Source organism: Gammaproteobacteria bacterium (assembly GCA_013151035.1).
GTDB lineage: Bacteria > Pseudomonadota > Gammaproteobacteria > JAADJB01 > JAADJB01 > JAADJB01.
The window spans coordinates 1-57,671 of record JAADJB010000008.1; the positions used below are offsets into that span (position 1 = coordinate 1).

Below are 57,671 nucleotides of genomic sequence, written 5' to 3' on the forward strand. Positions count from 1 at the left end.
TGTGGTTCCAGCCGGCGCGGTTGTCGTTGTTGTGGCAGTTGTGGTTCCAGCAGACGCGGTTGTGGTGGTTCCGGCAGACGTGCCCCTGTTTGAGGTGTTACCTGTTGTCTGGTTTCTACCCCCCCAGTTTTTCAGGGTTTGCAATAGACGCACTAGATTAGCCCGGGTATCTGTAATAATGGCATCCTGCTGTCTTCCCTGTATCGTTGGACGATCAAGTTGGGCTAATTTTGCCTCAAGAAAATTGCCGCTATCCAGTAAGGCCTTGCGCAAGCCATTGGCGGTTGATGCTTGTGTTGTTGCGGGCAGCATGGCGATTAATTGCTGTATTGCTGTGCGTACATTACTTGGAATGTTGTTGGGCTTTTTATTAAGAATCTGTGCCAGATTAGCTAGCAGAGGTGCTATGCTATCCTGACGGGGCAGTGCCATACGGAAGGCATCCTGTACGGGATTACTAACGATGGTGTTGATGATTTTGAGTAACGGTGAATTACCCGCTTCCGCAACCAGTAGTTTAAGGGCCTGCCCACTTTTGATGGCCTGAGTACCAAGGGCCTCGACCTGTTGGTTGCCGATTTGTAACAGGGTTTTGCCATTGATGGTGTTGCTAATGCTAGTTGCTTGCAGGATTTGCCCAACCCGCCAGTTGTTAATGCTTGTTTCGGCATTGCCTCGTATCTGGGGTGGTAATCCGGGTTGAGTGGGGCCTGTGGGTTGCATGAAAGGGGATCCAGTAGCAGAATGAACATCAGTTTATTAATGAATGGTTTTAATATACCCTAAATCAGGGTTGGTGGTAATTATTGATTATGAATAAGAGTTCCTGGTATGTGCAGAGTAATGGTAAGTTGCTAGGTCTTTTTCCTGAGCGACAGATACATGAGTTTTTGTTGCTGGGACGAGTGAGTTTGACTGATAAGATCAGTCGTGATCAAAAGTCATGGCGACAAATCAGTACGATATCAAACTTCGCATCGAAAGAGTCCGAATGTGATCCCGATGATGAGGTTTGTTTGCTTAAACAGGAACGAGCACGAATTCGGGCGAATGAGCGCAAAGGTAAGGATCGCCGCGTTGCTGAGGTTCTGGATGATCAGCAACAGGATCAACGTGGGCAGGATCGGCGTGAGAATGAGGATGATAAAGTATCACTTTCTCGAGTAAGGCATAGTGGTTCGAACGCCAGGGCTAAGCAGGGGACAGGGGGCAAGCAACTGGCTATTCTTTTTTTATTGCTGATTACTCTGGGTTCTGCACTTTATATCTGGGGGCCTGATAATAAACAGGTCGATCCGCAGTGTGACCAGCCTTTTGTCAGTGGTATCAACTGGGATAATTGTGATGTATTAAAGGTGAAAGCAGGGCGTATGAACTTGAAGAATATTACTGCGACGAATGCTCATCTTTCCCAGGCGTCATTTTATAATGCAAAGCTGGCATCATCGAATCTTTCCTATAGTGATCTTTCCTATGCAGACTTTCGTTTTGCCCGCTTGACCAATGTGCGTATGGTGGGTGTTAATTTGCAGCGGGCGAGCCTGTCTCGGGCACATCTTAAAAATGTGGATCTTTCCTATGCGGATCTTAGAGGTGTGGATATTACTGAGTTGACCTTTGAGGGTGTGAGTCTGAGTAAAGCGATATGGGTTGATGGGAAGGTTTGTGCGGTGGGGTCGGTTAACAGCTGTCAGTAATATGTGAAAAACCGAGACAGTGATTGCCTATCCTTAATCAGAGACACGCCGTGAAACCATCCATGGTGGCTCGACAGCCGCGTCCATGCGGCTGACGGTCTCTGCTTAAGGATAGGCAACCCCTGTCTCTAGTGGTTAATTCTAGCGGTTAACGTAAATAGTAAGTAAGGTACTTGAATGAGTAATGAAATGCGTATTGGTATTGTCACGGTCTCGGATCGTGCCAGTCGGGGTGAATATGAGGATCTTGGCGGGCCGGCATTACAGGCGTGGTTGGAGCAAACCTTGTCAACACCCTGGGAGGCTGTTCCCCGTTTAGTTCCGGATGAGCAAGATCAGGTGGAAGCTGTATTAAAGGAGCTTTGTGATGATCAGGGTTGTAGTCTGGTTGTGACTACCGGGGGCACTGGGCCTGCATTAAGGGATATTACACCGGAGGCAACTGCGGCGGTCTGTGACAAGATTATGGATGGTTTTGGTGAGCAGATGCGTGCGGTATCGCTGCAGTATGTGCCCACTGCAATTCTGTCACGACAGATTGCCGGTATTCGGGGGAAGGCCTTGATTATCAACCTGCCGGGCAAGCCCAAGGCGATTGCCGAGTGTCTGGATGCGATCTTCGCTGCGGTACCTTATTGTATTGATTTGATTGGCGGCCCACGGATCGAGGCACATGCTGATCGGGTCAAGGTGTTTCGACCTAAAGCTAAATAATGGTAGCTAGGGGGGGAGTCGAACCCCCATGCCCGAAGGCGCAGCATTTTGAGTGCTGTGTGTATACCAGTTCCACCACCTAGCCAACAGGAGGGGATTCTATCCTATGCCTGAGTATTGGGCAATAGTAATAATTATAGCTTCTTGCAAATGTTACCGCGTGTGGTATCCTTTGCGTATGGGTAAGATGCGTAGAGGGAACTACATATTTTTGACATGGGTAGGTGATCATTCTCCTCGGCACGTTCATGTCTATCAGAAATCAAGACTGGTAGTGAAATGGGATCTGGAAAATAAGCAGGTTATGGAAGGAATGGTTAATCGAAGGTTGATAAAACTTATCGAGGAACTGGATAGTGAAGGTGTATTATGAAAATACGCAGTGTTTCGATTAATAATCGAAAAAATGAATTTATGGTTATAACTCGCGCTGGTCTTACATATCCCTTTCCCTATGGAGAAGCTGATCCCTGTCCAGGATTAGATGATCGAATTTCTGAGGTGTTCGTAGACAAAGAACTGGGAAACGAGGCCTTTACCTATATCCTGGAATCGGGCAAAGAGGGTTCAATCCATATTGAGCAGATTCTGGAATGTAACGCGGATCCCAATTATCTTGCAGGGCTTCTTGTTTACAAGCTTACATTGGAAGCTCAGGCAGGGGTTAAAGATAGCTGTTTAAGTATGCGTCAGATAGCTAAACGGTTGCAGACCTCTGTCCCCCAATTATATCGATTGCTGGATTCTGCGAATACACGTAAGTCAATGAGTCAGTTGGTTGCGCTGCTTCATGTGTTGAACTGTGATGTTGATCTAGTGGTTAAGAAGAGGGTCGCGGCATAATTGATCAGAGCTTCCTTAGTCGTGATACTTCCTGTGATCCACGATTATGCTAGAATCCCCGCCCATGAAACGCAGTGACTTTTCTTATCCTCTCCCGCCTGAACTGATTGCACAGCAACCGATGCCGGAGCGCAGTGCGAGTCGAATGTTATATCTGCCTGTGACCGGAGTGCAGGATCGTTATTTCCAGGATTTACTGGATATTCTTCAAGCGGGTGATCTGCTGGTTTGTAATGATACCCAGGTGATACCGGCGCGGCTCTACGCGCTTAAAGAGACAGGCGGTAAGGTTGAGATCCTGATTGAACGTATTATTGGTTCACATCAGGTGCGAGCGCAGGTGCGGGCTAGTAAGTCGCCCAAGGTGGGGTCGCGACTGGTGTTGGAGGATGGTCTGTTCATTGCGGTGGTGGCGCGAGACGGGATGTGGTTTGATCTTGAATTCCCGCTGTCTGTGGAGTTGATGGATGTGCTGGACCAACAAGGGCATATCCCGTTACCACCCTATATTAATCGAGCGGATACCCTGAATGATCGGGATCGTTACCAAACAGTTTTTGCCAAACGCCCGGGTGCGGTAGCGGCACCGACTGCGGGGCTTCATTTCGATCAGGCGATGTTTGATCGGTTACAGGAAAAAGGGGTCGACAGGGGATTTGTCACCCTGCATGTCGGGGCGGGAACCTATCAACCGGTGCGGGTGGATGATCTGAGTGATCACCGTATGCATGCAGAACACGTTGAAGTGAGTGATGAACTCTGTGCGCAGATTAAGGCGACTCAACAGCGTGGTGGTCGGATCGTGGCAGTGGGGACAACGGTGATGCGTAGTTTGGAGACTGCGGCAGCGATGGGTGAACTGGCACCTTATCGTGGTGAGAGTCGTTTGTTTATTACTCCTGGCTATTCGTTTAAGGTGGTTGATGTTCTGTTAACCAATTTTCATTTGTCGGAATCAACCCTGTTAATGTTGGTTTGTGCCTTTGCTGGGTATGATACGGTGATGCAGGCCTATCAACATGCGATTACACAGAAATACCGTTTTTTTAGTTACGGCGATGCGATGTTGTTGGAACATAATATGGCCGATCAAGGTAGTAAGTAATGAAATTTGAACATGATTTAAGCGATGGACTTGCCCGTCGTGGACGTATGATCTTTACACGTGGTGTGGTTGAGACTCCGGCTTTTATGCCGGTTGGAACCTATGGCACGGTGAAGGCAATGACACCGGAGGCGGTTGTTGAAGGTGGTGCACAGATTATTTTGGGTAATACCTTTCATCTGGCTTTGAGACCCGGTGTTGAAGTGATTAAGGCACACGGTGATCTGCATGACTTTATGCATTGGCAGGGCCCGATCCTGACCGACTCGGGTGGTTTTCAGGTGTTTAGTCTGGGCGATCTGCGTAAGATTACTGAGCAAGGTGTTGATTTTCGTTCCCCTATTAATGGTGACAAGATATTTCTCGGGCCGGAAGAATCGATGTCGATTCAGCGTGATCTGGGTGCGGATGTTGTGATGGCCTTTGATGAATGCACCCCTTATCCGGCGGATCGGGAACAGGCTGAGAGCTCGATGTCACTATCTATGCGTTGGGCTGCCCGTTGCAAACAGGCGCATGGTGATAACCCTTCTGCTCTATTTGGTATTGTGCAAGGTGGCATGTATCCTGATCTTCGTCTGCAATCATTAACGGAACTGGAGACTATCGGTTTTGATGGTTATGCCGTGGGTGGTCTTTCGGTGGGTGAGCCGGAACAGGATCGAATCGCTATCCTGGATACATTGGCTCCTGTCTTGCCAGCGGATAAACCACGTTATCTAATGGGTGTGGGGAAGCCGGAGGATATTGTTGAAGCGGTACAGCGTGGTATTGATATGTTTGATTGTGTGATGCCGACACGCAATGCCCGTAATGGACATTTGTTTGTGCGTAACGGTGTCATTCGCATCCGTAACTCTCGTCATCGGCATGATACTGCAGCGTTAGATGCCGAATGTGCTTGTTATACCTGTCGTAATTTTAGTCGTTCCTACCTGCATCACCTGGATAAATGCGGTGAGATTCTTGGTTCGCAGCTGAATACGATTCATAACCTGCGTTACTATCAGGACATTATGCTTGAGATGCGAACGGCTATTGAGGGGCAGTATTTGCAGCAGTGGATAAAAGAATTTTATGCTCGACGCAACCAACGAGCAGAGAATGTGTCATAATAGCGCCTTTAGATAGCAGGAGTTTTAGTATGAGTTTTTTGATTTCAGATGCGATGGCCGCCGCCGCGCCCGCTGAGCAGAGTGATCCAATAATGACCTTTTTGCCATTAATTGTGATCTTCGTAATATTTTACTTTATGTTGATTCGTCCGCAGTCAAAACGGGCGAAGGAACATAAACAGATGGTCGAGGCCTTGCAAAAGGGTGCTGAGGTTGTCACTAATGGCGGTGTACTCGGTAAAATTACAGCTGTTGGTGATAATTTTATGACGCTGAAAATTGCTGATGGTGTGGAGATCAGGGTTCAACGCCAGTCCGTATCTCAGTTAATGCCCAAGGGTACAATAAAGAACGCATAGTATAAGGTCCGAGCATGATAAATCAGTACCCCTTGTGGAAATACCTGTTGATTCTGGCAGTTATCGTCATTGGTAGTTTGTATGCATTACCCAATCTCTATGGTGATAATCCTGCTGTACAGGTGTCAGCGACACGCGATCTCAAGATAAATACACAGACGCGTGATCAGATAATACATTCCCTGAAAAATGCCGGGCTGAGTTATCAATCGATTAGTCTTGAAGGCGAGCGTCTGTTGATTCGTTTTACCGATACCGGGGATCAATTGCGGGCAGCCGATGTGTTGACCGAAGAGCTTGAACGGGGCTATGTGGTTGCACTTAACCTGGCATCGGCAACGCCGGACTGGTTGAAATCAATTAATGCCTTACCCATGTATTTGGGTCTGGATCTGCGCGGAGGCGTTCATTTCCTGATGGAAGTGGATATGGATGCGGCGGTTAATCAATCTCTGGAACGTTATGTCGGGGAGTTACGTAGTTATCTGCGTGGTGAAAAGGTTCGTTATCTATCACTGAGTCATGCCGAGAAGGGTGTGCAGATCTTATTCCGCAATATTGAGATTCGTGATCAGGCACAACAGCTTATTCGTGATGAATACCGTAATTTGATATTGACTGAGCTGGACGGTGACAAGCCTGGTCTACTCGTGTCTTTGAGCGAGCAGGAGCAGGCGGATACGCGTGCTTTTGCGGTGCAGCAGAATATTACGACTCTGCGTAATCGTGTCAATGAGCTTGGTGTTGCCGAGCCGGTGATACAGCAGCAAGGCAAGGATCGTATCGTGGTGCAATTACCGGGTGTGCAGGATACTGCCAGGGCAAAGGAAATCCTCGGCGCAACAGCGACACTTGAATTTCGTCTGGTTGATGAGAAGCATAGTGTCCAGGATGCCATCGCTAGTAAACGTATTCCGGCAGGCTCCCGGCTTTATCGTGAGCGAGACGGAAATCCAGTATTGCTGAAGAAAAGTGTCATCCTGACCGGTGATTACATTACCGATGCCTCCTCGGGGCTGGAACAAAATAGTGGTAGTCCTGCGGTATTCATTAATCTGGATGGCAAGGGTGCGCACTTGATGGAGAACGCGACCAAGGATAATATTGGCAACCTGATGGCGGTGGTGTTTATTGAAAACAAGGTCGAAACCCGGCAGGTGAATGGTGAAGCGGTCAAGACCCGGTATAAACTTGAAGAAGTTATCAATATCGCTCGTATCAGGGATCGTTTATCCAGACGCTTTCAGATCACCGGTCTGGATGATACCCGTGGTGCCAGGGATCTAGCCTTGTTATTGCGTGCAGGCGCATTGGCTGCCCCGATTGAAATTATTGAAGAACGTACGGTAGGGCCGAGTTTAGGTAAGGAAAATATTGAACAGGGCTTTATGTCTGTGGTCATTGGTTTTGTGCTGGTGTTGATCTTTATGGCCTTTTATTATCGTGTCTTTGGCCTGATTGCCAATATTGCCCTGACACTTAATCTGATCTTGATCGTTGCTATTCTTTCCATGTTGCAGGCCACCCTGACCTTACCGGGTATTGCTGGCATGGTATTGGTTGTGGGTATGGCTGTCGATGCTAATGTATTGATCTTTGAGCGAATACGGGAGGAACTGCGCGCTGGTAATAGTATTCAGGCAAGTATCAATGCTGGTTATGAAAAGGCACTTTCAACCATTGCCGATGCCAATATAACGACCTTGATTGCTGCCGTGGTTTTATTCAGTTTTGGTACCGGGCCTATTAAGGGTTTCGCAGTAACCTTGTCTATTGGTATTCTTTGCTCCATGTTTACTGCCATTATGGGCACCCGGGCATTGGTTAATCTGATCTACGGTGGAAGACAAACCCGTAAGTTATCGATTTAGTCCGGGGTTAATAGAAGAAATAATATGCACACATTAAATACAAAAGCACACTTTAATTTTATGGGTAAACGCAAGTTTGCTGTCGCCCTGTCCGGTATCCTGTTGCTCATTGCGATTGTCTCCATATTTATGCGTGGGATGACTCTGGGTATTGATTTTACCGGGGGTACCCTGATTGAGGTGGGTTACACTCAGGCTGCTGAGTTAAAACAGATCCGTTCATCACTGAGTAATGCGGGCTTTTCCGATGCCCAGGTTCAATATTTCGGTAGTGCCCGAGATGTCCTGATTCGCATTGCCCCACGGAAGGATCTGAGTGGTGCCGATATGAGTGGTCAGGTGTTATCGGTATTACGTGAGAAAGATGCCGCTGTCATGATGAGAAGGGTGGAGTTTGTTGGTCCTCAGGTGGGTGAGGAATTAACGGAACAGGGCGGTCTGGCGATGTTGTATGCGTTGATTGGTATCCTGATCTATGTGGCTTTACGCTTTGAATGGCGTTTCTCGGTAGGCTCGGTTGCCGCTCTGGTACATGATGTAATCATTACTATTGGTTTCTTTTCTTTATTTCAGTTTGAGTTTGATCTTACCGTGCTGGCAGCAATATTGGCGGTTATTGGTTACTCACTGAATGATACGATTGTTGTGTTTGACCGTATTCGTGAGAATTTTCGTATGATGCGCAAGGCAATGCCGATAGAGGTGATGAATGCCTCGATTAACCAAACGATCTCACGTACCTTGATAACCTCGATTACGACCTTATTGGTATTGATTGCCCTTTTTTACTTTGGCGGTGAAGTGATCCACGGTTTTTCATTAGCCCTGATTGTCGGTGTGGTTGTGGGTACTTATTCATCGATCTATGTGGCGAGTAGTACCACCTTGATGCTAGGTGTTAATCGCGAAGACTTGATGCCGCCACAGAAGGAAGAGGGTGAAGAAGGAGTAGGCGATCAGCCGTAACCCAACGAACCCACTTTTATTTCTTCAAATCTTCTGTTAAATGAGGCTGTATTGCCTTAATAATACCGGCAAAGACGCGTGAAGGCCCGGCAACAATATTACCGGTTTGAAGAAAATCATGGCCACCACTGAAGTCACCCACAATACCTCCTGCCTCTTGTATTAGTAATACCCCTGCTGCAATATCCCATTCCTGTAGACCAATTTCCCAGAAGCCATCCAGTCGTCCGGCGGCAAGGTAGGCGAGATCCAGTGAGGCAGCGCCGGGGCGACGTATACCCGCAGTGTCCTTGAATAATGTCTTGAACATCTTCAAATAGGTATCAAGGTGTTCTTGTGCCTTGAACGGGAAACCAGTGCCTAATAGTGCCCCTTCCAGGCTCTGGCGTTTTGTTACACGTATTCTACGATCATTCAGATAGGCGCCTGATCCCCGACTGGCAGTAAATAATTCCTGCCGCATGGGATCGTAGATGACCGCTTGTTCTAATCGTCCCTTGTTCTTGAGCGCGATGGATACGGCAAACTGTGGGAAACCATGCAGAAAATTGGTGGTACCATCGAGGGGGTCAATCACCCATTGATAATCATTACCGTCTTGCTTACCACTCTCTTCAGCCAGAATCGCATGATCCGGGAAGGCCTTGCGCAGGGTGTAGATAATCTCGGCCTCGGCCTTTTTATCGACCTCGGTAACAAAGTCGTTATGATCCTTGTTAGTAATAGTGAGTTCATCGATATGATCAACGCTACGCAGAATAATATCACCCGCCTTACGGGCGGCGTTGATTGCAATGTTTAGCATGGGTTGCATAGCGGGATTCTCGTGTCGATAGTGTTGCTTCAGGGGGGAAGATTCTAACAGAAAAATGTTTTTTCTTCAGGTTTAATAAATGTTTTTGGTAGGGTGCGTATTACGCACTACCTGGTTTTACGGGATGACCAATCTGTTGTCCCATGTGCAGGGTGTCCTCTATTTTTAGAGACTTTTTCCACTCGATCGCCTGTTTTCCAAACAGCAGGATGACGGTGGAGCCCATGTTAAAGCGCCCCATCTCTTCACCGCGGGCGAGGCTGATGTTTTTATCTCGATGATCCTTGACGCGAATCTTTGAGCCGTGGGGTGGGGTGACGACACCATCCCATACAGTTTCAATGCAGGCGACGAAGATGGCTCCGACCAGGATTACAGCCATGGGGCCGACCTCGGTATCAAACAGTGCTACCAGGCGTTCATTACGGGCAAATAGTCGTGGTACGGCTTCTACGGTGTGGGGCGCAACACTGAACAGGCGACCGGGGATGTAGATGGTCTCGGTCAGACGGCCTGCGAGGGGCATGTGGATGCGATGATAATCACGCGGTGAAAGGTAAATGGTGTGGTATGCACCCTGTTCAAATAGCTGTGCCTGTTGTGCCTGTCCACCGAGTAGCTCCAACAGAGTGTAGTCTTGTTCCTTGGCTTGAATGATGCGCTGATTGTTCTGAATCTCGCCAAGTTGGCTGACGGTGCCATCAACCGGGCTACAGAGCGTGTCATCTGCACCTTGCAGTGGGCGCGCATGAGCCTGTAATTCACGCGTAAAGAAGGCGTTAAAACTGGGGAACTGGGCAGGATCTTGTATGACAGCCTGATTAATCTTCACATCATATTTTTTCATTACCCAACGAATCAGGCCGTTTTTCCACCATTTGATCTCAATGCGTGTGGCTCTTAGCATCAGACGTGATAGCAGATGATGGGGCAGAATATAGAGCAGGTAGGTTTGTAGTCGATTAGACAGGCTGGCTGTGGTTTTCATGGGGCTATTATTTCATATTCCATATTGATAGGTGAGAATATATTTTTATTTGGTATAAGTTGTCGGGTATTGGATGAAAAACAGGGGTCAAAATCAGGTATCATAGGTGATTCTGAAAACAGGGGTTTCTTATGAGTCTATCCACCGATATCAACGGCCTGCATACACTGCGTGATTTTATACGTTGGGCGGTCAGTCGTTTTAATCAGGCAAAGCTGTATTTTGGGCATGGTACCGATAATGCTTATGATGAGGCGCGTTTACTGGTGACTCATGCTTTGTTTTTACCGTTCGATTGTCCCGATGATCTTCTGAATAGTAGTTTGACGACAACGGAGAAGCAACAGGTGTTTGATTTGTTGCGCCGTCGGATTGATAAAAGGATTCCTGCCGCCTATATGATTGGAGAGGCATGGTTTGTTGGTTTGCCTTTTTATGTGGATAATCGTGTGTTAATCCCGCGTTCACCTATTGCAGAATTAATTGAGACTGGTTTTGTGCCGTGGGTCGATCCGGATGAAGTTGAGGCTATCCTGGATCTTTGTACTGGCAGTGCTTGTATCGCAATCACCTGTGCTCATGCTATGCCAGATGCTAGTGTTGACGCGGTTGAGTTATCGCTTGATGCGTTGGCGGTGGCACAGAAGAATGTTGAACGTCATTTGCTGGAAGATCAGGTGCGCTTGATAGAATCCGATTTGTTTGATGCCCTGGAACCCAGGAAATATGACATTATAGTGAGCAACCCGCCTTATGTTTCCAGGGAAGAGATGGATAGTCTGCCATTGGAATACCGGCATGAACCGGATATCGGGCTACATGCGGAACAAGAAGGCATGGCATTGGTATTGCGTATTCTGCAACAGGCGCGTGCTTGGTTAAAGGATAGTGGCATATTGGTGGTTGAGGTGGGTAATACTGAGGATGTGCTACAGCGATTTTTACCCGAGGTGCCTTTTTGCTGGCTTGAGTTTGAGCGTGGTGGTAGCGGTGTATTTATGTTAACCGCAGAGCAACTGGACCAATATCAGGATCAGTTTGATAAGAAAGTAAGTGAGGTTGAGTAAGATAATATGATGTTAAAACGACCTAAAACAGCCAAAGAATATGTTTATCTGGTGGATCAGGCGATTGATGAGGTGAATGATCTCAAGATGTCGGCAGAATATGACATGGACTCCCTTGGTGAGTCACTGAAGTTCATCCCTGATCTGGAAGAGCAGTTGCGTGAGTTACGGGAGTCTATGACCGATGGTAGTTATACCTTTGCCAATGAGGATCTACAGTTTATGCGTATTGTTGAGCATGAGGATGACCGGTTGCTACCTTTCAAGTATCTGTTTCTGGTGATTAATGAGACCCATAAAAAGGGTCTTGATGTTGATGATGAATAACAAGAGTTATTGAATATGGATCAAACACTGGTTTTTGATAGTGAGTTAATCAAGCGTTACGATGTCAGCGGGCCACGTTACACCTCGTATCCTACCGCTGTGCAGTTCCATGAGGGCTTTGGTACACAGCAGTATCGTGAGATTGCATTAGCAAGTAATAATGCAGAAGAAGGTGTTACACCGTTATCGTTGTATTTTCATCTGCCGTTTTGCGACACGGTATGTTTTTTCTGTGGTTGTAACAAAGTGGTGACCAAGGATAGAAACCGTGCTGCACCTTATCTTGAACGTCTGCACCGTGAGATTGAGATGCAGGCTCAATTATTCGATAATAATCGACCAGTGAATCAGTTGCATTGGGGAGGTGGTACGCCGACCTTTATCAGTCATGATCAGATGATTGAGTTGATGCGGGTAACCGGTGAGCATTTTCAATTACTGGATAATGATGAAGGTGAATACTCGCTGGAGGTTGATCCACGTGAGATCCGAACTGAGACCATAGCCTGTTTGCGTAGTATTGGTTTTAATCGAATCAGTATGGGGGTGCAGGATTTTGATCCTGCGGTGCAAAAGGCGGTTAATCGTATTCAGTCAGAGAAGGAGACTGAGGCCGTTATTGTGACTGCGCGTGAGGAAGGCTTTAAATCAGTCAGTATGGATCTGATGTATGGTCTGCCGATGCAGACGGTGCAGACCTTTTCACAGACATTGGAACGGGTGATTGATCTATCACCAGACCGACTTTCGGTGTTTAATTATGCCCATCTGCCTGAGTTATTTAAACCTCAGCGCAGGATCAACGAGGTTGATCTTCCGGTTCCAGGCGAGAAGCTTGAGATATTGCAGTTAACGATAGAACGTCTATTAGCTGCCGGTTATGTTTATATCGGCATGGATCATTTTGCCCGCCCGGATGATGAAATGGCGATTGCCCAGCGGGAAGGAACCTTATATCGTAATTTCCAGGGTTATTCGACTCATGCAGATTGTGACATGGTGTCGATGGGGGTTACGGCTATTAGCAAGGTCGGTTCCAGCTATTCACAAAATCAGCGTGTGATGGATCAATATATTGCTGATATCGATGCCGATCAATTGGCAATATTTCGTGGTGTGGAGTTAGATAGTGATGATCTGCTGCGACGTGAGGTGATTAATCAGCTGATTTGTCATTTTGAACTGGATATCAAGGTGATTGAACAGCAATATCAAATTGTCTTTGCGCAATACTTTGCAACTGCATTAAAGGCATTGGTTGATATGGAGCGAGATGGATTATTACAACTAAGTGAGACACGCATTGTAGTACAGCCTGCAGGCAGGTTGCTGATTCGGAATATCTGTATGGTGTTTGATCGTTACATGGAGAATAGTGGTAAACGTTTCTCCAAAGTGATTTAAATTTGGTGACCTAAGAAGCCCCAATGTATCTGCATAGCGACTTGTTCTGCAGATGCATCAAGGGCCTCCTTGATCATTGATCGTTAAATAGCGCGGTGATAAATAAGTCCGGGCTCAAGTAGTATTTCAGATTTGCCCAGTTGTGATAGCGGGTAACCGTCATCAATGTACTCGGCGATACGGTCAAATTCATACGTTGCCTGGGCCTTTTTTACTTTAGCAAAAATAGGTTTTCCCATATAATTTCCCAGGGTCTTGGCGTGTTGTGTGTTATGTTGTCCCATGTCGTGTCTCATTCCAGTTTAAGTATCGTAAGAGTGCTTCAGTGAAAAAGGTAACGGCTTTTGCCTAGCGAACTTTAGTTTTTTAGATAGAGAATTCAAGATGTCAGGAAATTCATTTGGAAAGTTATTTACCGTAACCGGCTTTGGTGAAAGTCATGGTCCGGCTTTAGGGTGTATTGTGGATGGTTGTCCACCCGGTTTACCTTTGATTGAGGCTGACCTGCAAAGTGATCTGGATAGGCGTAAACCAGGGCAGAGTCGTCATACGACTCAGCGTCGTGAGGGTGATGAGGTTAAGATCCTGTCCGGTGTTTTTGAAGGTGTTACTACAGGCACACCCATTGCTTTGCTGATTGAGAATACGGATCAGCGTTCAAAAGATTACGGCAATATTATGGATCGTTTTCGTCCCGGTCATGCTGATTACACCTATCAGCAAAAATATGGCATTCGTGATTATCGGGGTGGTGGTCGATCCTCGGCGCGTGAGACGGCGATGCGTGTAGCCGCCGGTGCCATTGCCAAAAAATATTTGTATCGGCAACAGGGTATACAGATACGGGGTTATCTGGCTCAGTTGGGGCCATTGAAGCCACAGGTATTTGACTGGGATGTGGTTGAGAAAAACCCGTTCTTTTTCCCGGACGAGGCGATGGTGCCTGAGCTTGAAACCTATATGGATGCCTTGCGTAAAGAAGGCGATTCCATTGGTGCGCGGGTGAACGTGGTTGCCAGTGGTATGCCTGTGGGTCTGGGTGAACCCATCTTTGACCGACTAGATGCTGATGTGGCACATGCCATGATGAGTATTAATGCCGTTAAGGGTGTTGAGATCGGTGCTGGTTTTGATTGTGTCGAGCAGAAGGGTACGCTGCATCGGGATGAGATTACGCCGGATGGTTTTTTAACCAATCATGCGGGTGGTGTGTTGGGGGGTATCTCGTCGGGTCAGGATTTGTTGGCAAGTATTGCGCTCAAGCCAACCTCCAGCTTGCGTATCCCTGGGCGTAGTATTAATCGTGCAGGTGAGGCTGTTGAGGTCATTACCGAGGGTCGCCATGATCCCTGTGTCGGGATTCGTGCCACACCGATTGCCGAGGCGATGTTGGCGATTGTGTTGATGGATCATTATCTGCGGCATCGGGCGCAGAATGCGGGGGTTGAGTCGGGTGTGCCTGTGGTGCCGGCTCAGGCTTAGTTGTTTTTTTGAGTTCGAGGTATGAGCTGTTGGTCTCTATTCGAGACACGCCGTGAATACATCCATGTAGGCTCGATGCCCGCGTCCATGCGGGCAACGGTCTCGAATAGAGATCAACAACTCGTACCTCTTGTGGCTAACTGAAAGCTTATGATTTGGCGAGATAGTGGTAAGAATGAGTAAGTCCTCCCCCGTAGCTATTCCTTATTGGCGTCTATCCGGTTTCTACTTTGTCTATTTTGCGACCATTGGTGCGCTGATACCCTATTGGAGCATCTATCTCAAGGATCTGGGTTTTAATGCCGCCGAGATTGGTGAGCTGGTCGCGATTATTATGGCGACCAAACTGGTGGCGCCGAATCTGTGGGGGTGGATTGCGGATCATACCAATCAGGGTATGCGTATTATTCGCCTGACCTCGTTACTGGCTGCGATTAGTTTTGCGGGTGTCTTTTTTACTGAAAGCTATCTTTGGTTAGCCGTTGTTATGGTGACTTTCAGCTTCTTCTGGAATGCCGCACTGCCTCAGTTTGAAGTGACGACGATGAATCACCTGGGTGAATCCACCCATCGTTACAGTTCGATCCGTTTGTGGGGATCGATTGGTTTTGTCGTTACCGTAGCAATGATTGGCCCGATGTTGGATGTGTATGGTGTGCGTCTGCTACTACCGGTATCGTTATTGTTATTTTTTCTGATCTGGGTGTTTAGCCTATTAGTGCCTGAAGGACGGCAGCCACAATCCCATGCCAATAATAATGAGCGTTTCCATTGGGTGTTACGCAAACCAGAGGTATTGGCATTATTATTAATCTGTTTCCTGATGCAGATGAGTCATGGTCCTTATTACACCTTTTTCTCTATCTATATGGAAGAGCATGGTTATTCCCATACCGCTATTGGTCAGTTGTGGGCATTAGGTGTCATTGCCGAGGTGATTGTGTTTATGGTGATGCACCGCTGGATACCCCGTTTCGGTGCGCGTTATCTGATGATTGCCAGCCTGTTATTAACCACCTTGCGCTGGTTGTTGACCGCCTTTTTCCCTGATTATGTCGCCGTAATTATCTTTTCCCAGACACTCCATGCTGCTAGCTTTGGTATCTATCATGCCGTAGCGATTGATCTTATCCATAAGATGTTTGTGGGTCGACTACAAGGTCGTGGTCAGGCCTTGTATAGCAGTGTCAGTTTTGGTGCTGGTGGTGCTATCGGTAGTCTATTGAGTGGTTATCTCTGGTCAGGCATAGGCGCACAATGGATGTATGTATTGGCAGCATTGACCAGTGGCATTGCCGTGATGGTAGCTATGTGGGGTTTGAAGCCATCCCAATAACCATTTGTTTATAAGGGCTTATTGTACTATTCTAACCTTGATATTGTAGTGCTACATCTTATCTATGTTTTTACGGGTATAATTTATCGCTATTCACTCCCTTTGAGTTGACATTAGTATGAGCAATGAGATCAATTACAAGAACAACCCCTTACACGGTGTTAGTTTAAAAAGCTTGTTGATTGAAATAGTAGATCAGTATGATTTTGAGATACTCTTTGCCTATTTAAATATCAATTGTTTTAAGACCAATCCAAGCATTGATTCCAGTGTTAAGTTTTTAAAAAAAACGGATTGGGCGCGTGAAAAAGTTGAAGTCTTCTATTTGTATGAGTTTAAAAACTTACCTGGAGCATCTTCTGAACAGTTTTCATTGCCTCCAAGGGGGAGGGTTATTCCAGAAGACCAAGCGCCGGGTGATCCTAAAGAACTGAGTTTAGAAGATGCTGAACGGTTGCGCGAAAAGCGTGCAAATAAGTCAACTGCACGAGAGCAGTCGGCTGGGCAGCGCTCGGGAATGAATGTCGATCTATGGGCGAATCGAAAAAATAAATATAAGCGATGACGGAACGAATAGATGCCTAACAAATAAAGAATACGATAGGTAGCCCAATCTGTGACGGGCTAACCTACCTTAAAAACGCATCAGCCTATAGTGATTACAGGGAAAAGAGGTAATGCTGTTTTGGTTTATGAAGAAGAAAAGGTTATAAAGATCATCCGGCTATGGACTCATTATGCATAATAGTAGAAAAGCAGGCTATTGGTTAGAACGTACTATTATGTAGAGTGTGCCAGCTATCCAGCACCCGATCAATAGTTGTCAGACTTTAAGGTTAGGAAGTAATATGGAATATTTTCATGAGAGTGAATGCTCACCTTTATCAGTGACTTATGCTATATTTTGCATTGATTTTGAACTCTGAAAATTGAGTTGAAATATGAATCCTGGAATTTGAGTTATAGAGAGATTGATTATGCCCTGGTATCACCTTGAACGGCACCGTCACGGCCTTGCTTCCATTGCAGTCTTGTCACTAATTGCCACTAATAGTTACTCGGCAGAAGAAGTTTTTCGTCTGGATAATCGAACTGATTTTGTTAACTATGATCTTAGTGGGCCAGGTAAGGGAAAAAGTTTCTACGATGAGGGTGCGCATTATCTACAAGAGAGTGATTTGACTTATAAGACCACCTTATTCTACAACGGCTAAGGGTATTGCTAAAACCCACAAATCGGGGCAGGCTAATCGCATAACGCTACGTACTTATTTCAAAGGCACCCGGATTAATGCCAAACTGGAACGTGTTAGTACTGATTTTAAAGCCTTGGCAGGGAGCGCAACACCGGATCGTCAAATGGGTCTATATCAAAGTCAGCAAAAAAATTGCCAGGCGTTGGAAGTTGACGGGTAGCTATGATTATTACTCGAATAATCTGGATGGCAGGAATGCCAGTGGCACGACAAAGAATCAGCTCGGTTCATTCGGCCTTAAACGCACTCGTCTATTTGATCGCAAGAGCCTCGTTGTGTCGACCTCGTTACGTCAAAAACGAACACGTAACAATACCTATCGTGCTTCCATGTTACTGAATCGCGGTAAGGCACATCGATTCAACTTTCTGCTTGAGAAAAATCTATCGGATACTTATGCATCTGGTGGCAATGACTCTCTGAGATTATTGAGGTGGTTGGTTTGGAAAATGGTGAATTGAAGATACTAGAAACCAGGACTGGTAGGTTTTGGCAGTAGCATCAGCAGAATAATATAATGCAAATAAATACAACAAGAAGATTGGTGGATGTGGTTATCCTGTTTATCGCGGGAAATTACCTGTATAACTTTATGGGTGATTTATCATCCTCGATTATTGGGTTCTTTGCTTCGTTGGCCTATATATTCTTTTATCGCTTGGCGAGAAAGGCATTAGGTAGTCCGCCATTTTCATATTACTTTTTTATGTGGGTTCCTACGGTGGTATTTGTGTTTGCCCCTGTCGGGTATGATTTTTATCAGGCGGATTCTGCCGGGCTCATTTCCTGGGCTGTTGGGGGGCTTCCGTGGTTCCAACTGATACTGCCGATTGTATTGCTTTACATTGTTCGCGAAGAGTTAAAAAAGTAACGGGTTGGAACTGTGGTATTATGAAATTTCGTGCAATGTTGACTATAAAACCGTGAGAAAATTTTAATCAATCAGGTGGATAAAGGATGTCTCGTTTTTTATTACAGAAAGCAACACCGAAAGCTTTTATAGCGCTGCTCCTTGTCTTTTTATTATCTCTGCTATCGGGTTGTGGTGGCGGTTCAGCGTCATCTAATGGCAACAATGCCAGTGTAACGATCAATATTGGCAGCTCTCAAAATGTTGTGTCGGTTAATTCGGGGCAATGGCTTCTTAATCAAATCATCACTCAGGCTTATGCCGCCTCATTGTTGACGGAATATAGTTATCTATCACGGATCACTCTGGAAATATGGGAGGGTGACAATAATATAACGGGTCAAATTAACGAGAGATATAATAAGGGCACTTTTGGTGCGCTTGTCGCTGCTGAGGGCAATGATGCCTTGTTGTTGCTGGATACGAGTACCCGTATTAGTGTGCCGGCAGATGTGGCGTTGAGATATGTCGTTAAGGCCTTCCAGACGGTGGATGGTGAGTTAGTCCGGTTTTTTCAGACTGAGGCGAGCTACACGGCAGGGCTTGATAGTGCCGATTTTTCGGGTAATCTCAATATGTCACTTCGTGTGAATATAAACGACTCGATGATCCAGCAAATGGATACGCCTTCATTGCCCTGTGTTGATGAAGATATTGACCCGATCACTAATGCTGTTGTGGGCGATGGTATTTGTGATACCTATGAAAACCTGTTTGTGGTTATTGATACTCGAACGGGTTCAGTCACTGAAGGTCAGTATATCCCTGATGTTGATCTGGACGGTATACCTAACGGTATTGATACAGACTCGGATGGTGATGGTGTTGATGATGCGAATGAGGATGCATCGCAGAATTCAAATAATGGCTATCCAAATTTTGTACATACTAACAATAACCCGACATCGACCCGTGCCGAGATTACGCTTGCTCAAGGGGCCACGCAAACATTTAGTCCTGATGTCGATGATGATGATGAGGGTGATACCTTTACGGTTATTTCGGTAATACAGCCATTACTAGGCGCGGTGTCTATCGTGGGTGGTGCATTGCACTATGAGGCACCACGAGACCAGTCAGGTGATACTCAGTTTAGTTATACGGTGGTAGATTATGCTGCACAGACACCGATTAGCGGGATAGCACTCATACACATTACAGCCGCTACGCCACCGAATAGTGCCCCGGACGTTTATTCGCTAGCAAGTCTTGAAACCAATGAAGATACAGCAATAAGTAATATCGATGTTGTCAGCGAGACTGATGCTCAAGACCCTGATGGTGATAACATCAGTGTCACTGCCTTTGATACTGTTTCAAACTGGGGTGGAGTTGTTACCCAAAATCTGGATGGTACGCTGAATTACACACCCGCTGCAAATTACAACGGTAGTGATAGTTTTGCGTTTACTATTAGTGATGACTTTGGTGGATCTATAGCAGGGGTGTTCGGCTTCGATGTGTTGGCCGTCAATGATGCGCCTGTTATTAGTGGTGCTCCGGTTATCACTGTGGAGGAGAATAGTACCTACAGTTTTATGCCAACAGCTAATGACGTTGATGCGGGTGATATCCTGGTCTTTAGTCTCACTAATCAACCTGCCTGGGCAAGTTTTAACACAATAACAGGTGAGTTGAGTGGTATACCGGCGAGAGATGATGCTGGGGTTACTCTGAATATTGTAATCACTGTAACCGATAATGAGGGTTTAACCGATTCTCTACCTGCTTTTGATCTAACGGTGACAACAAATAATGTGCCGCCTGTTTATCAATCACAGATCTATGAGCACTTTTCTGGCGGTGAAAATCATACGCTGGCACTGAGGAGTGATGGTACGGTTTGGGCGTGGGGGGGCAATAATTATGGTCAACTGGGTAATGGTGATTTTGGTGGCGGCTCCACGCCTGTTCAGGCACTGGGGCTGAGTAATATTATCGATCTGGCTGCGGGTGACTTTCACTCTGTGGCCTTACGGAGTGATCGAACAGTCTGGCTTTGGGGGCATAATAATAATGGTCAACTGGGAAAGGACTCTGCTGAACATGAATCGAGCATACCTTCGCAGCTTGTCGGACTAACAGCGGTTGATGCGGTTGCTGCTGGTCGTCAGTACACGGTCGCATTGAAAACGGATGGTACCGTCTGGAGTTGGGGTAGAAACAGTTATGGTCAGTTGGGGAACGATTCAACCACTAGCACAGAGATACCTCAGCAAGCTGTTGGCTTAAGCAATATTATTGCGATTAGTGCGGGTCGTTACCACGCCCTTGCACTCAAGGGTGATGGCACCGTCTGGGCGTGGGGTAGAAATAATTATGGCCAACTGGGTGATGGTAGTGATACTCAGAGGACTATACCGGTTCAGGTGAGTGGTTTGACGGGTGTTGTTAGTATTGCGTCGGGTGGCAGTCATAATATTGCGATGAAATCCGATGGTACGCTGTGGCTGTGGGGCTGGAATCTTTATGGCCAATTGGGTGATGGCACGATGACTGATTCCGCCATACCAGTTCAAATTGCAGGTCTAACAGGGGTCGATAGTATGGCTGCCGGTCGTTACCACACCCTTGTTTCCCGATCTGATGGTACGGTCTGGAGTTGGGGCAGGAACCTTGAAGGTCAGTTAGGGGGTAACACAACGAGTGGTTCAACAAGCCCTGTTTTGATGACATCTCTATCGGATATTACCGCGGTTTCTGCCGGTTATAAACATTCGTTGGCACGTGCTTCTGATAACACGCTATGGGCATGGGGACGTAATGGTTATGGTCAATTGGGCGATGGTGCCGACCTGGTTCTGACGACCCCTCGAACAATGAGTGAGATAAGGTCTGTGTTGGCTATTACCGCTGGACGTAAGCATTCTGCGGCTATTTTAGACGATGGTCGTGTGTGGTCGTGGGGTGATGGCGATGATGGCGAGTTGGGTAATGCTGCAACTGTTGATGTCAGTGTGCCAGTGCCGGTGGCAGGGCTTAAATCTGTACGTCAAGTTACATTGGGTATTGGGTTTAGTGTGGCCTTGAAGGAAGACGGCACGGTGTGGTCATGGGGCAGTAATGGCTATGGTCGATTAGGGGATGGCACAACCAATGATTCCTCAGTGCCGGTACAAGTGTCGTCATTGAGTGATGTGTCCGATATATCCGCTGGTCGTTATCACGTGCTTGCCTTGATGTCTGATGGCAGCGTCCAGTCCTGGGGCAGAAACAGTGATGGTCAGCTGGGTGATGGGTCGAATACACATCGACATACACCGGTACAGGTGGGTGGTTTAAGTGGTGTTATTGCTATTGCAGCGGGTGGTTATCATTCATTTGCGCTGCGGAATGATGGTACCGTCTGGGCCTGGGGTCGAAACACTAATGGCCAACTGGGTGATAATAGTTTTGTGGATAGCGCTGTGCCAGTGCAAGTATCCGGGCTCAGTGCTATCACTGCTATTGCGGGTGGTGGTTATCATGGTTTTGCCCTGAAGGATGATGATAGTCTCTGGGTGTGGGGTCGAAATGATAGGGGGCAGGTGGGTAATGGTTCTCTATCGGATTTGGCTACACCCGTTTCTATCTTGACGAATGTGGCTGATTTTTCTGCTGGGGATTATCATTCACTGGCAATCAGGAATGATGGCACGTTATGGTCCTGGGGTTGGAATGATAATGGACAGCTGGGTAATGGTGATACGTTCAATTCTTCCACACCGGTTCAGATGCAAAACGCGGGTAATGTCATTGCTATTGCCGCGGGTTATTATCATTCCATGATGTTGCGTACTGATGGAACAGTCGCTACATGGGGTTATGATAATAATGGGCAATTGGGTACTGGTCGCTCATTGATCTCCACAGTGCCTTTGCGTGTGGCTGATGGTGTGTCGTTGCATGCCTGGGAAGATGTCAGCGCGACCACTATTGATGTATTGGGTTATTTTACCGATGCCGATGGTGATCTACCTTCTGTTATTTCAGTCGATGCTAATAGTGCAGAGGGTGGCAGCGTTATTGATAATAACGATGGTAGCTTTAACTATACACCTGCGCCTGGTTTTAACGGGATTGATTTCTTTGCTTATACGGTGTCGGATGGGGTTGAATCAGTATCGGTAACAGTGACGGTTAATGTGGGTTCGGTTAATGACAGGCCGTTAGCTGTTGATGACAGTTATACCTTTTCCATTGGTGATACAGCGCTTATGGTGGTCGCCAATAGCGGTGTCCTGTCGAATGATAGTGATAGTGATTTCGATGCCATGACAGTAATGGTTGATACCTTGCCTGCCAATGGCACACTGGTGCTTAACATTGATGGTAGCTTTGTTTATACCCCTACCGGCGCACTGACGACCGATAGCTTTACCTATATGGTCAGTGATGGTCAGGGTGGCGTTGATACAGGGCTAGTTAGTATTTCGGCAGACTGGATTACCTCTATCCAGTATTTCAATTTCTCGGACCTGTCGGCCTTTACTCTTAATGGTCAGGCATCCACCTTGAATCCGGTTGCGGGTGAGTCGGTTCTACGTTTGACAGCAACGGGTATTGGAGGCGGGGGCAGTGTATTCCTTAACCAGACTATTCCGCTACAGGATAATAGTGGCTTTAATGCCTCATTCAGTAGTTTCTTCAAATTCCGTATCAGTAATCCGGCAGGTATCTCTGACAGTGATGGACAGGGTGCCGATGGTCTGGTATTTGTCGTGCAGACGGCGGCAGATAGTGTCGGTGGTTTAGGCGGAGGTATAGGCTATTCGGGTATTAATAATAGTGTTGGTGTTGAGATTGATACCTACAATAATGGCGGTGGGGATGGCAATAGTGGTAACCACGTTGGTATTAACACCAATGGTAATCTGTCCTCCATTGCATTGGCACCGTATCCTGATCGTTTCAATGACGGTGATACGTTCTTTGCCTGGGTGGATTATCAGGGCTCCAGCCAGAATCTGGAGGTGCGTATTTCAGCCGATGGGGTGCGTCCTGCGCTGGCGATGGTTTCAGCAACGATTGATCTGGTAACAACCCTCGGTGTCTCTGATGCCTATATTGGTTTTACCTCAGGCAGTGCAGCGGCTACTAATAATCATGACATTCTGGCTTGGGAGTTTGTTAATGCCTACGCACCGATACAGGCTATGGGTACGGCACCGGTTGCCGTTGATGATGCCGAGGTAACGGGTCAAGATATTATTCTCGTTACCGGGAATGTCTTGTTGAATGACACGGATGTTGATGATGATGTGCTTAGTGTCAGTAATTACCAGACGACAAGTGCGCAGGGTGGGACTGTTGTTGATAATGGTGATGGAACCTTTGCTTATATGCCTCCACCAGGCTTTTTGGGTGTTGATAATTTCGAATATACCGTGACAGATGACTTTGGTGGTTTTGATGTGGGTGTCGTTGGTATCAATGTGATGTAGTGAACCTTAATGTCGATAAGGGTGGTCAGCTCTCGATTTCATTGTATTCAGTCTGTTGTATCCGTATTTAAGTCTTATTTTCTCGTGTCTTTCTGGTATGATAAGGGGGTTGTGCAGGGGCTCCGATAAATAACGAGAAAAACATTCTAAATGACTGAATTAGCAAAAGAATTACAATCCGTTAATCTCGAAGATGAGATGAAGCAATCCTATCTCGATTACGCCATGAGTGTGATCGTCGGGCGCGCCTTGCCGGATGTGCGCGATGGTCTTAAACCTGTTCACCGGCGCGTACTCTATGCGATGAATGTACTGGGTAATGACTGGAATAAGTCGTATAAGAAATCAGCCCGTGTCGTTGGTGACGTGATTGGTAAATATCATCCACATGGTGATACTGCGGTCTATGACACTATTGTGCGTATGGCACAGCCCTTCTCTTTACGTTATATGCTGGTGGATGGTCAGGGTAACTTTGGTTCCGTCGATGGGGATGCCCCGGCTGCGATGCGTTATACCGAAGTGCGTATGGCGAAGATTGCCCATGAATTGATGGCGGATCTGGATAAAGAGACCGTTGATTTTATCCCTAACTACGATGAGTCCGAGAGTGAACCCTCAGTCTTTCCCACTCGTTTACCTAATCTATTGATTAATGGATCGACCGGTATTGCGGTTGGTATGGCAACCAATATTCCACCGCATAATCTGGGTGAGGTTATTGATGCCTGCCTGGCACTGATTGATGATGAAGCGTTAGATATTAAGGGGCTGATGGAATATCTGCCGGGTCCTGACTTCCCAACGGCCGGTATCATTAACGGGGTCAGTGGTATCCATGAGGCCTATCATACCGGCCGTGGACGGGTGCATATTCGTGCGCGTAGTCACTTTGAGGAGAGCAGTACCGGGCGTATTAGTATTATTGTCGATGAACTACCTTATCAGGTGAACAAGGCGCGTCTACTGGAGAAGATTGCCGAGCTGGTGCGTGACAAGAGGCTGGAAGGTATCAGTAACCTGCGTGATGAATCCGATAAGGATGGTATGCGTATGGTGGTTGAGCTGAAACGCGGTGAGGTGGGTGAGGTGGTATTGAACAACCTCTACAAGCATACTCAGATGCAGGTGGTGTTTGGTATCAATATGGTGGCTCTATCCGATGGGCAGCCACAGTTGATGAATCTCAAGCAGATCATACAGGCCTTTGTTCGTCATCGCCGTGAAGTAGTAACACGGCGCACGGTGTTTGATCTGCGTAAGGCGCGTGAGCGCGCCCATATCCTGGAAGGTCTGGCGATTGCGCTGGCCAATATTGATGAAGTTATTGCCTTGATCAAGGCCTCCAAGACACGTCCCGAGGCACGTGAACAATTAATGACGAGGGTCTGGGAACCGGGCATGGTGAGTGGCATGCTGGAACGTGCCGATGTCGCGCGGCCAGAAGGCGTTGATCCTGCCCTGGGTTTGTCGGAACAGGGTTATCGTCTGACTGAGGCGCAAACCAAGGCGATTCTGGAGCTGCGTTTGCATCAGTTGACGGGGCTTGAGCAGGACAAGATTGTTAATGAATTCAAGGAATTGCTAGTTGTTATTAATGATTTACTTGACATTCTATGTTCCATGGATCGTCTGATGCAGGTGATCCGTGAGGAACTGGTTGAAATCCGTGATGAATACAATGATGAACGTCGCACCGAGCTGTTGACCGATCATCTGGATCTGACCCTGGAAGATCTGATTACCGAAGAAGATATGGTCGTCACCTTGTCGCATACCGGTTATGCCAAGTCACAGCCGCTAACCGAATATACCGCTCAGCGTCGTGGAGGCAAGGGCAAGAGTGCGACTAATGTTAAAGATGAAGACTTTATCGACAAGCTGTTTGTAGCAAGCACGCATGATACCATTCTGTGCTTTTCCAGTCGGGGTAAGGTTTACTGGCTCAAGGTCTATCAATTACCGCAGGCCAGTCGCGCCGCGCGTGGCAAGCCGATTGTAAACCTGTTGCCAATGGAAGACGGTGAACGTATTAATGCTGTATTGCCAGTACGTGAATATACCGATAATCATTATATCTTTATGGCCACAGCACAAGGTACGGTTAAAAAGACCCCATTAACGGCCTTCTCGCGTCCGCGTGCTTCGGGGATTATTGCGCTGGATCTGCGTGAGGATGATCAACTAGTCGGTGTCGAGATTACGGATGGTAGTAATGATGTCATGTTGTTCTCGGATGCCGGACGCGCGATTCGCTTTAAGGAAGCCGATGTGCGTGAGATGGGACGAACAGCTTGTGGTGTGCGTGGTATTCGTCTACAACCTGGGCAAAAGGTGATCTCTCTGGTGATTGCTGATGCCGGCTGTGTGCTGACAGCAACCATTAATGGCTATGGTAAGCGGACGGCACTGGAAAACTATCCAACCTATGGACGTGGTGGTCAGGGTGTGATCTCGATACAGGTCTCTGAGCGCAATGGTGAAGTTGTCGGTGCGGTGCTGACCGATGACAATGATGAAATTATGTTAATAACGGATGCGGGTACGCTGGTGCGTACGCGTGTTAATGAGGTCTCGGTGGTGGGGCGTAATACGCAGGGGGTTCGTTTGATCTCTTTGTCCAGTAATGAGGCGTTGGTTGGTTTGGAGCGTATTGTTGAGCCGGAAGATGAGATGGATGAGGGTGATGAATAAAATGATGGTGCGTAGTACGCACCCTACCTGGGATGTATATCTGCATTGTGAACCAATGAATATATGGTAGGGTGCGCACTGCGCACCAAATGTTTTTTTTGATAATGAGAGTGAATTAATGTCGAAGATTTATAATTTTAGTGCGGGGCCTGCGATGTTGCCGCAGGAAGTTCTGGAGCAGGCACAGAAGGAGTTGGTTGACTGGAAAGACAGTCATATGTCGGTGATGGAAATGAGCCATCGTGGTAAGGATTTCATGTCGATTGCGGGCCAGGCGGAGAAAGATCTGTGTGAGCTGATGGCGATCCCTGATAACTATAAGGTGTTATTCCTGCAAGGTGGTGCTAGCAGTCAGTTTGCCATGATTCCACTCAACCTGTTGCGTGGTAAGACTACCGCAGATTACTTTAATACCGGTGCGTGGTCGAAGAAGGCGATTGCTGAGGCAAAGCGTTTCTGTGATGTGAATATTGTCGCAAGTGGTGAGGCGGGCAATTTCTCCAGTGTGCCGGCACGCGCTGAATGGCAGTTAAACCCGGATGCGGCCTATGTGCATTACACCCCGAATGAAACCATTGGTGGTGTTGAATTTGCTGATATCCCTGATGTGGGCGATGTGCCGCTGATTGCGGATATGTCTTCGACTATACTTTCTCGCCCAATTGATGTGTCTCGTTTTGGTGTGATCTATGCGGGTGCGCAGAAGAATGTGGGGCCTGCTGGACTGACTATTGTCATTATCAGGGAAGACCTGATCGGTGGTGCAGCGGAATCGACTCCGGCGATGTTTGATTATGCGATTCATGCCAAAAATGATTCGATGTATAACACGCCGCCCACTTATTCCTGGTATCTTTCCGGGCTGGTTTTTCAGTGGTTATTGCGTAATGGTGGTTTGCAGGCGATGGGTGAGCAGAATCAACGTAAGGCGGATAAATTGTATGCGGCGATTGATGGTTCGGACTTTTACCAGAACCCTGTGGCGATAGAAAATCGTTCATGGATGAATGTGCCTTTTACTCTGCCGGATGCTGAGTTGGATAAGGTCTTTCTTGAACAAGCTGCGGCTAAAGGTCTGGTGACATTAAAGGGGCATCGTTCGGTGGGTGGTATGCGTGCCAGTATTTATAATGCGATGCCGGAAGAAGGTGTTGATGCCTTGATTTCACTGATGGCTGATTTTAAGTCTCAACATAAATAATTTCTGGAAATAAACTATGTATAAGATATTAACCTTGAATAACATCTCGGTCGCGGGTCTTGAGAAATTGCCGCGTGAGAGCTATGAAGTTGCCTCTGAGATACAGCACCCTGATGGCATTTTATTACGTTCCTTCAAGATGCACGATATGGAGCTTCCTCCCTCTGTAAAGGCCATTGGTCGTGCGGGTGCTGGGGTAAATAATATCCCGGTTGAAGCAATGACAGGAAAGGGTGTTGCTGTTTTTAACGCACCAGGTGCCAATGCCAATGCAGTGAAGGAACTGGTTTTAGCGGGGATGTTAATGGCGGCAAGAAATATCTGTCAGTCGCGTGATTTTGCCCGTTCACTGCAAGGTGAAGATGCCGAGATCAACAAGAATGTTGAGGCAGGCAAGAAAAACTTTGTTGGCTTTGAATTGCCAGGACGCACCCTGGGTGTGATTGGTCTGGGTGCGATTGGTGTCAAGGTGGCGAATGCAGCGTTGGCACTGGGTATGAATGTTATTGGTTATGACCCCGATATTACAGTGGAACGTGCCTGGCAGTTATCATCGGATGTGCAACAGGCAACAAGTGTTGATGATCTGTTGACGCGTATTGATTTTGTTACTTTCCATGTGCCGTTAATTGATGCCACTAAAAATCTGATTAATGAAGAACGTCTTAAAAGTATGCGTGATAATGTGGTGCTGTTGAACTTTTCACGCAATGGTATTCTGGATGATGATGCGGTTTGTGCAGCGATTGAATCGGGTAAGGTCTATGCCTATGTGTGTGACTTCCCGAGTAACCTGTTAAAGGATAATCCACGGGTTATTACCTTGCCACATCTGGGCGCATCAACGCGTGAGGCGGAAGAGAACTGCGCTATTATGGTGGCTGACCAGATAAAGGATTTCCTGGAAAACGGGAATGTGAAAAATTCGGTTAATTTCCCCGCTATGAAGATGACGCGTAATGAGGGTTATCGTTTGGCCGTTGCGAATGCGAATGTGCCGAATATGCTGGGGCAGATATCGACGGCATTGGCCAATGCCGGTTTGAACATTATTGATATGTTGAATAAGTCGCGTGGTGATCTGGCGTATACATTGGTCGATGTAGATGCTCCCATATCGGATGGCTGTGTTGCAGAGTTAAGTGCTATTGAAGGCGTGTTAAACGTAAGAATTTTGTGATCTGGAGAAGTTAATCGGCATGTCTGGTGAAGAAAAACTTTCAGGGATACGTGTTCGTATCGATTCGATTGATCAGCAGATTCAACAGCTGATCAATGATCGTGCCCGTTGTGCCCAGGAGGTTGCCGCGGTCAAGATGGCAGCGGGTGAGAGTGAGGATTTTTATCGCCCGGAACGTGAGGCTCAGGTGTTGCGCCAGGTCTATGAACGTAATAGTGGTCCCTTATCCAGTACCGAGATAACGCGTTTATTCAGGGAGATTATGTCGACCTGTCTGGCGCTGGAATATCCGTTGAAGACGGCTTATCTTGGCCCGGAAGGAACCTATACCCAGCAGGCTTTACTGAAGCACTTTGGTTCCTCGGTCGAGACGCAGGCACTGGCATCAATCCCTGATATCTTTCATGCTGTTGAGTGTGGTGATGTGCAATACGGTGTGGTTCCGGTTGAGAATTCAACCGCGGGAACCATTAACCATACCCTCGATATGTTTATGCAGTCGACACTCAGGATTTGTGGTGAAGTTGATCTTAGAGTGCAACATAGTCTGTTATCCAATGGTGATATGGTCGGCTTAAAGCAGGTCTATGCGCATCCTCAGGCACTGGCGCAATGTCAACAATGGCTGGATCGGAATTTACCGGATGTCAAGAGGGTGCCTATGTCGAGTAATGCAGAGGCGGCTCGATGTGTGATTAATAAGAGGGATTCAGCGGCTATTGCAGCCGAATCAGCCAGTTTAATCTATGACCTTGATGTCTTGTCGCGAAGTATTGAAGATGAACAGAGTAATACCACGCGTTTTCTTATTTTGGGTAACAAGGATATTGCGGCCAGTGGCAAGGATAAGACATCGATACTGGTGTCTTTGAAGAATGAACCCGGCGCCTTGAATAATCTGCTGGAGCCTATTGCCAGAAATAACCTGAGTATGACACGCATTGAATCCCGACCATCCGGTCAGGGAATGTGGGACTACGTGTTTTTTATTGATATTGAAGGTCATCGCAATGATGAACGGGTCGCATCGGCATTAAAGGATCTGAAAGCCAGGGCGAGCTTGCTCAAAATTTTGGGCTCCTACCCGCTGGCAGTGATTTAAGGACGTATTGATCATGACAGTTTCATCGCGAGTTGCGCCAGGTATTGCTGGTTTAAAACCTTATCAGCCCGGCAAGCCCTTGTCTGAACTAGAGCGCGAGTATCATATTCAGGATGCCGTTAAACTGGCATCGAATGAAAACCCTCTGGGGCCTGGTCTGCTGGTTCAGGATGCAATGAAGTCAGCAATCTCACAACAAGCGCGTTATCCCGATGGTAACAGCTTTGAGTTAAAGCAGGCACTGGCGCAACGTCATGCCGTGGAGATGAATCAGATTACCCTGGGTAACGGTTCTAATGATGTGCTGGAATTGGTTGCGCGAGTCTTCTTGTTTCCTGGTACCGAGGCGATTTTTTCAGAGCATGCCTTTGCCGTCTACCCGATTGCAACCCAGGCGGTGGGAGCTGATGCAGTGGTGACCCCGGCGAAGGATTATGGCTATGACCTGGATGCGATTCTTGCCGCTATTACGGATAAGACTGCTGTCATCTTTATTGCCAACCCCAATAATCCAACAGGAACATGGCTGAATGAATCCAGTCTAAAGGCCTTTATGGACAAGGTGCCTGAGCGGATTATGGTGGTTGTGGATGAAGCCTATTTTGAATATGTGCAAAAAGAGGATTACCCTGATACCACGCAATGGTTGAGTGAGTATAACAACCTGATTGTTACCCGTACCTTTTCCAAGGCCTATGGTCTGGCAGGTCTGCGTATTGGCTATTCTGTATCACATACAGATATTGCTGATCTACTTAATCGGGTTCGGCAACCCTTTAATGTGAATGCTATGGCACAGGTGGCTGCACTGACGGCATTACAAGATAATGCGCATATACAACAAAGTCTGCAGATGAATATTAATGGTATGCAACAGTTAACGCGTGCCTTTTCTGATATGGGTTTTGGCTGGATCCCATCGGTGGGTAATTTTGTTTGTCTGGATGTGAATACTGATGGCACTGAGGTTTATGAGCGACTATTGCATGAAGGCATTATTGTTCGGCCAGTGGCGAACTACGCCTTACCCAGGCACTTGCGTATTACCATTGGCAATCACTTTGAGAATGATCGTTTGATTGCATCCCTGAATCGAGTGTTATAGATGACACCCTTGCGCGTATGTGTCATTGGTGTCGGCTTGATTGGCGGCTCGTTTGCCCGTGCCCTGCGTTTGTCGGTGCCTGATCTGGAAATTATTGGTTGTGGTCGTAGTGAAGACAATCTACAGCGTGCGCTGGATCTGGGTGTGATTGATCGCTATCACACCGATGTTGGTAAAGCGGTATCCGCTGTTGATGTCATCCTGGTTGCTGTGCCTTTGGGTGCGATGAAAACAGTGTTTCTGGATATTGCACAATATGCCAGTGAGCAGGTGGTTATAACAGATGTGGGTAGCTCGAAGCAGAGTGTGTTGGCTGATGCGGTTACAGCATTGGGGGCATTGACCTGTCGTTTTGTTGCCGGGCATCCTATCGCTGGAACAGAACATAGTGGTGTTGATGCCTCATTCCCGGAATTGTTTCGTGACCGGCAGGTGGTGTTAACTCCGCTACCGGATACGGATAAAGATGCCGTGAATATAGTGCGTGAGTTATGGCAAAAAACCGGGGCTGAGGTCAATATTATGGATGCCGAGCATCATGATACGATCTTGGCGGCAACCAGTCATATGCCGCATATACTGGCCTTTAATTTGGTGAATACCTTATCCGATATTGATACATCCGGTGAGGTGTTTCGTTATGCTGCAGGGGGCTTTCAGGACTTTTCACGGATAGCCTCAAGTGATCCAGTGGTATGGCGTGATATCTGCCTATCTAATGGTGCAGCAATGCTGGATGTATTGAATCACTTTTCACAGGATCTTGAGCAGTTGCAAGGACATATTGCCAATGCAGACGGAGATGCGCTGCTGGCATTATTTACACGGGCAAAGCAGACCCGTGATGATTATCTGAAAAAGCAGAAACAGAATAAAAGAGGTGTTGATTAATGAGCAAGGTGAAATTTTTGCTACAACCTGGAGGCGTGCTGCAAGGTGAGTTGCGGGTGCCGGGTGATAAATCAATATCCCATCGCTCCATCATGTTGGGTGCGCTGGCGCAGGGTACAACGCAGGTGAAGGGTTTTTTACAAGGTGAGGATAGCCTGGCAACGCTGGCAGCCTTTCGGGCTATGGGTGTTACTATTAGCGGGCCGGATGAACAAGGTGATGTCATTATTGAAGGTGTAGGACTGAATGGTTTAACTGCGCCGAAGGATGATCTCTATCTGGGTAATTCAGGAACCTCTATGCGTTTGTTAAGTGGTCTGCTAGCAGGGCAGTCCTTTGATGTGACGTTGACTGGTGATGCCTCCCTGTCAGGCCGTCCAATGATGCGGGTGATTAATCCCTTGCAACAGATGGGCGCATCCATTGAAAGTGATGATGGCAAGGCACCGCTGAAAATACATGGTGGACAAACCCTGCGTGGGATTGACTATGAGTTACCTGTCGCCAGTGCGCAGGTAAAATCCTGTGTTTTATTGGCAGGTCTGTATGCCCGTGGTCAAACCTGTACTACCGAACCGGCACCCACGCGTGATCATACCGAACGCATGTTGAATGGTATGGGTTATGAGGTCAGGGTCGAAGGCGCTCGTGCTTGTTTGCAGTCAGGTGGTGAACTGACAGCAGGCGAGATTGATGTGCCAGCGGATATCTCATCAGCGGCGTTTTTTATGGTTGGGGCAAGCATTGCAGAGGGTTCCGATGTCACCTTGCGGCATGTGGGTATGAATCCTACGCGCACGGGTGTCATTGATATCCTGCGCTTGATGGGGGCGGATATTAGCGTGTTGAATGAACGTGTGGTGGGTGGGGAACCGGTTGCTGACCTGCGTATCTGTTCGGCAGTTCTGCATGGTATTGATATCCCGGTAGCATTGGTGCCATTGGCGATTGATGAATTCCCAGCAATCTTTGTTGCTGCTGCCTGCGCCACTGGTAAGACCGTGTTGACGGGTGCCGAGGAGTTGCGGGTTAAAGAGAGTGACCGGATTCAGGTGATGGCCGATGGTCTGGTAGCGCTGGGTATTGATGCTATGGCGACAGCGGATGGTATAGAAATAACCGGTGGCAAGCTGGGTTCTGCTACGGTGGATAGTCATGGCGATCACCGTATCGCGATGTCTTTTTCGATGGCAGCATTACGTGCCAGTGGTCCGATACAAATTACTGATTGTAGTAATGTGGATACCTCTTTTCCTGGTTTTGTGGGGCATGCTGCTGCGATGGGTTTGAAAATTAGTTTGGGCGATGCCTGATAGAATTGTTGTGGTGCGCAATGCGCACCCTACGGGATAGGTGTATGCCTCTTGGGTAGGGTGCGTACCACGCACCAGTGTATGCATTCCCACGCAGAGCGTGGGAACGAGAAAAACAATAATAGTATGCATTCCCACGCAGAGCATGGGAACGAGAAAAGGTAGGGTGCGTACTACGCACCAGGTAACTGTATATGAGTGAAGATATGATAATTCCGGTAATTACAATCGATGGCCCGAGCGGGTCTGGCAAGGGTGCAATCAGTGCCCGTATTGCAGCGACTATGGGTTACCACATGTTGGATAGTGGTGCGCTGTATCGTTTGTTGGGTCTGGCTGCCAGACAGGCGGCATTGGCACTGGATGATGAGCCCGCCTTGGCAGAACTGGCCTTGCATCTGGATGTGACATTTAAAGGTGGCGATCATATCCTGCTCAACGGGGTTGATGTGGGTGTGGAAATTCGTACCGAAGAGAGCGGCATGGCGGCATCAAAAGTGGCGGTTTTCCCCCAGGTACGCGCGGCTCTATTACAACGTCAGCGTGATTTTCGGGTCAGCCCCGGCCTGATCGCGGATGGACGTGACATGGGGACGGTGGTGTTTCCTGATGCTGTCGCCAAGATTTTTCTCACCGCAAGTGCGGAAGAACGTGCTAAAAGACGTTATAAGCAGTTGAAAGAGAAAGGATTGGATGCTAAACTCTCGCGCCTTATCAAGGATATTTCCGAACGGGATCAACGTGATTCGGAACGTTCTGTTGCACCCTTGTTGGCTGCACAGGATGCCATCACTATTGATACCAGTGATATTGACCTTGAGGCGAGTATAGATCAGGTACAGGCTGCCATTAATAAGTGCCTCTCCTGATCGGGCCGTTAGAGTGAAATAAATTGATAAGTGACGTATAATGTTGTTTTTTATAAGGTCTCTGGAATCTTTATTGGGTTTTCAGGGTTTTTTTAACAAGCCATGAATTGATCTGGCTTATAACAAGTGAACCTTTCAAGTTGTTTCGGGTTCAAGGAAAGTGGTTAACATGAGCGAAAGCTTTGCAGAATTATTTGAAGAGAGTCTTGCCAAACAGGAGATGCGTCCTGGTTCCATCATGACCGGTATTGTGATGGATATACGTGGCGATGTTGTTATCGTTAATGCAGGACTGAAATCGGAAGGTGTGATTCCGGTTGAGGAATTTTACAATGATCAAGGGCAACTGGAACTGGCGATTGGTGACAGTGTTGAAGTTGCTCTGGATTCCGTCGAGGATGGCTATGGTGAAACCAAGTTGTCTCGTGAAAAGGCGAAACGTGCGCGTGCATGGATCGTATTACAGGAAGCCTTTGATAAGGAAGAAATCGTTAAGGGTGTTATCAGTGGCAAGGTTAAGGGTGGCTTCACGGTTGATGTGAGTGATATTCGTGCCTTCCTGCCGGGTTCACTGGTTGATGTGCGTCCTGTTCGTGATACTTCTTATCTTGAAGGCAAGGAACTTGAATTTAAAGTTATTAAGCTGGATCAGAAACGTAATAACGTGGTTGTTTCCCGTCGTGCCGTTGTTGAGTCAGAATACAGTGCTGATCGTGAAGAGCTGCTGAATAGTCTGCAAGAAGGTATTGTTGTTAAGGGTATCGTCAAGAACCTGACCGAATACGGTGTATTCGTTGATCTGGGTGGTATTGATGGTCTGTTACATATTACCGATATGGCATGGAAGCGCGTTAAACATCCTTCCGAGATTGTTAATGTCGGCGATGAGATTGACGTTAAGGTGCTCAAGTTTGATCGTGAGAAGGTTCGCGTATCACTGGGTCTGAAACAGCTGGGTCAGGATCCATGGTCTGATCTGATGCGTCGTTATCCTGAGAATACACGTCTGTTCGGTAAGGTAACCAATATTGCTGATTATGGTTGCTTTGTTGAAATCGAAGAGGGTGTTGAAGGCCTGGTTCACGTCTCAGAAATGGATTGGACAAACAAGAATATCAACCCGGCTAAACTGGTTCATATTAGCCAGGAAGTCGAAGTTATGGTGTTGGATATCGACGAAGAACGTCGTCGTATCTCTCTGGGTATGAAGCAATGTTATGCTAACCCATGGGAAGAATTCTCAGCAACTCATAATAAGGGTGACGCGGTATCCGGTGTTATTAAGTCAATCACCGATTTTGGTATCTTTGTTGGTCTGAATGGTGGCATTGATGGTCTGGTTCATCTGTCTGACATCTCCTGGGATGTGGAAGGTGAAGATGCGGTAAGAGATTACAAGAAGGGTGACACGGTTGAAGCCGTTGTGCTGGCAGTTGATCCAGAACGTGAACGTATCTCCCTGGGTGTTAAACAGTTGGGTAAAGATCCATTCTCTGATTTTGTTGCCGCGAATGCTAAGGGTGCCATTGTTAAGGGTACCGTTAAAGAGGTTGATGCCAAGGCCGCTATTATTGATCTGGGTGATGGTATCGACGGTATATTACGTGCCTCGGAACTTGCCCGTGATCGTGTTGAAGATGCACGCACTGTACTGACCGTGGGTGATGAGATTGAGGCTCGCTTTATGGGTGTTGATCGCAAGAATCGTTCAATCAGTCTCTCGGTTAAGGCTAAAGAGAATGCTGAGGAAGCGAAGGCTGTTGAAGATTATGGCCGTGCAGCGAGCAATGCGACCGCAACTTTGGGTGATATCTTTAAAGAACAGATGGAAGGTAACGATAAGTAACCGTTATTTGTTTTTTTAATTAAGATTGATTATATATTCAGGATGTAAGGAATGACAAAGTCAGAACTGATTGAAATGCTTGCAAGCAAGAATACACATCTTAATTGCAAGGATGTTGAATTGGCTGTTAAAGGTTTGTTAGAGCAGATGAGTCAGGCTTTAGCAACGGGTGACCGGATAGAGATACGAGGGTTTGGTAGCTTTTCATTACACTACCGTCCTCCTCGGATAGGACGTAATCCGAAGTCCGGTGATTCGGTTTCATTGCCTGCCAAGTATGTCCCTCACTTTAAGCCAGGTAAGGAATTGCGTGAACGTGTCAATGCAGGCATGCATGAAAAACCTGTTTCCTGAATATAATAATGTGAATACTCCGAACCCTGGTTCGGAGTATTTTTTTGTGCGTGAATTATGATGCGTATTATTGGTAATATAATCCTCTTTGTTTTAATGATTGTGGCCGCTGCCTTTGCAATTATTAATGCCGATTTAATTCAATTAAATTATTTTATTGGTCATATCAAGGTGCCACTGGCGCTGGTTTTAATTATCACTTTTATTGCCGGTGCGCTAATGGCGGTATTATTTAACCTGTCTGGCATGATTAGGCTGAAACGTGAAAACAAGCGTCTACAGAAAAAGACCGTCAAGCACCAGCAGGAACAACAGCATCTGTTGACTTCACAAGACCCAAAGTTGCCTTAGGTAATGAATCACTGCTGTTCCGTTAAGGGTTTATTTGCTTGCTGTAATCACATGATATTCATCGAAAAAAACATGCCTGGAAAGTTTGAGCCATGAATCACGTTTCTCTACCAGAGACACGCCGTGAAACCATCCATGGTGGCTCCACGCCCGCGTTCATGCGGGCAAGGGTCTCTGATAGAGAAGCGCAATCCCTGTCTCTTGAGTTGACGGGCAGTAATGGTAATGAATGATCTGTTATGGTTGCTCTTGCCCCTGGCAGCCGCTTCGGGTTGGCTTGCTGCACGACGTTCTGCCAAGCTTAAAATTAAAACAGAAAAACTGGGAAGCGATTATTTTCAGGGTCTGAATTTCCTGTTAAATGAGCAAGCCGATAAGGCAATTGATGCCTTTGTGAATATGATGGCGGTGGACGAAGATACCTTTGAAACCCATCTGGCTCTGGGGAGTATTTATCGTCGTAGAGGTGAAGTCGACCGGGCAATCCGGATTCATCAGAATCTGATTGCCAGAATATCACTTAGTGCTGAACAGCGCAGTGCAGCAATACTTGAGTTGGGACGTGATTATATGCGTGCCGGGTTGCTTGATCGTGCCGAGGTGCTGTTTCAGGAACTGGTTGAAAATGATTTTCATGTGTTAGCGGCATTACAATATTTACTGGATATTTATCAGCAGGAGAAGGATTGGAATAGGGCGATTGATGTTGCCAGAGGTGTTGATCTGGCAGCCGGCCCGGATATGCGAAAGGTTATTGCTCAATTGTATTGTGAGCAGGCAGAACAGGCCTTGCAGCAGGGGCAACTTGAAAAGGCACACTATCTTCTGGATAAGGCCTTGCTCAAGGATAAGTCCTGTGTTCGCGCTAGTTTACTTGAGGCGAAAATTGCAGTGCGAGAGGGTGATCACAAGATGGCTATTGTTGCCTGGCAACGTATTGAGTCACAGGATATTGATTTTATCCCTGAGGTCTTGCCTGGTTTACGAAGCAGTTATCAGGCAATGGGTGATGAGATGGCTGTTTACCCTTTTCTGGAAAGGGTGATGCAGAACTATCAGGGTGTATCTCCTGTTATTCTTATGGCCGAGCTGATTGAAAAGAAAGAGGGTATTGATGCTGCGATTGACTTTATTACCCAGCGATTACAACAACGCGCCTCCGTTCGAGGTCTGGAACATCTGCTAAAATTAGGTCAGCAACGTCAACAGGATTCAGGTCAGTTGCTGATACTACAACAATTGGTAGAAAAGATATTGCTGGATAAACCAACCTTCAGGTGTAATCAGTGTGGCTTTAGCGGCAAGACATTACATTGGCAGTGTCCGGGTTGCAGAGAATGGAATACGGTTAAGCCGATTTATGGTGTTGAGGGTGAATAAAATGGTAGAGATTGAGGGTTCGAAAATAATTGTTGCATTGGATTATGCGGATCCAGTCAGGGCGCAGACTCTGGTTCAACAATTAACACCAGCGATGTGTCGATTGAAGATCGGTAAGGAATTGTTTACCCGGGGTGGCCCTGATTTTGTCAGGGATCTGGTGGCACAGGGCTATGATGTATTTCTGGATCTCAAGTTTCATGATATCCCGAATACAGTTGCCAGGGCTTGTGAGGCAGCGGCAGAGCTCGGTGTGTGGATGATGAACGTCCATGCCCTGGGAGGTAGAAAAATGATGCAGGCGGCTCAGGAGGCATTGCGTAATACATCAGGCAAGCGTCCTCGCTTGATTGCGGTGACGATATTGACCAGTATGTCTGATGATGATCTGGGTCTGATAGGTCTTTCTGGTAGTGCCTCGGATAATGTCTCCCGTCTGGCAGCTCTGGCACAACAAGCAGATCTTGATGGCGTTGTTTGTTCGCCTCGGGAAGCGGCCATGTTACGTCAGCAGACCGGGGATGATTTTCTTCTGGTGACCCCCGGTGTACGCCCTGTGGGAGCAAGTATGGACGATCAACATCGAGTGTTGACCCCGGAACAGGCGATTGCCCAGGGTTCCAGTTATCTGGTGATGGGTCGACCCATCACCCAGGCGGATGACCCCCTGGCTCGTTTGCAGGAGATTAACCATAGTCTAGAATAAAGGTGCGCAATGCGCACCAATAAATCGAATGGACGCAACTTGACATAATTATATTAACTGTTAGTCTGACCTTGAGTCTTTCACTAAAGAACAGGCTCAATATCAAATCGCAAACACTGACAAGGAGGTCATTATGCGTACATTTAAGCTGGTTTTATTCTCTATTTTTCTTTTTGTTTCTTCATGGGCCCATGCACTGGAACCACTGGACATTAATGTCGCCAGTGTTAAACAGATGATGAATGTACTGAATGGTATTGGTCCTTACCGGGCAGCTGCCATTGTTGCTTACCGCGATAGTAATGGTCCATTTGAATCAATAGAGGATCTGAGTAAAGTAAAGGGTGTGGGTTCTGCTATTATGGAACGAAATCGGGCGCGTATTATCGTTAAAGAAAAGAGAATATCATCCGATTAATAGCAATGCTTATATGACCCTCAGGTGGTTTTGACTGCCTGGGGGCTCAATGAAAAAATTAATGTTATCTCCATTCTCAAGAGAAATGAAATGATAAAAAAAGTAAGAACAGCGGTTTTTCCTGTTGCCGGTTTAGGCACTCGTTTTTTGCCTGCGACTAAGGCGAATCCAAAAGAGATGTTGCCAGTTGTTGATAAGCCTCTTATTCAATATGCTGCTGAGGAAGCTGTTGCCGCAGGGATTGAACAACTGGTGTTTGTTACCAGTAGTAGCAAACGTGCGATTGAGGATCATTTTGATAAGAACTACGAGATGGAGATGGAACTTGAGAAACGAGGCAAGGATAAGCTTCTTGCGGTTGTGCGTGATATTGTGCCAGCAGGTGTATCTTGTATTTATGTGCGGCAGGCTGAGGCGTTAGGGCTAGGTCATGCTGTTTTATGTGCAAAACCTGTGGTGGGGGATGAACCCTTTGCGGTTATTCTGGCCGATGACCTGATTGATAACCAGGGCCCCTCCTGTATGAGTCAAATGGTTGAGGTCTTTGAAGAACGAGGTTGTAGTGTCCTGGGTGTTGAAGAAGTTCCGGCAGATGAAACCGATCGTTATGGTATTGTTGCCGCTGATTCATTGTCCGCACGTCTGGAGCATGTTAAAGAAATAGTAGAAAAGCCCGCCCCTGATGTGGCACCGTCTAATCTTGCTGTGGTGGGGCGTTATATTCTGACCCCCAGGATATTTGATTTGCTGGAAAACACACAAAGAGGTGCTGGCAATGAAATACAGCTGACCGATGCCATTGCTGCCCTGTTGGAATATGAGAAGGTAATGGCCTATCGCTTTGAAGGGGATCGTTATGATTGTGGTAGTAAATTGGGCTATTTAATGGCAACGGTTGAATATGCGATCAAGCATCATGAGCTAGGGGCTGATTTCAAGGCTTACCTGGAGAGTCGTTGCTGATTACGACCAATATCCACTAATAAAATAGCAAGCTCTCAATTAAGAAACCTACATTCAATAAAGTTTTACACATTCATAGGGTGGTTTTTATATAAAAAGCATAACTGTTCTGGTCAAGTCATACCGGACACTTTCATTCACCAACATCATGATCTGGACAAGGTTGAAAATATTGCTGCATAGGGCAGGACATTGATGAGATCCAATGCTTCTTATCCCTTGATTTCTGATGAATCTTCAAGCTATACTTGTTTTGGTGTTACTGAGGTATTACCATGAAGACAATCACTATAAAGGCTGATAATGAATTTGATGCCATATTGAATCAGTTATCATCGCGTTTGCATACTACTCGTAGCGGTGTTATTCGAGATGCGGTAAGGAATTATTCAAAATTTCTTGATAGAGAAGCACTTCGACAACAGATTAGGGCGGCTTCACTTAAAACAAGAGAGCAGGCCGATCAGTCCATTGTGGATTTTGAAGCGGCAAATGGCGATGCTCTTTAAACGGGGCGCAATATATCTGGCCAACTTTAATCCTTCAAAGGGTACTGAAGCTGGGAAGATTCGTCCCTGTATTGTTATGCAAAGTGACTTGCTTAATGAAGCGAATCACCCTAGTACCACCGTGCTTCCCTTAACGACACAATTAATTGATGATGCGGCACCCTTGCGGTATCGAATCAAATCGCGTGATAATCTGAAAATGGATTCGGATATTATGCTGGATCAGACAAGAACGATTGATAATCGTCGAATGACAAATGATGTCCTAACGACCCTCAGCAAGGTTGAGATGATGGAGGTTGATGTATTGTGGCAAACTGTGTTGGGGCTTGATTAAGTGAGAATGAGGTGCGTCCCCGCCTGATATCACTCCGAAGCGGGGACAGACTTAAGTCTGTCCCCAAGGCAGTACGCACCACAGACCTTAGAATACATCTCTTGTTAATCTGTCAGATTTATCGACAAGTACATAAATCTCGATTGAAGATATAACTCATTGATAATAAAGTAAAATACCAGGGTATCAGATTCCTTTACGGTAATTCATTACATTGCTATATTACACTCTTGTTTTCAATTCACCCTATTTTATTTATAACTATTTGTTTTTTAACATGTATTGTTTAATGGCACGGTTGTTGCCCTTATTTTATTGTGAGTTGATAAAAAATAATAGTCCATAGGAGGATACGGAAATGAAGATATTCAAGACACTGGCAGGTCCTGCCTTATTAATGACCACCATGGTTATTTCATCGATGGCGAATGCCTCATCACTCTCAGGTCGTCTACCTGCTACGTCAGGTGGAACTGATTATCAGGCTTATTACGATGATAATGCCGATCTGACCTGGTTGGCGGATGCCAATGCGGCTGTGAATTCTACTTATGATACTTATACTCCTGGTTCAGGCCTGATGACCTGGTTTAATGCTACCGATTGGGTCGCGAGCCTGGATGTGGCGGGTGTAACCGGTTGGCGACTACCGGTTACTGTGCAACCTGATGCAAGCTGTAGTGTTCAAAATAGTACTTTTGGTGATTATGGCCAGGGTTGTATTGGTGGTGAGCTGGGCAATATTTTTTATAATGTATTAGGGGATACAGCTGGCTCCTTGAGTAATGTGGGTCCATTCAGCAATATTCAGTCTGGCTCCCCCTATTGGTCGACGGAGTCCGTGTCTATCCCAAGCTATGCGTGGTACTTTAGTATGGACAATGGTAGCCAGGATGCTACCGGTAAGTACGCCAAGTACTCTGGATGGGCTGTGCAGTCGGGTGATGTTAGTGCAGTGCCTGTACCTGCAGCAGTATGGTTGTTTGGCTCGGGTCTGTTGGGTCTGATGGGTGTAGCGAGACGTAAGTAGGGTTTTCTTTTTCAAGCCTCGAGCACGTACCCCAAGCCTTATTGGTAGGGTGCGTACTACGCACTAAAGCTATCGGTGCTACCGTGTAAATAAAAGTCCCCCTTATCGGTAGTGCGTACTACGCACCAAAACCGTTGGTGCGTACTACGCACCCTACCGATGTCGTTTTGACCCCATCGAGCACGAAATAGTGTAAAATACCCGCCTGTTTTTGAGTTATCTAAAGGTATAACACCATGTCAGCAATTATTCTTGATGGGAAGGCGCTTGCCGTTTCCTATGAGCAGGATCTTTCTCAGCGGGTTGAGCTTATTAAATCGAAGATGGGTGGCAAGACGCCGGTACTGGCGACCATCCTGGTCGGTGATGATCCTTCCTCGGCAACCTATGTGAAGATGAAGGGCAATGCCTGTCAACGTATTGGTATGGAGTCGATCAAGGTGTTGCTGGGTAAGGATACAACAACCGAGCAGTTGATGGTGCAGATTCAGACGTTGAATAATAACCCGGATGTGCATGGCATCCTGTTGCAACACCCGGTACCGGAACAGATCAATGAGCGTCTGTGTTTTGATGCCATTAGTGCCACCAAGGATGTGGATGGTGTGACATCATTAGGCTTCGGTCGTATGGTGATGCAGGAATTTGCCTATGGTTCGGCAACACCCGCTGGGATTATGAGTCTGTTACAACACCACGATATTCCGCTGGAAGGCCAACATGCTGTGGTAGTCGGACGTAGTGCGATTCTTGGCAAGCCGATGGCAATGATGTTGTTGAATGCCGATGCCACGGTAACGATCTGTCATTCCCGCACTCAGGGTCTGGCGGATATTATTCGTCAGGCGGATATTGTCGTTGGTGCTGTGGGACGACCTGAATTTATCAAGGGTAGCTGGATCAAGCTGGGTGCCGTTGTCGTGGATGCAGGATATCACCCAGGGGGTGTTGGTGATGTCGAGTTGTCTGCGGTGATGGATCATTGTTCAGCCTATACACCGGTACCCGGTGGTGTCGGGCCGATGACGATTGCGACCTTGATTCGACAGACAGTTGAGTCAGCAGAAAATACCTTATCAATATAAATTCAGGAGTATACGGTGAATAGAATAGTTATCGCCTTGTTGGCGTTGGCCCCGGTGTGTGTGTCTGCAGCGGAATGGAAGGGTGAAGGTGAGCTGGGTTACACCTCGACGGCAGGTAACTCGGATGCTGAAACATTGAATGCAAAATTGGCTGTAACAGTTGAGTATGATCAGTGGAAGCATGTGCTGGGTTTGAGTGCATTGCAGGCATCTTCGAATAAGGTGAGGAGTGCCGAACGTTATGAGTTTACCCATAAATCCAATTATGCCTATTCGGACAAGAGCTATGTCTTTGCTAGTCTGCGTTATGATAATGATCAGTTTAGTGGCTATGACTACCAGTCCTCGCTGGCAGCGGGTATTGGTTCACAACTGATAAAGACGGCTGTTCATAGTCTGGATGTGGCGGTTGGTCCTGGTTATCGCTCCATGCAGGATAGCGTTACCGGTCAGGTGGATAATCGGGTTATTCTAAAACTTGATGCCCAGTATGCTTATCAAATTAGTGAATATGCCTCTCTGAGTGAAGTTTTGACGGTGGAGTCGGGTAGTGATAATACCTATACTGAATCAATTACCTCATTGAAGATGAAGATTAATGGCAATCTATCCTCAAAGATCAGTTATACCATTAAACAGAACTCAGTCGTGCCGGTCGGTACGGAGAGAACCGATACCCTGACCTCAGTTTCCCTGGTGTATGGTTTCTAGCTCTGTTATTCGATATAATCTCTCGTTTCCATATTTTTGATTGATTGAGACTGGTTTTATGATGGGCAAGACGCTTTATGACAAACTTTGGGATGCGCATATCGTTCGTGAGGATGAGGGTGCTACCTTGTTATATATAGATCGCCATTTGGTGCATGAGGTGACTTCACCACAGGCCTTTGAGGGGCTGCGCCTGGCAAAGCGTGACCTGTGGCGTAAGCAGAGTGTATTGGCGGTACCGGATCATAATGTTCCTACGGATGATCGTTCAGCGGGTATTACCGATCCTGTGGCGCGGTTACAGGTTGAGACCCTGGATCAGAACTGCCAGGAGTTTGGTCTGACCGAGTTTGATATGTCGGATCCAAGGCAGGGTATTGTGCATGTGGTAGGTCCTGAACAAGGAGCTACTCTGCCGGGTATGACGGTGGTCTGTGGTGATTCACATACCGCGACACACGGTGCCTTTGGTGCGCTGGCGTTTGGTATTGGCACCTCTGAGGTAGAGCATGTGCTGGCAACACAATGTCTGATCCAGAAAAAGTCCGCTAATTTGTTGGTGCAGGTCGATGGGCGGCTTCAGTCCGGGGTGAGTGCCAAGGATATTGTATTGGCAATTATTGGCGAACTGGGGACCGCAGGGGGTACTGGTTATACTATTGAGTTTGCCGGTGAAGCGATTCGTGATCTATCGATGGAAGGACGTATGACGGTCTGTAATATGGCGATTGAGGCAGGGGCTCGCGCGGGTTTAATTGCAGTGGATGAGGTGACCACAGACTACCTGAAAGGCAGACCTTATGCACCGGATGAAACCTTATGGGAGCAGGCGGTTGCTGCCTGGCAGGATTTGCATACGGATGAGGGTGCGGTATTCGATAAGGTGGTCACAATTGACGTAAGCACCTTGCAGCCACAGGTGACCTGGGGTACATCACCGGAGATGGTGGTAGCTGTAACTGCTGAGGTTCCTGATCCACAACAAGAGACGGATGCGGTACGACGTAGTGCGATGCAACATGCGCTTGATTATATGGGCTTAACGTCTGGTACTATGATCACTGATATCAATCTGGATCGAGTGTTTATTGGTTCTTGTACTAATGCCCGTATTGAGGATTTGAGGGCGGCTGCCGAGGTTGCAAAGGGCAACAAGGTCGCCAGCTCAATTACCCAGGCACTGGTGGTTCCCGGTTCAGGACTGGTGAAGCAACAGGCGGAGGCCGAGGGTCTGGATAAAATCTTTATGGATGCCGGTTTTGAGTGGCGCGAGCCGGGTTGTTCGATGTGTCTGGCGATGAATGCGGATCGTTTATTACCGCAAGAGCGTTGCGCCTCAACCTCGAATAGAAATTTTGAGGGTCGTCAGGGTACGGGTAGTCGAACCCATCTGGTGAGCCCTGCGATGGCGGCGGCGGCTGCGATTGCTGGTCATTTTGTGGATATACGATGATGGAAAAATTTACTCAATTTAAGGCGGTAGTGGTACCATTGGATCGAGCTAATGTTGATACTGATGCGATTATCCCTAAACAATTTCTGAAATCAATTAAGCGCACTGGTTTTGGTCCTAACCTGTTTGATGCATGGCGTTATCGGGATCACGGTGAGCCGGGTATTGATCCACTAACGCGTGAGAAGAACCCTGATTTTGTGTTAAATCAACCGGCTTATGAGCAGGCTGGCATCTTGTTGGGGCGTGATAATTTTGGTTGTGGCTCTTCGCGTGAACATGCCGTCTGGGCACTGGAGGATTTTGGTATTCGGGTGGTGATTGCCCCGAGTTTTGCCGATATATTCTTTAATAATTGTTTTAAAAATGGTGTCTTGCCTATTGCGCTGTCAACAACGGAGGTTGATGCGTTGTTTGTTGAGGTTGATGTGGATACCGGGTGTTGTTTTGCGGTGGATCTGGAACAACAAATTATTGTGACGGCCAGTGGACGGGAAATTTCATTTACGGTGGATGGGTTCAGAAAACATTGTCTGTTGAATGGGCTGGATGATATTGCGTTGACGTTGCAACATCAGGATGATATTCGGGCGTATGAAGAGAAGCGTGGTGGGCAGGTGCCTTGGTTGTTTGTTGATTAAGAATATAACTTGGTGAGTTCGAAGCAGAGTAACGCCTGTCTCTTGAGTTAGCGAGGCAAGTGTCGCGGTAGGGTGCGTATTACGCACCATGGTTTGATTATTTAAGTTTTAGGAACTGGAATGACGAAAAAGATTGCGATATTAGCGGGTGATGGTATTGGCCCGGAGATTGTCAATGAGGCGATCAAGGTATTGGGTTGTCTGCGAACAGATTTTGGTTTGCAGGTGGAGATGAGTGAAGGCCTGATTGGTGGCTGTGCCTATGATGCCAAGGGGACTCCGTTGCCGGATGAGACACTGGATCTGGTACGGGATGCTGATGCTATTTTGCTGGGTGCAGTGGGTGGTGTGCAGTGGGAGTCACTGGATATTGCGGTGCGTCCGGAAAAGGGCTTGTTGGGTTTGCGCTCTGAGTTGGAGCTATTTGCCAATCTGCGTCCGGCTATTCTCTATCCACAACTGGCGGATGCCTCAACTCTGAAACCGGAGCTGGTGGCGGGTCTGGATATTATGATCGTGCGTGAGCTGACCGGGGGTATCTACTTTGGTCAGCCAAGGGGTATACGACAACTGGACAATGGTGAGCGTGAGGGTTACAACACCCTGGTCTATTCGGAATCCGAGATTCGTCGCATTGCCCATGTCGCCTTTGAGACGGCACGTAAACGGGATTCTCGCCTCTGTTCGGTGGATAAGGCAAATGTGCTCGAGTGCACAGAATTGTGGCGTGAGATCATGGAAGATGTCGCTAAAGAATATAGTGATGTCAGTCTGTCTCATCTGTATGTGGATAATGCGGCAATGCAGTTAATTCGGGAACCGAAGCAGTTTGATGTGATGGTAACAACCAATATGTTCGGCGATATCCTGTCCGATGCGGCAGCGATGCTAACCGGTTCTATTGGTATGCTGCCTTCTGCCTCACTGGACAAGAATGGTAAGGGTATGTATGAGCCTATTCATGGTTCAGCCCCGGATATTGCCGGGCAGGGTGTGGCGAACCCATTGGCAACGATACTATCGGTGTCGATGATGCTCAAACATAGCCTGGGTGAACTTGAGATGGCAGCACATATTGATGCTGCTGTGGGTGCGGTACTGGATCGTGGTCTGCGTACGGCTGATATTTATAGTGAAGGCATGCAGCAGGTGGGTACCACCGAGATGGGTGATGCTGTCGTTAATGAATTGCAGGAATTAAAAGGTTAAGGTGAACATGAGTAAGCAAGTCGATGTGGCAGTAGTTGGGGCAACGGGTGCAGTGGGTGAAACCATGTTGGAGATCCTGGCGCAAAGAAATTTTCCGATAGGCAAGGTCTATCCTCTGGCGAGTAGTCGTTCTGCGGGTAAGCGGGTTGCCTTTGGTGACAAGATGCTGGTGGTGGAAGATCTGGATACCTTTGATTTTAGCAAAGTGCAGATAGGTCTGTTTTCAGCGGGCGGCTCAATTTCAGAAAAATATGCCCCCAGAGCCGCTGAGGCGGGTTGTGTGGTTATTGATAATACCGCGCATTATCGTTATGACGATGATATTCCGCTGGTGATCCCTGAGGTAAACCCTGAGGCTATTGCCGGTTATAAAAATCGTGGCATTATTGCCAACCCGAATTGCTCAACCATACAAATGCTGGTGGCATTAAAGCCTATCTATGATGCCGTGGGGATTGAGCGCATTAATGTTTGTACCTATCAGGCGGTTTCCGGTACCGGTAAAGATGCCATTGAAGAATTAGCGGGGCAGACGGCACAACTATTAAATGGAAAGGATGCCGAGGCTAAGGTCTATCCAAAACAGATCGCTTTTAATGTGTTACCGCATATTGATGTCTTTCAGGATAACGGCTACACCAAGGAAGAAATGAAGATGTTCTGGGAGACGCGCAAGATCTTTGCCGATGACAAGATCCTGGTGAATCCGACGGCTGTGCGGGTGCCGGTATTCTTTGGTCATTCAGAGGCCTTGCATATCGAAACGGCTGAGAAGATCAGTGTGGCCGATGCCCAAGCTTTGCTGGCCAAGGCCGATGGTGTGGTGTTGATGGATGAGCATGAAGATGGCGGTTATCCCACAGCGGTAACCGAAGGCACGGGCCATGATCCCGTTTATGTTGGGCGAGTGCGTGAGGATATCAGCCATCCTCGTGGACTCAATATGTGGGTGGTGGCGGATAATGTGCGCAAGGGCGCGGCTCTTAATAGCGTACAGATTGCCGAAGTCTTGCTGAGAGATTACTTGTAAATTGTGTCTGTTTGTCTTAACTTAGCGTTAAATCATGCTAACTAGCATTAAGAGGATCAATCTGGATGAGGAGATCTATGTATAGTCAGGTGGCATTGTGTTCATTTCTGCTGATGTTGGTTACATCACCGCTTTATGCCCTGGGTTTGGGGCAGATCAAGCTGAATTCATATTTGAATCAACCTCTTGATGCAGAGATCCCTCTGATATCGGTGCGTGCGAATGAATTGGATACAGTCAGGGTGGAACTCGCCAGTGATGAACAGTTCAAGCGTGCAGGGATTGAAGTCAACGCTTTTCTTCGCTCTATTGAATTCAAGCTGGATCGTAGTAATCAAGTCTCTCCCCGTGTCTACATTAGTAGTCATCGTCCGGTACGCGATCCCTTTCTTGATTTTCTGGTTAAATTAAGCTGGTCTGACGGTCAATTGGTACGTGAGTACACTGTATTGTTGGATCCCCCTATCCTGATGCCAGTAACCTCTAAACCAATGGCCAAGGCACTTGCTGTCGCTGCGCCGACTCGTAATGAACGTGTGGTTAATACTCCTGTTAAGCAACAAAAGACAGTTCCTGTGCGTAAGCAATCAAGGCTTGTTGCGAGAATAGAGAATGGTCGTTATGGCCCGACCAGTCGTGTGGATACCCTGTGGGATTTAAGTAAGTCGTTACGCCCTGATGATAGTATCAGTATGGAACAGATGATGGTTGCCATGTGGCGGGAAAATCCGCGTGCTTTTTCCAGAAAAAACATGAATGGGTTGATGGCAGGCTATACCCTGCGCATACCGACAAAAAAAAACATCCTGTCATTGAACCGAGGTGAGGCCTCGCAAGAAATTGCCTTGCAGAATAAGGAATGGCGTGAAGATCGCTCAATGACAGCAAAGCGTCTGCGTGCTATGTCGCGACCTGTTGCTCAATTGAAGTTATTAACTCCAACCCCTGAACCTGAAGTGAAAGTAGAATCTCTGGTGAAGGATGAGGAAGCGACACCTCAGGTCGATGTGGGCAGTGAGACAACTGATGCCCATTTTAGTAAAGATTTACAACAGGTCAAGGAAGATATTGCTATTGCTGTTGAAGAGACCGAGACACAAAAACAGCAGACTGAAGATCTGCAAATGCGATTTGCGGCAATGGAAGAACAAATTGCCTCTCTACATCGACTCATTCGTTTAAAAGATACCGAATTGGCTCAACTGCAGGAACAGGCCAGTCGTCCTCCTGTTGTTGATTCTGTGTTACCACAAACACCTCCGCGTGAGGAGTCTTCCTGGTTGGATGATCCCATGATACAGGCACTGATCCTGGCATTACTGGTCGTGTTGGTGGTTATTTCTATTGTGATGAAACGTAAGGCCACAGTGGTTGATCGTGTTGCAGAGGGTACTGCGAGCAAGGATCATTCGGATGATGAAGATTCTGTCACCGCTGGTGAGTCGGGTGATCAGCCTGAGACACTTGTTGCAGGCGAAGATGTTGCGTCAAAAGAGACTTTGAACGAAGCGGGTGTTACCCCTGTGGTAGGTGCTACTGTTACAGAAGAAGCTGCACCAATGGTTGAACAGGATACACTTGATGATGCTCTATTGGCCGAGATTGATGTCTATATGGCCTATGGTCATTATCAACAGGTGGAACAGTTGCTTGAGAAGGCCTTGTCTGAAGATGTCGGGAATAATGCATTAAGGATGAAATTATTAGAGGTTTACTCGACAAAGCAGGATAAGGTTGCATTTGTGCGTCAGGCACGAGAGATACTGGCACAATTGAAGCAACAAAAAGATCATCCATTGTGGCAGAAGGTAAGCGAGATGGGACAGGCGTTGGCACTGAATGATGCCGCGTATGAAGGGGATCAGGATCTGGATGAGTTGGCTGCTGATATGGATGCTAGCCCTGAAGAAATCTTAGCCGAACCTGATGCGCAAGAAACACCTGTTGTGCAGCCTGATGTTGATGTTAAGCCTGATCCTGTTGTTAATGATATAGCGCGTTTTAATGTTGATGATGGTGTTGATCAGTCACAGAATGAATATCTTGAAGCAGGACTTGAACCTCCTCGAGTGGTTGAAGAGGAAGCGGTTCTGGAATTTAAGCTGGACAGCTCGGTCGAGAAGGTTGGGTCAGAGGATTTATCAACAAGCCCGCTGGAGGTCGAACAGGAAGCTTCTGAGGAGCCCTTGTTGTCTTCTGCTGAGGATGAATCAGCAACAAAGCTGGATCTGGCTCGCGCCTATCTTGATATGGAAGATTTTCAGGGCGCCATAACATTGTTGAAAGAGGTACTGGAAAAAGGCAATGATACCCAGCAACAAGAAGCAAAAAATATGCTGGATGAGGTGAAGTAAGCATAGCATCATGCATGCGGTTATTCGTATACTCTGTTTATTGGTGTTTGCGGTTTCTGTGGTTTACGGCAATGTTGCCAGTTTATTATTGGCTTTTTTAATCTTATTATCTTTATATCGACCCAATAAAAATTTGAGCTGGAAAACAGCCTGGCATTATCTACGCCAGATTCGTTGGCTGTTGTTAACTATTATATTACTGTATTCCTGGGCCACACCGGGTCAGCCCCTGTTTCTTCAGTATGCCAGTTATTCACCTTCACAAGAGGGTGTCCTGTTGGGGGTTGAACGAGGTATCAGTCTGATATTTCTATTGGCTGCTGTTTATTGGGTGTTGAATAGTATGTCTCGTCAGGAGCTTCTGGCAGCACTTCTTTTTTTATTGCGTGTTCTGCCCTTGTCGGTAGAGACAAGAACCCGAATTGCTGTCAGGGTCATGTTGAGCCTTGAATTATTACCGCAGGTTCGAGATTATGTGAGTGACGCAATGCAAAAAATATCCGCTGCTAAAAAAAGTCGCTGGTATCAGGCTTCCTGGTTAGCGGATGTTTTTGAAAAATTATTACTGGAAATGGAACAAAAAGAACCAACATGGATTGAATTACCGGGGCAACAGGCAATTCCTTTGATACAATGGGGTTATCCTCTGCTACTGGGCGTTCTGTTCTGGATGTTGAGGTCTTATTTATAGAGGATATTGATATGTCTTTATTGACACAGTCCGGTTCGTGGCAGGCCCTTGCGGATCATTACTATGAAGTTCGCAATATTCATATGCGGGATCTTTTTGCGCAGGATAGTTCTCGTTTTGATCAATTCTCCCTTACTGTTAATGATATTCTTCTGGATTATTCCAAAAACCTGATTACTGCAGAAACGTTGGCATTACTGATGGATCTGGCGCACGAACAAGGCATTTTAGAGTCCGTGAAAGAGTTGTTTGAGGGAGGTGAGGTCAATAAAACAGAACATCGTCCTGCGCTTCATACCGCCTTGCGTAACCGTTCTAATTACCCTGTTAAGGTGAATGGCAAGGATGTAATGCCTGATGTTAATCGGGTTCTTGAACAAATGCGGGGTTTTACCGAACAACTGCGTAACGGTCAGTGGTGTGGTTATACGGGCAAGCCAATCAGGGATGTGGTTAATATTGGTATCGGTGGCTCTGATCTTGGGCCATTAATGGCAACGGAGGCACTGCGTGCCTATGGTCATAAGAATTTGAATGTACACTTTGTTTCCAGTGTGGATAGTGAAGATATTGCTCAGGTATTTCAGTATCTGAATCCAGAGACGACACTCTTTATTGTCTCATCCAAGACCTTTACTACGATGGAAACCATGACCAATGCCCGAACAGCACGCGCCTGGATGCTTGAACAGTCGGGTGGCAAGGAGTTTTATCGTCGGCATTTTGTGGCGGTGACTACCGAAGCTGAGGCGGCAATGGCATTTGGTATTCATGAAGAAAATATTTTTGAATTCTGGGATTGGGTCGGGGGACGTTATTCACTTTGTTCAGCTATTGGTCTGTCGTTGGCTATCTTTATAGGGATGGATCAGTTTGAAGAGATGTTGATGGGGGCGCATGAGATGGATGAGCATTTTCGTAATGCCCCATTGGCTGAGAATATCCCCGTTATTCTGGCAATGATCGGGGTCTGGTATACCAACTTTTTGGGGATGCAGACTCATGTCGTGTTACCTTATGACCAATGCCTGCACCGTTTCCCCGCTTTTCTGCAACAGGGTGATATGGAGAGTAATGGTAAGCGGGTGAGTGCCGATGGAAAAGTACTGGATTATGATACCGGTCCGATTATCTGGGGTGAATTAGGTACCAGTGGTCAGCATGCCTTTTATCAATTGATTCATCAGGGTACGCGCCTGATTTCTGCTGATCTTATGGCAGCCTGTCATAGTCATAATGACCTGGGAGAGCACCACAAGGTTCTTTTATCTAATTTCTTTGCTCAGGGTGAGGCCTTGATGCGAGGTAAGACAGAAGCAGAGGCACGCAGCGAGATGGAACAGGCAGGGTTGGATGAGGTGCGTATTGAGGAGTTGTTGCCACATAAAGTTTTTCCCGGTAATCGACCGTGTAATATGTTTATGTATGATCGCCTGACACCGCGTATCCTGGGTAATCTTGTTGCCCTGTACGAACACAAGGTATTTGTTCAGGGCAGGATATGGGGTGTGGATTCGTTTGATCAGTGGGGTGTTGAGTTAGGCAAGCAATTAGCAACCACCATCCTCGGTGAACTGGATCAAAATGTGGCGGATAATGTTCATGATAGTTCGACTAATGGACTCATGCAGTTTTATCGTTCACAATTAAGCTAAAGGACGGGCAGGATGCCCGTTTGATATTAACAAGGAGGTATCGATGAAACCCTGGCCTATCGTTGATCAAAGTCAGTTGCTGCAAGAAGATTTCTTTCAGGGACTTAAATATTTTCATAGTCAGGACTGGCTCACAGCCCTGTCCTATTTTCGTTCTATCTACCACCTGGTATCAAAGGATGACACTTTTCGTTGTCGTTATATGTCGTATTATGGTCTGGTGCAAATCTATCTGGGTAATATCGAGGGGATACAGCTCTGTCGTCGTGCAGCCTGCGGGGAAATGATGGATGCTGGGGTATTTTGTAATCTTGTTATGGCCGAGCTCGAGTTAGACCATCGACATAATGCCTATAAGGCCTTATGCCAAGGGCTGGATATTGATCAACGCCATCCTGGGTTGAATCGTATGCAGTTAAAGATGGGAATGCGCAGGTCAGTTGTTGTTCCCTTTTTGAAGAGGCGGCACTGGATTAACCGTTTACTGGGGCGGTTAATGTACAGGTTATTTAATAATCGCTTTTGATTACTCTTTGTTGAGTAATTCACTGATTGTTTGTAATAAAATATCTGAGTTATAAGGTTTGGATAATAAACTGTTTTTAAGTGTTTCATCTACTGTAGATGGATGATGATTATCTGCAAAGCCACTGGCTAACTGAATTATAATATCCGGGTATTTTTCTTTAACTATAGCGGCGAGTTGATAGCCATCTTTTTCAGGCATGATAATGTCGCTTAATAATAAATCAACTTTATTATGTTCAAGGATATGGAGTGCATTTTTAACGCTATTAGCTGATAAGACATTAAAGCCATGCTTGTTCAATAGGGTGCTACAAAACTCAAGTAAGTCGGGTTCATCGTCTACCACGAGAATTGTTTCACTACCGATAATTTCTGAGGCGGTGTCTCTTTTGATTGATACGGGGGGTTTATTGCCTTCATGATGGCGTGGAAAATATAGCATCTGTCGTGTACCGTGCCCTAATTCGGAATAGAGTTTGATTACGCCATGGCTGCGCCGCACAAAACCATAAACCTGACTTAATCCTAAGCCCGTTCCTTTTTCCCCTTTAGTTGAAAAAAACGGGTCATATATTTTATTTTTTATTTGTGGGTCGATGCCGCAGCCCGTATCGCTAATGCTCAGTGAAACATAGTCACCAGCTGTCATTTTCAGGGTGTTTGCATCTATGGTATCAATTTTTTCATTACGGGTACGAATAATTAGATGACCGCTCTCTTTCATTGCATGCATTGCATTTATGCTGATATTTAGAATGGCATCTATTGTGTCGCCTTCATTCAGACGAACTGACCATAAGTCTTCTCCCAGATCAAATTCCAGATTAATACGTGCAGTTAACGTTTTTTGTAACATTAGCTGTTGATTAAGTAAAATATTATTGAGGTTTAACAGGGTGATGTCAGACTTTTTGTGACGTGAGAAATCCAGTAATTTTTTAGTTAGTGCTGCTCCACGTTCGGCAGAGTGTTTTATTGTATCGACAAATTTTAAAAGTTTAGGTTGATCCTTTAATTCATCTTTTAATAAGTCGCTATATCCAATAATAACGCCGAGCATATTGTTATAATCATGTGCAACACCACCTGTAAGTTTGCCTAAAGCATCCATTTTCATTGCCTGGCGATATTGTTCTTCTGCTAATTTGCGTTTGGTGACATCGCTAAAAATGAGTATCATGCCAAGGATAATATCGTCTTCATTGAGTATTGCTGCTGCCGAATCTTCTATCTTGTATTCAATGCCATCTTTGGATATTAGCGTGGTGAGGTTATTGAGATAAATGGTTTGGCCTGTTGCCAGCACCTTGTCTACCGGATTTTCAATGAGTTTTCGGCTCAATTCATCAATAATAATAAATATATTTCTTATCGGTTGACCATGGGCTTCTTTAAAGTTCCAACCGGTTAATTTTTGTGCGGCTGGATTCATGCGTGTGATATTGCCTTTCTCATCTGTTGCAATAACCCCATCACCAATACTGTTGAGCGTAATATCTAACCTTTTCTCGCGATCTTTTAATTCATCTGTTATCCGCTTAATATTGGTTTTCATTTGATTGAATGCAATAACAAGTGTGTTGAACGCACCTTGCCTTTTGCTTTCTGCTAATGGTGGCCCCGAATAAATGCCTTGTGATATTGCATCAGCCTGAGTTGCTATTTTTGATAAGTTTCGGGTAAAGATGATAACAATCCGGTAAGCGATGAATGTAGATAGTGCCGCAATAATGGTACCAATAACTAATAATAGTTGTTTTAGATCGGTTACAGGGGCTGTTATTTTATCTACGGGTGCGATGGCAATAATACCCCAATCGAGTGCTTGATTTATACCAAATTCAGGCATGTCTGAATAACCGGCGATAATCTTTGTACCTGTTATATCGGTATAAGTGATATTTTCTCTATACTCCTGAGTGGCAAAGGTGTCGAGTAATTCGGGTCGCACTGTTAAATCAGGTAAGTTGTCAAGAAATTCTACTGAGGGGTCATCGGATATAATGACCTTGCCATTATTATTAACGATATAGATATATTTTTTACCGGCAATGCTATTGTTAAATGAGGAAAGCATCCGAGCTATATTTTTCAGATTTATTTCCAGTGTTAGTAGACCGATTAATTGAGTATTCGAGTCATCAGTAATAGGTGTGATAACGAGGATGCCGGGGCCAGCATCTAAAATAGTTGCCTCTGAAATATAAACGTCTCCTTGAGAACCTTTACTCGATAAAGTGTATAGGGTTTCAAATATATGGTGTGTTTTCCAGAATAACTGCCCCTGTTCATTTTGCATCCCTGAACTGGCAATGATTTTCCCGTCTGGATTTAATATATCTATATCATTAATCCATTTATTTGCTGCTACTATTTCAGTTGCATACTGAATTTTAGCAGTGATGTCACCACTTTCCAGGACATCTGCTTGAGAAATTATTTTTGCATCAGTTATTCGTTCAATAATGAAAGTATTAATATCGTAAGCAATAAGGGCTGATTTCTCCTCTAATTGATTTCTAATAATTTCTGTTAATGCGTGAGATGAACTGTATAGACTTATTGTTGCAAATATAGCAAGAGGAATAATTACTGCTAGTACCGCCGTAATAGCGATTATTGACTCCTGTGATAGGGTTTTGACTTTATTTTCCATGACAGAGTTGCTCCATGATAGGCGTTACTGACAGTAACATGATTTTTAAGGTAATTAAACCATCGTGCTGTGCTTATACCGGGTAATGTTTTTCATTATGTTTTTTATGAGCTTACATTGGTTCGAATACACTTCATGTAATGTTATTCATGTTACAATGGCACCCGAAGAGTTAGCTGGACAATCGCGCTGTGACTATGATTTAGTGGCAGGGAGGAAAGTCCGGGCTCCAATGGGCAGGGTGCCAGGTAACGCCTGGGAGGCGAAAGTCTACGGAAAGTGCAGCAGAAAATAAACCGCCAGCCTGTTTTACAGGCGGGTAAGGGTGAAATGGTGCGGTAAGAGCGCACCGCATGGGTGGTAACATTCCATGGTATGGTAAACCCCACCTGGAGCAAGACCAAATAGGGGGGCAGAGATACCTCGGTATTTCAGATATGGCCCGTATCGTCCCCGGGTAGGTCGCTTGAGGAATACGGTGACGTATATCCCAGATGAATGATTGTCCTCGACAAAACCCGGCTTACAGGCTGGCTCTTCACTTAATTTTTATTGAGAGATTGATTGTTATATGAGCGGAAAGTTATTTATTAAGACCTTTGGTTGTCAGATGAATGAGTATGATTCAGCCAAAATCTCTGATGTATTGCTGGAATCACATGGACTACAGTTGACCCGGGATGAAATGGATGCGGATGTATTGTTGTTAAATACCTGTTCCATTCGGGAAAAGGCTCAGGAAAAGGTGTTCTCTCAATTGGGTCAGTGGCGTGAACTTAAAGAAAAACGTCCTGAACTGGTGCTCGGTGTCGGTGGTTGTGTCGCCAGTCAGGAAGGTGATGCCTTGCGCCTGCGTGCCCCCTATGTTGATATCATTTTTGGCCCACAGACTCTGCATCGCCTGCCGGAGATGCTCAAGCAGGTCTATGCACAGAAAAAGCCGGTAACGGATGTCTCCTTTCCCGAGATTGAGAAGTTTGATTCTTTGCCTGCCCCGAAGGCCGATGGCCCCAGTGCCTTTTTGTCGATCATGGAGGGTTGCAGTAAATACTGTAGTTTCTGTGTCGTTCCTTACACTCGTGGTGAAGAAGTTAGTCGTCCTTTTGATGATATTATTGCCGAGGCCGTTGCCTTGTCAGAACAGGGGGTGCGTGAAATTAACCTGCTGGGACAGAATGTAAATGCCTATCGTGGCATTATGCATGATGATGAAGAGGCTGATCTGGCATTACTGATTCGTTATGTTGCCGCTATTGATGGCATTGATCGTGTGCGTTATACCACCTCACATCCAATGGAAATGACGGATAGTTTGATTCAAGCCTATGAGGATGTGCCGGAGCTGGTGAGTCATCTGCATCTTCCAGTACAGAGTGGTTCTGATCGTATCCTCGCTGCCATGAAGCGTAATCATACCTGTCTGGAATATAAGTCCTTAATTCGTCGCCTGCGTGCAGCAAGACCGGGTATTAGTCTATCGAGTGATTTTATTATTGGTTTTCCAGGCGAGACGGAACAAGACTTTAATGACACCATGAAATTGATCGATGAGATGGGTTTTGATCACTCCTTTAGTTTTATCTATAGTGCTCGTCCGGGTACACCGGCTGCGGCATTGGATGATGATATATCGTTGCCGACCAAGAAGGCACGTCTGGCACAGCTACAAACCCGTATTAGTGAATCGTCCGCAGCAATTAGTAAGGCGATGATTGGTTCGGTGCAACGTGTA

54 protein-coding genes, 1 tRNA gene and 1 other RNA gene (1 of these 56 running past the window's edge) are annotated in these 57,671 nt (G+C 46.6%); 50 read left to right on the forward strand and 6 right to left on the reverse strand.

The annotated features are described in order from the left end of the window. A partial coding sequence (locus GXP22_00695) for a hypothetical protein (GenBank protein NOX08004.1) occupies positions 1 to 723 on the reverse strand: 723 nt, incomplete at its 3' end. An 89-nt stretch (positions 724 to 812) separates the two neighbouring features. Here GXP22_00695 and GXP22_00700 point away from each other — a divergent pair. Together GXP22_00700 and mog are read left to right on the forward strand one after the other, a co-directional pair. Next, positions 813 to 1,697 carry a pentapeptide repeat-containing protein gene (locus GXP22_00700; protein NOX08005.1) on the forward strand — a complete coding sequence of 295 codons (885 nt, stop codon included), beginning with the start codon at positions 813 to 815 and terminating at the stop codon, positions 1,695 to 1,697. 177 nt (positions 1,698 to 1,874) lie between these two features. Further along, positions 1,875 to 2,411, forward strand: coding sequence for a molybdopterin adenylyltransferase (gene mog, locus GXP22_00705; GenBank protein ID NOX08006.1), 537 nt, complete (start codon positions 1,875 to 1,877; stop codon positions 2,409 to 2,411). Here the strand turns inward: mog and GXP22_00710 are convergent. Continuing rightward, positions 2,412 to 2,496: transfer RNA gene (locus tag GXP22_00710), tRNA-Leu, on the reverse strand. Between the two features lie 126 nt (positions 2,497 to 2,622). Between GXP22_00710 and GXP22_00715 the strand changes: the two genes are divergently transcribed. From GXP22_00715 to secF, 7 genes are all read left to right on the forward strand, one after another. Continuing rightward, positions 2,623 to 2,784, forward strand: a complete 162-nt coding sequence (locus GXP22_00715; GenBank protein ID NOX08007.1) for a hypothetical protein — start codon at positions 2,623 to 2,625, stop codon at positions 2,782 to 2,784. Next, a complete protein-coding gene (locus GXP22_00720) occupies positions 2,781 to 3,254 on the forward strand; it encodes a hypothetical protein (GenBank protein NOX08008.1) in 474 nt (157 codons plus the stop codon). The genes GXP22_00715 and GXP22_00720 overlap by 4 nt, the downstream gene beginning before the upstream one ends. A 64-nt stretch (positions 3,255 to 3,318) precedes the next feature. Continuing rightward, positions 3,319 to 4,359: a tRNA preQ1(34) S-adenosylmethionine ribosyltransferase-isomerase QueA gene (queA, locus tag GXP22_00725; GenBank protein NOX08009.1), complete on the forward strand. Its 1,041-nt coding sequence runs from the start codon at positions 3,319 to 3,321 to the stop codon at positions 4,357 to 4,359. Further along, positions 4,359 to 5,474 (forward strand): tRNA guanosine(34) transglycosylase Tgt, encoded by a 1,116-nt coding sequence (gene tgt / locus GXP22_00730; protein NOX08010.1) that lies wholly within the window; start codon positions 4,359 to 4,361, stop codon positions 5,472 to 5,474. Before queA ends, tgt begins: the two co-directional genes overlap by 1 nt. Before the next feature lie 29 nt (positions 5,475 to 5,503). Beyond that, entirely contained in the window at positions 5,504 to 5,833 is a 330-nt protein-coding gene (gene yajC, locus GXP22_00735) for a preprotein translocase subunit YajC (GenBank protein ID NOX08011.1), read from the forward strand. 17 nt (positions 5,834 to 5,850) lie between these two features. Further along, the gene (gene secD, locus GXP22_00740) at positions 5,851 to 7,704 is read left to right on the forward strand and encodes a protein translocase subunit SecD (GenBank protein ID NOX08012.1); all 1,854 of its coding nucleotides are present in this window, start codon (positions 5,851 to 5,853) and stop codon (positions 7,702 to 7,704) included. A 24-nt stretch (positions 7,705 to 7,728) separates the two neighbouring features. After that, positions 7,729 to 8,670, forward strand: a complete 942-nt coding sequence (gene secF / locus GXP22_00745; protein NOX08013.1) for a protein translocase subunit SecF — start codon at positions 7,729 to 7,731, stop codon at positions 8,668 to 8,670. A 16-nt stretch (positions 8,671 to 8,686) separates the two neighbouring features. On the opposite strand, the gene suhB is transcribed toward secF, so the two are convergent. Then, a complete protein-coding gene (gene suhB / locus GXP22_00750; protein NOX08014.1) occupies positions 8,687 to 9,484 on the reverse strand; it encodes an inositol-1-monophosphatase in 798 nt (265 codons plus the stop codon). A gap of 100 nt (positions 9,485 to 9,584) precedes the next feature. Continuing rightward, the gene (psd, locus tag GXP22_00755; GenBank protein ID NOX08015.1) at positions 9,585 to 10,472 is read right to left on the reverse strand and encodes a phosphatidylserine decarboxylase; all 888 of its coding nucleotides are present in this window, start codon (positions 10,470 to 10,472) and stop codon (positions 9,585 to 9,587) included. A 131-nt stretch (positions 10,473 to 10,603) separates the two neighbouring features. Between psd and prmB the strand changes: the two genes are divergently transcribed. The 3 genes from prmB to hemN are packed head-to-tail and all read left to right on the forward strand — an operon-like array spanning position 10,604 to position 13,270. Continuing rightward, positions 10,604 to 11,539: a 50S ribosomal protein L3 N(5)-glutamine methyltransferase gene (gene prmB / locus GXP22_00760; protein NOX08016.1), complete on the forward strand. Its 936-nt coding sequence runs from the start codon at positions 10,604 to 10,606 to the stop codon at positions 11,537 to 11,539. Between the two features lie 6 nt (positions 11,540 to 11,545). After that, on the forward strand, positions 11,546 to 11,866 hold the full coding sequence (locus GXP22_00765; protein ID NOX08017.1) for a general secretion pathway protein GspF: 321 nt from the start codon (positions 11,546 to 11,548) through the stop codon (positions 11,864 to 11,866). A 15-nt stretch (positions 11,867 to 11,881) separates the two neighbouring features. After that, complete coding sequence (hemN, locus tag GXP22_00770) at positions 11,882 to 13,270, forward strand: oxygen-independent coproporphyrinogen III oxidase (GenBank protein ID NOX08018.1); 1,389 nt, start codon at positions 11,882 to 11,884, stop codon at positions 13,268 to 13,270. Between the two features lie 83 nt (positions 13,271 to 13,353). Here the strand turns inward: hemN and GXP22_00775 are convergent, their stop codons facing one another. Then, on the reverse strand, positions 13,354 to 13,554 hold the full coding sequence (locus GXP22_00775) for a hypothetical protein (protein ID NOX08019.1): 201 nt from the start codon (positions 13,552 to 13,554) through the stop codon (positions 13,354 to 13,356). 100 nt (positions 13,555 to 13,654) lie between these two features. On the opposite strand from GXP22_00775, the gene aroC reads away from it, so the two are divergent. The 36 genes from aroC to GXP22_00955 all read left to right on the forward strand — a co-directional run bounded on the left by aroC (position 13,655) and on the right by GXP22_00955 (position 53,281). Beyond that, complete coding sequence (aroC, locus tag GXP22_00780; GenBank protein NOX08020.1) at positions 13,655 to 14,752, forward strand: chorismate synthase; 1,098 nt, start codon at positions 13,655 to 13,657, stop codon at positions 14,750 to 14,752. 199 nt (positions 14,753 to 14,951) lie between these two features. Further along, positions 14,952 to 16,088: an MFS transporter gene (locus GXP22_00785; GenBank protein NOX08021.1), complete on the forward strand. Its 1,137-nt coding sequence runs from the start codon at positions 14,952 to 14,954 to the stop codon at positions 16,086 to 16,088. A 118-nt stretch (positions 16,089 to 16,206) separates the two neighbouring features. Beyond that, complete coding sequence (locus GXP22_00790; protein NOX08022.1) at positions 16,207 to 16,653, forward strand: DUF2132 domain-containing protein; 447 nt, start codon at positions 16,207 to 16,209, stop codon at positions 16,651 to 16,653. 412 nt (positions 16,654 to 17,065) lie between these two features. Beyond that, positions 17,066 to 17,302: a hypothetical protein gene (locus GXP22_00795; GenBank protein ID NOX08023.1), complete on the forward strand. Its 237-nt coding sequence runs from the start codon at positions 17,066 to 17,068 to the stop codon at positions 17,300 to 17,302. A 77-nt stretch (positions 17,303 to 17,379) separates the two neighbouring features. Beyond that, a complete protein-coding gene (locus tag GXP22_00800) occupies positions 17,380 to 17,805 on the forward strand; it encodes a hypothetical protein (protein ID NOX08024.1) in 426 nt (141 codons plus the stop codon). A 56-nt stretch (positions 17,806 to 17,861) separates the two neighbouring features. Continuing rightward, the gene (locus GXP22_00805; protein ID NOX08025.1) at positions 17,862 to 18,215 is read left to right on the forward strand and encodes a hypothetical protein; all 354 of its coding nucleotides are present in this window, start codon (positions 17,862 to 17,864) and stop codon (positions 18,213 to 18,215) included. 86 nt (positions 18,216 to 18,301) lie between these two features. After that, on the forward strand, positions 18,302 to 23,677 hold the full coding sequence (locus tag GXP22_00810) for a tandem-95 repeat protein (GenBank protein ID NOX08026.1): 5,376 nt from the start codon (positions 18,302 to 18,304) through the stop codon (positions 23,675 to 23,677). Between the two features lie 150 nt (positions 23,678 to 23,827). After that, positions 23,828 to 26,371: a DNA gyrase subunit A gene (gyrA, locus tag GXP22_00815; protein NOX08027.1), complete on the forward strand. Its 2,544-nt coding sequence runs from the start codon at positions 23,828 to 23,830 to the stop codon at positions 26,369 to 26,371. Positions 26,372 to 26,489: 118 nt separating this feature from the next. Next, positions 26,490 to 27,572 carry a 3-phosphoserine/phosphohydroxythreonine transaminase gene (serC, locus tag GXP22_00820; GenBank protein NOX08028.1) on the forward strand — a complete coding sequence of 361 codons (1,083 nt, stop codon included), beginning with the start codon at positions 26,490 to 26,492 and terminating at the stop codon, positions 27,570 to 27,572. A gap of 16 nt (positions 27,573 to 27,588) precedes the next feature. Beyond that, positions 27,589 to 28,752, forward strand: a complete 1,164-nt coding sequence (locus GXP22_00825) for a phosphoglycerate dehydrogenase (GenBank protein NOX08029.1) — start codon at positions 27,589 to 27,591, stop codon at positions 28,750 to 28,752. A gap of 1 nt (position 28,753) precedes the next feature. Next, complete coding sequence (pheA, locus tag GXP22_00830) at positions 28,754 to 29,854, forward strand: prephenate dehydratase (protein ID NOX08030.1); 1,101 nt, start codon at positions 28,754 to 28,756, stop codon at positions 29,852 to 29,854. Positions 29,855 to 29,867: 13 nt separating this feature from the next. Then, positions 29,868 to 30,959: a histidinol-phosphate transaminase gene (locus tag GXP22_00835; GenBank protein NOX08031.1), complete on the forward strand. Its 1,092-nt coding sequence runs from the start codon at positions 29,868 to 29,870 to the stop codon at positions 30,957 to 30,959. Then, positions 30,960 to 31,850: a prephenate dehydrogenase/arogenate dehydrogenase family protein gene (locus tag GXP22_00840; GenBank protein NOX08032.1), complete on the forward strand. Its 891-nt coding sequence runs from the start codon at positions 30,960 to 30,962 to the stop codon at positions 31,848 to 31,850. Continuing rightward, positions 31,850 to 33,163 carry a 3-phosphoshikimate 1-carboxyvinyltransferase gene (gene aroA / locus GXP22_00845; GenBank protein ID NOX08033.1) on the forward strand — a complete coding sequence of 438 codons (1,314 nt, stop codon included), beginning with the start codon at positions 31,850 to 31,852 and terminating at the stop codon, positions 33,161 to 33,163. Before GXP22_00840 ends, aroA begins: the two co-directional genes overlap by 1 nt. 206 nt (positions 33,164 to 33,369) lie before the next feature. Then, positions 33,370 to 34,032 carry a (d)CMP kinase gene (locus tag GXP22_00850; protein ID NOX08034.1) on the forward strand — a complete coding sequence of 221 codons (663 nt, stop codon included), beginning with the start codon at positions 33,370 to 33,372 and terminating at the stop codon, positions 34,030 to 34,032. Positions 34,033 to 34,201: 169 nt separating this feature from the next. Then, positions 34,202 to 35,878 (forward strand): 30S ribosomal protein S1, encoded by a 1,677-nt coding sequence (gene rpsA / locus GXP22_00855; protein NOX08035.1) that lies wholly within the window; start codon positions 34,202 to 34,204, stop codon positions 35,876 to 35,878. Between the two features lie 51 nt (positions 35,879 to 35,929). Then, complete coding sequence (locus GXP22_00860; protein NOX08036.1) at positions 35,930 to 36,232, forward strand: integration host factor subunit beta; 303 nt, start codon at positions 35,930 to 35,932, stop codon at positions 36,230 to 36,232. A gap of 57 nt (positions 36,233 to 36,289) precedes the next feature. Next, positions 36,290 to 36,583, forward strand: coding sequence for a LapA family protein (locus tag GXP22_00865; GenBank protein NOX08037.1), 294 nt, complete (start codon positions 36,290 to 36,292; stop codon positions 36,581 to 36,583). A gap of 92 nt (positions 36,584 to 36,675) precedes the next feature. Further along, positions 36,676 to 36,816 (forward strand): hypothetical protein, encoded by a 141-nt coding sequence (locus tag GXP22_00870; protein NOX08038.1) that lies wholly within the window; start codon positions 36,676 to 36,678, stop codon positions 36,814 to 36,816. Further along, the gene (lapB, locus tag GXP22_00875; protein NOX08039.1) at positions 36,809 to 37,963 is read left to right on the forward strand and encodes a lipopolysaccharide assembly protein LapB; all 1,155 of its coding nucleotides are present in this window, start codon (positions 36,809 to 36,811) and stop codon (positions 37,961 to 37,963) included. The genes GXP22_00870 and lapB overlap by 8 nt, the downstream gene beginning before the upstream one ends. A 10-nt stretch (positions 37,964 to 37,973) precedes the next feature. Then, the gene (gene pyrF, locus GXP22_00880; GenBank protein NOX08040.1) at positions 37,974 to 38,669 is read left to right on the forward strand and encodes an orotidine-5'-phosphate decarboxylase; all 696 of its coding nucleotides are present in this window, start codon (positions 37,974 to 37,976) and stop codon (positions 38,667 to 38,669) included. Between the two features lie 133 nt (positions 38,670 to 38,802). Then, complete coding sequence (locus GXP22_00885; GenBank protein ID NOX08041.1) at positions 38,803 to 39,087, forward strand: ComEA family DNA-binding protein; 285 nt, start codon at positions 38,803 to 38,805, stop codon at positions 39,085 to 39,087. A gap of 90 nt (positions 39,088 to 39,177) precedes the next feature. Further along, the gene (gene galU, locus GXP22_00890; protein ID NOX08042.1) at positions 39,178 to 40,050 is read left to right on the forward strand and encodes a UTP--glucose-1-phosphate uridylyltransferase GalU; all 873 of its coding nucleotides are present in this window, start codon (positions 39,178 to 39,180) and stop codon (positions 40,048 to 40,050) included. 275 nt (positions 40,051 to 40,325) lie between these two features. Further along, the gene (locus GXP22_00895; GenBank protein ID NOX08043.1) at positions 40,326 to 40,559 is read left to right on the forward strand and encodes a ribbon-helix-helix protein, CopG family; all 234 of its coding nucleotides are present in this window, start codon (positions 40,326 to 40,328) and stop codon (positions 40,557 to 40,559) included. Then, complete coding sequence (locus tag GXP22_00900; GenBank protein ID NOX08044.1) at positions 40,543 to 40,896, forward strand: type II toxin-antitoxin system PemK/MazF family toxin; 354 nt, start codon at positions 40,543 to 40,545, stop codon at positions 40,894 to 40,896. Before GXP22_00895 ends, GXP22_00900 begins: the two co-directional genes overlap by 17 nt. Before the next feature lie 421 nt (positions 40,897 to 41,317). Further along, entirely contained in the window at positions 41,318 to 41,926 is a 609-nt protein-coding gene (locus GXP22_00905) for a DUF1566 domain-containing protein (GenBank protein NOX08045.1), read from the forward strand. A gap of 236 nt (positions 41,927 to 42,162) precedes the next feature. Next, complete coding sequence (gene folD / locus GXP22_00910) at positions 42,163 to 43,011, forward strand: bifunctional methylenetetrahydrofolate dehydrogenase/methenyltetrahydrofolate cyclohydrolase FolD (GenBank protein NOX08046.1); 849 nt, start codon at positions 42,163 to 42,165, stop codon at positions 43,009 to 43,011. 15 nt (positions 43,012 to 43,026) lie between these two features. Further along, complete coding sequence (locus GXP22_00915; GenBank protein ID NOX08047.1) at positions 43,027 to 43,722, forward strand: DUF481 domain-containing protein; 696 nt, start codon at positions 43,027 to 43,029, stop codon at positions 43,720 to 43,722. A 58-nt stretch (positions 43,723 to 43,780) separates the two neighbouring features. After that, positions 43,781 to 45,175 carry a 3-isopropylmalate dehydratase large subunit gene (leuC, locus tag GXP22_00920; GenBank protein NOX08048.1) on the forward strand — a complete coding sequence of 465 codons (1,395 nt, stop codon included), beginning with the start codon at positions 43,781 to 43,783 and terminating at the stop codon, positions 45,173 to 45,175. Further along, positions 45,175 to 45,816, forward strand: coding sequence for a 3-isopropylmalate dehydratase small subunit (leuD, locus tag GXP22_00925; protein NOX08049.1), 642 nt, complete (start codon positions 45,175 to 45,177; stop codon positions 45,814 to 45,816). Before leuC ends, leuD begins: the two co-directional genes overlap by 1 nt. A gap of 120 nt (positions 45,817 to 45,936) precedes the next feature. Next, a complete protein-coding gene (gene leuB, locus GXP22_00930) occupies positions 45,937 to 47,025 on the forward strand; it encodes a 3-isopropylmalate dehydrogenase (GenBank protein ID NOX08050.1) in 1,089 nt (362 codons plus the stop codon). A gap of 7 nt (positions 47,026 to 47,032) precedes the next feature. Next, positions 47,033 to 48,055, forward strand: a complete 1,023-nt coding sequence (locus GXP22_00935; protein ID NOX08051.1) for an aspartate-semialdehyde dehydrogenase — start codon at positions 47,033 to 47,035, stop codon at positions 48,053 to 48,055. Positions 48,056 to 48,120: 65 nt separating this feature from the next. Further along, entirely contained in the window at positions 48,121 to 50,409 is a 2,289-nt protein-coding gene (locus GXP22_00940; GenBank protein ID NOX08052.1) for a FimV family protein, read from the forward strand. 10 nt (positions 50,410 to 50,419) lie between these two features. Beyond that, positions 50,420 to 51,100 (forward strand): hypothetical protein, encoded by a 681-nt coding sequence (locus tag GXP22_00945; protein NOX08053.1) that lies wholly within the window; start codon positions 50,420 to 50,422, stop codon positions 51,098 to 51,100. A gap of 11 nt (positions 51,101 to 51,111) precedes the next feature. After that, entirely contained in the window at positions 51,112 to 52,755 is a 1,644-nt protein-coding gene (gene pgi / locus GXP22_00950; protein NOX08054.1) for a glucose-6-phosphate isomerase, read from the forward strand. Positions 52,756 to 52,798: 43 nt separating this feature from the next. Continuing rightward, positions 52,799 to 53,281, forward strand: coding sequence for a hypothetical protein (locus tag GXP22_00955; GenBank protein NOX08055.1), 483 nt, complete (start codon positions 52,799 to 52,801; stop codon positions 53,279 to 53,281). On the opposite strand, the gene GXP22_00960 is transcribed toward GXP22_00955, so the two are convergent. Further along, positions 53,282 to 55,939, reverse strand: a complete 2,658-nt coding sequence (locus GXP22_00960) for a response regulator (GenBank protein ID NOX08056.1) — start codon at positions 55,937 to 55,939, stop codon at positions 53,282 to 53,284. A gap of 168 nt (positions 55,940 to 56,107) precedes the next feature. Here GXP22_00960 and rnpB point away from each other — a divergent pair. Together rnpB and miaB are read left to right on the forward strand one after the other, a co-directional pair. Next, positions 56,108 to 56,481: RNase P RNA component class A (gene rnpB / locus GXP22_00965), an RNA gene on the forward strand. 29 nt (positions 56,482 to 56,510) lie between these two features. Further along, positions 56,511 to 57,671, forward strand: partial view of a tRNA (N6-isopentenyl adenosine(37)-C2)-methylthiotransferase MiaB gene (gene miaB, locus GXP22_00970; GenBank protein NOX08057.1) — the 5' portion only. Its footprint extends 204 nt past the window's final position; the window shows 1,161 of its 1,365 coding nt (coding positions 1-1,161); its start codon is at positions 56,511 to 56,513; its stop codon lies off the right edge, out of view.

Bases quoted from the DNA above. Each gene is read 5' to 3' on its own strand.
- GXP22_00700 (NOX08005.1), top strand. From the start codon at position 813: ATGAATAAGAGTTCCTGGTATGTGCAGAGTAATGGTAAGTTGCTAGGT.
- mog (NOX08006.1), top strand. From the start codon at position 1,875: ATGAGTAATGAAATGCGTATTGGTATTGTCACGGTCTCGGATCGTGCC.
- GXP22_00720 (NOX08008.1), top strand. From the start codon at position 2,781: ATGAAAATACGCAGTGTTTCGATTAATAATCGAAAAAATGAATTTATG.
- queA (NOX08009.1), top strand. From the start codon at position 3,319: ATGAAACGCAGTGACTTTTCTTATCCTCTCCCGCCTGAACTGATTGCA.
- tgt (NOX08010.1), top strand. From the start codon at position 4,359: ATGAAATTTGAACATGATTTAAGCGATGGACTTGCCCGTCGTGGACGT.
- yajC (NOX08011.1), top strand. From the start codon at position 5,504: ATGAGTTTTTTGATTTCAGATGCGATGGCCGCCGCCGCGCCCGCTGAG.
- secF (NOX08013.1), top strand. From the start codon at position 7,729: ATGCACACATTAAATACAAAAGCACACTTTAATTTTATGGGTAAACGC.
- suhB (NOX08014.1), bottom strand. From the start codon at position 9,484: ATGCAACCCATGCTAAACATTGCAATCAACGCCGCCCGTAAGGCGGGT.
- psd (NOX08015.1), bottom strand. From the start codon at position 10,472: ATGAAAACCACAGCCAGCCTGTCTAATCGACTACAAACCTACCTGCTC.
- prmB (NOX08016.1), top strand. From the start codon at position 10,604: ATGAGTCTATCCACCGATATCAACGGCCTGCATACACTGCGTGATTTT.
- GXP22_00765 (NOX08017.1), top strand. From the start codon at position 11,546: ATGATGTTAAAACGACCTAAAACAGCCAAAGAATATGTTTATCTGGTG.
- hemN (NOX08018.1), top strand. From the start codon at position 11,882: ATGGATCAAACACTGGTTTTTGATAGTGAGTTAATCAAGCGTTACGAT.
- GXP22_00775 (NOX08019.1), bottom strand. From the start codon at position 13,554: ATGGGACAACATAACACACAACACGCCAAGACCCTGGGAAATTATATG.
- aroC (NOX08020.1), top strand. From the start codon at position 13,655: ATGTCAGGAAATTCATTTGGAAAGTTATTTACCGTAACCGGCTTTGGT.
- GXP22_00790 (NOX08022.1), top strand. From the start codon at position 16,207: ATGAGCAATGAGATCAATTACAAGAACAACCCCTTACACGGTGTTAGT.
- GXP22_00795 (NOX08023.1), top strand. From the start codon at position 17,066: ATGCCCTGGTATCACCTTGAACGGCACCGTCACGGCCTTGCTTCCATT.
- GXP22_00800 (NOX08024.1), top strand. From the start codon at position 17,380: ATGCCAAACTGGAACGTGTTAGTACTGATTTTAAAGCCTTGGCAGGGA.
- GXP22_00805 (NOX08025.1), top strand. From the start codon at position 17,862: ATGCAAATAAATACAACAAGAAGATTGGTGGATGTGGTTATCCTGTTT.
- GXP22_00810 (NOX08026.1), top strand. From the start codon at position 18,302: ATGTCTCGTTTTTTATTACAGAAAGCAACACCGAAAGCTTTTATAGCG.
- gyrA (NOX08027.1), top strand. From the start codon at position 23,828: ATGACTGAATTAGCAAAAGAATTACAATCCGTTAATCTCGAAGATGAG.
- serC (NOX08028.1), top strand. From the start codon at position 26,490: ATGTCGAAGATTTATAATTTTAGTGCGGGGCCTGCGATGTTGCCGCAG.
- GXP22_00825 (NOX08029.1), top strand. From the start codon at position 27,589: ATGTATAAGATATTAACCTTGAATAACATCTCGGTCGCGGGTCTTGAG.
- GXP22_00835 (NOX08031.1), top strand. From the start codon at position 29,868: ATGACAGTTTCATCGCGAGTTGCGCCAGGTATTGCTGGTTTAAAACCT.
- GXP22_00840 (NOX08032.1), top strand. From the start codon at position 30,960: ATGACACCCTTGCGCGTATGTGTCATTGGTGTCGGCTTGATTGGCGGC.
- aroA (NOX08033.1), top strand. From the start codon at position 31,850: ATGAGCAAGGTGAAATTTTTGCTACAACCTGGAGGCGTGCTGCAAGGT.
- GXP22_00850 (NOX08034.1), top strand. From the start codon at position 33,370: ATGATAATTCCGGTAATTACAATCGATGGCCCGAGCGGGTCTGGCAAG.
- rpsA (NOX08035.1), top strand. From the start codon at position 34,202: ATGAGCGAAAGCTTTGCAGAATTATTTGAAGAGAGTCTTGCCAAACAG.
- GXP22_00860 (NOX08036.1), top strand. From the start codon at position 35,930: ATGACAAAGTCAGAACTGATTGAAATGCTTGCAAGCAAGAATACACAT.
- GXP22_00865 (NOX08037.1), top strand. From the start codon at position 36,290: ATGATGCGTATTATTGGTAATATAATCCTCTTTGTTTTAATGATTGTG.
- GXP22_00870 (NOX08038.1), top strand. From the start codon at position 36,676: ATGAATCACGTTTCTCTACCAGAGACACGCCGTGAAACCATCCATGGT.
- lapB (NOX08039.1), top strand. From the start codon at position 36,809: ATGAATGATCTGTTATGGTTGCTCTTGCCCCTGGCAGCCGCTTCGGGT.
- GXP22_00885 (NOX08041.1), top strand. From the start codon at position 38,803: ATGCGTACATTTAAGCTGGTTTTATTCTCTATTTTTCTTTTTGTTTCT.
- galU (NOX08042.1), top strand. From the start codon at position 39,178: ATGATAAAAAAAGTAAGAACAGCGGTTTTTCCTGTTGCCGGTTTAGGC.
- GXP22_00895 (NOX08043.1), top strand. From the start codon at position 40,326: ATGAAGACAATCACTATAAAGGCTGATAATGAATTTGATGCCATATTG.
- GXP22_00900 (NOX08044.1), top strand. From the start codon at position 40,543: ATGGCGATGCTCTTTAAACGGGGCGCAATATATCTGGCCAACTTTAAT.
- GXP22_00905 (NOX08045.1), top strand. From the start codon at position 41,318: ATGGCGAATGCCTCATCACTCTCAGGTCGTCTACCTGCTACGTCAGGT.
- folD (NOX08046.1), top strand. From the start codon at position 42,163: ATGTCAGCAATTATTCTTGATGGGAAGGCGCTTGCCGTTTCCTATGAG.
- leuC (NOX08048.1), top strand. From the start codon at position 43,781: ATGATGGGCAAGACGCTTTATGACAAACTTTGGGATGCGCATATCGTT.
- leuD (NOX08049.1), top strand. From the start codon at position 45,175: ATGGAAAAATTTACTCAATTTAAGGCGGTAGTGGTACCATTGGATCGA.
- leuB (NOX08050.1), top strand. From the start codon at position 45,937: ATGACGAAAAAGATTGCGATATTAGCGGGTGATGGTATTGGCCCGGAG.
- GXP22_00935 (NOX08051.1), top strand. From the start codon at position 47,033: ATGAGTAAGCAAGTCGATGTGGCAGTAGTTGGGGCAACGGGTGCAGTG.
- GXP22_00940 (NOX08052.1), top strand. From the start codon at position 48,121: ATGAGGAGATCTATGTATAGTCAGGTGGCATTGTGTTCATTTCTGCTG.
- GXP22_00945 (NOX08053.1), top strand. From the start codon at position 50,420: ATGCATGCGGTTATTCGTATACTCTGTTTATTGGTGTTTGCGGTTTCT.
- pgi (NOX08054.1), top strand. From the start codon at position 51,112: ATGTCTTTATTGACACAGTCCGGTTCGTGGCAGGCCCTTGCGGATCAT.
- GXP22_00955 (NOX08055.1), top strand. From the start codon at position 52,799: ATGAAACCCTGGCCTATCGTTGATCAAAGTCAGTTGCTGCAAGAAGAT.
- GXP22_00960 (NOX08056.1), bottom strand. From the start codon at position 55,939: ATGGAAAATAAAGTCAAAACCCTATCACAGGAGTCAATAATCGCTATT.